Genomic DNA, 57,671 nt, shown 5'->3' on the forward strand with positions numbered 1-57,671 from the left:
GCATCGTTCTCCGCCAGGTGGTCCGTGACTCCCGACCGCCGCGAGTGCAGCTCGCCGCCGCCGAGGTCCTCCGCGGTCACCACCTCGCCGGTCGCCGCCTTCACCAGCGGCGGTCCGCCCAGGAAGATCGTCCCCTGGTCGCGCACGATCACGGTCTCGTCGCTCATCGCCGGCACGTACGCGCCGCCGGCGGTGCACGAGCCCATCACGCAGGCGATCTGCGGGATGCCCTCCGCGGACATGCGCGCCTGGTTGAAGAAGATGCGGCCGAAATGGTCGCGGTCCGGGAACACCTCGTCCTGCTTGGGCAGGAACGCGCCACCCGAGTCGACGAGGTAGATGCAGGGCAGCCGGTTCTCGAGCGCGATCTCCTGGGCTCGCAGGTGCTTCTTGACGGTCAGCGGGTAGTAGGTGCCGCCCTTCACGGTCGCGTCGTTGGACAGGACCATGACGTGCCGGCCGTGCACCAGGCCGATGCCCGCGATCACCCCGGCGCCGGGCGCCTCGCCGTCGTAGAGCTCGTAGGCCGCCAGCGGGGCGACCTCCAGGAACGGGCTGCCGTCGTCCAGCAGCACGTCGATCCGCTCGCGCGGCAGCAGCTTGCCGCGCGTCACGTGCCGCTCCCGGGACCGCTCGGGTCCGCCCAGCGCGGCGGTGCGCAGCCGGTCGTCCAGCTCCGCGACGAGGGCGCGCTGGGACTCGTCGTTCGCCAGGAACGTGGCCGCGGCGGGGTCGGCCGTGGTGGTGAGCATCTCCATCGACGCGGTCTCCAAGGGATGGCTGGAGAGGACAACTCAGTTAGGGATCGCTAACTGAAATGAGGCTACAGTTCTCGCACGCCCTTGTCCACGAAGGAGCCCCGATGGCCGACGTGCTGGAGACCCTGCCGACCGCCCGCGGCCGCGCCAAGGCCGAGCGCCGCGACGCGCTCCTCTCGTCGGCCGCGCAGCTGTTCGCCAGCCGCGGCTTCGACGGCGTGTCCATCGAGGACCTCGGCTCGTCGGTCGGGATCAGCGGGCCGGCGGTGTACCGGCACTTCGCCAGCAAGCAGGCCGTGCTCGCCGCGCTCCTCGTCGGCGTCAGCGAAGGTCTGCTCGCGGGGGGTCGGACCGTCGTGGCCGACGCCGGCGACGACGAGTCGGCCCTCGCCGCGCTCGTCCGGTTCCACGCCGACTTCGCGCTGCGCGACCCCGACGTCATCCGCGTGCAGGACCGCGACCTCGCCGCCCTCTCCCCGCAGGACCGCGAGTCGGTGCGTGACCTGCAGCGACGCTACGTCGACGTCTGGGTCGACGTGCTCAGCCGACTCAGCCCGACGACCGAGCGCGCCGAGCTGCGGCTGCGCGCGCAGGCCACGTTCGGGCTGCTCAACTCGACGCCGCACAGCGCCCGGTCGGTGACCGTGGCGCGGACCCGGGCGCTGCTGGAGGAGATGGCGCTGGCCGCGCTGGGGCGGTAGCGCGCGACCGCACACCCTTGCCACTCTCCCCAGTGAACGGCTCTCGTCTTTCCACAGGTCACCGCCGGTGTGTCAGTAGCCAGTCGTACACTTGTTCGAAGACGGATCGGTTGAGTACCGGTGGTGGGAGGTGGCGACGATGACAGCGGTGTTGGATGCCCCGGTGCGCGACGAGGTCATGGCGCGGGCCTCGGGTGTCGGGGTTGATCGGCGCCCGACCGCGACGCTCGCCGCCACCCCGCGCGATACCAACGCGCCCGGGCCGCAGGTCACCGATCCCGCAGCCTCAGCGATGTCAGCTACCCACCCGCCGTTGGTGTGGGCGGACTCGGGGCGCGCGTCTCGCCTCGATGCGGCGCCGGCGCCTGGTCCGGGTGTGCGGGTGGTGGATCTGGCTGCCGTGGACGTCCCGGTCTCGGGCGTTGCTGTGGAGGACCTCGTTTCGTTGCTCGCGTCGGTGCCGGTCGCGGACGTGTCGGGTGCGGCGCTGGTGAACGCCATCGCGGCCTCGCAGCAGGCGGTCGCGATGCTCCAGGCTCTGCAGGGCCGGTTCGTGCGCGAGCTGGCGGACCGCACCCCGATGGACACCCTGGAACGGGTCTCCGACGAGGTCGCCTGCGCCCTGGTGTGCACCCGGCGCCTGGGTCAGGACCTGGTCCTGCGCGCCACCCACACCAGCACTTACCCCGTGCTGGGTGACGCGTGGGCGGCCGGTCGGATCGAGGCGCGCAAGATCGACGTGATCCTGGCCGAGATCCACACGGGCGGTGCCGGTCTGGACCGCGACGTCGTCGACCGGGTGGTCGCCGACGCCGTGAACCACGCCGCCGAGCTGACCGCCCCGCAGCTGACCCGGCACGTACGGGCCGTGCTGCTCGCGGTCAACCCCGACGTGCCGGAGAAGCGGCGCCGGGCCGAACGCGAGCGGCGCGGCGTGTTCCTCGAGCTGGCGCCCGATGCGATGGCCCGCCTGATCGCCTACCTGCCCGCAGCCGAGGCCACCGCGGCGTTCACCGCGATCGACGCCCTGGCCGGCAACGCCGCCGTGGACGGGGATGACCGGACAGTCGATCAGCGGCGCGCGGACGCATTCAGTGACATCTTCACCGGGATCCTGGACCGGCAGGCCACCCCCGACGGCACCCCCCTGCCCACCCGGCACGGGCAGCGCGCCGCCCTGCAGGTCAACGTCGCCGCGTCCACCCTGCTCGGCCTCGACGACAACCCAGGGTTCCTCGGCTCCTACGGGCCGATCCCGGCCCAGGTGGCTCGCGAGCTCGCCCAGGACGCCACCTGGCGGCGCGTGCTGACCGACCCGGCCACCGGGCAGGTCTGCTCCGTGGGCACCCAGTCCTACCGGCCCGGTGCGGACCTGACCCGCACGGTGCAAGCCCGCGACGTCACGTGCACCTTCCCCGGGTGCCGGCAGCCGGCCACCCGGTGCGAGCTCGACCACCGCATCCCGTTCGACCACGACCGCACCACGACCGACCAGGGTCACGACGCGCAAACGTGCGAGGCGAACCTGCACGCGCTGTGCAAGCACCACCACCAAGCCAAGACGAAGGGCTGGTGGCAGGTCACCTACAACCCCACCACTGGGGTCTCGACCTGGACCGACCGGCACGGGCTGACCTACGCGCGCAGCCCGGTCCTGGTCCTGGTCCCACCCGACGCCCTCGAGCACCGACCCCCGCCGCCCGACATCGGCGACCCACCCTTCTGAGCCTGCATGACGGCCGCGCGATGCTTGCGTGGAGCGCCGACCTCGCGCGTGACGCTGCGGCACGCCCGGACCTCATCGAGCACTCCCCGGCACGCCGCGGCTTGATGATCCCGACAGCGACGCGTTTGTCGACGGGCACGCGCTGCCCTCGACCGTGCCCGTGAGGCGAAGGACCGGAGGATGCGGCTGCCGTCGACCGATCAGCCTCTAGGCCCCGGCGTGGCGCTGAGATCGGCCGGCATCGGCGGGCGACGGTCCGCCGGGCCGTCCTCGGGCGGGACGTCGTAGGGTCGAACGGTGAGCGTGCGAGACGCGGACAGGGCTCCTCTGCGGGCCGAGGAGCTCGAGGTGTTCGAGGCGCTGCGGCCGCGCCTCGAGGCCATCGCCTATCGCCTGCTCGGGTCCGCCTCGGAGGCCGAGGACGCGGCGCAGGAGACGTTCCTGCGGTGGGAGGCCGCCGATCGCGACCAGGTCCGCGTGCCCGCCGCCTGGCTCACCCGGGTGCTGACCAACCTGTGCCTGACGCAGCTGCAGTCGGCGCGGGCGCGGCGCGAGGTCTACGTGGGCGAGTGGCTCCCGGAGCCGCTGCTCGCCGGCGACCCGATGCTCGGCCCGGCGGACACCGCCGAGCAGCGGGAGTCCGTGTCGACCGCCGTCCTCGTGCTCATGGAGCGCCTGACCCCGAACGAGCGGGCCGTCTACGTGCTGCGCGAGGCGTTCTCCTACTCGCACGCCGAGATCGCCGAGCTGCTCGACATCACCGAGGCGAGCAGCCAGCAGACCTTCCACCGCGCCAAGGAGCACATGGCCACGGAGAAGGTCCGCACCGAGGTGGACGAGGCGGCCGCGCGGCAGGTGGTCGAGGAGTTCCTGGTGGCCGCCACGAGCGGGAAGACCGAGCCGCTCCTGCGGCTGCTGACCGCCGACGCGACGGGGGTCGGTGACGGTGGCGGATACGTCCCGGCGCGCGCGAAGCCGTTCTTCGGCGCGGCGGCCGTCGCGCAGTTCCTGCGCGGACTGTTCCGGCCCGCCGACGCCAAGCGCGCGCTCATCGGCGGGAGCCCGGACTTCTACGCCTGGACCGCGAACGGCGGCCCCGCGCTGGTCGCGGTGGTCGGCGACCGGCTCGTCGGCGTCATGAGCCTGGAGGCGACCGATGACGGCATCGCCGCGGTGCGCTCGCAGGTCAACCCCGACAAGCTCGGGCGCGCGGCACGCCGGTGGGCGGAGTCGGACCACGGGGAGCCGTTGCTCAGCGGCTGGTGAGTGACGAGCGTCACATCACGCACCTGTCAGGGATCGGGTCGGCGTCCAGTTCAGGAGGCACACCGATCCACGACAGGAGCGACTCATGAAGCACCGCATCGTCATCCTCGGAGCCGGGTACGCCGGGGCCTCCGCCGCCGGTCGACTGGCCCGCCGCCTGCACCCCGACGACGTCGAGATCACCCTGGTCAACGCCGAGCCGGACTTCGTGGAGCGGGTCCGCATGCACCAGCTGGCGACGGGACAGGACCTGCGCCCGCGGCCGCTGGACGGCATGTTCGCCGGCACGGGCGTCGCCGTGCGCGTCGCCCGCGTCACGTCCGTCGACGTCGGCGGCAGGACGGTCGCGCTCGAGGGTGCCGACGAGCTCCGCTACGACACCCTCGTGTACGCGCTGGGCAGCGCCCGGGACGACCACGGCGTGCGCGGCGTCTTCGAGCACGCGGACGAGGTCGCGAGCCGGTCCGGCGCGCGACGGCTGAACGACCGGCTGCGGGCTCTGTCCCCGGGTGGGCGCGTGCTCGTGGTCGGCGGCGGGCTGACGGGCATCGAGGCGGCCAGCGAGATCGCCGAGTCCTTCGCGGGCCTCGAGGTCGCCCTCGCGGCGCGGGCCGGGTTCGGCGACTGGCTCTCGCCGCAGGGCGAGAAGCACCTGCGCGGCACCTTCGACCGACTCGGAATCACGGTCCACGAGCACACCGGCGTCGCGAGCGTCGGCCCCACGGGGGTCGTCACGGACGAGGGCGAGAGGATCCCTGCGGACATCACGGTCTGGGCGGCCGGCTTCGCGGTGCACCCGATCGCCGCCGCGTCGTCGCTGGCGGTCACCGACCGCGGGCAGATCCTCGTCGACGAGACCATGCGGTCCGTCTCCCACCCCGACGTCTACGCGGTGGGCGACGCCGCCCTGGCGCACGGCCCGGTCGGAAACTCGCTGCGCATGTCGTGCGCCTCCGGCATCCCGATGTCGTGGCAGGCCGCGGACTCGATCGTCGCGCGCCTCACCGGCGGCAGGCTCCCCCGCACGCCGCTGGGCTACGTGCACCAGTGCATCAGCCTCGGGCGCCGCGACGGGCTCATCCAGCTGGTCACGTCGGACGACCGCGCCCGGTCCTTCGCTCCCGGCGGGCGCCTGGCCGCGCGGTACAAGGAGCTCGTCTGCGCGGGCGCCGCGCTCATGGTCGCCCACCCCGTGCCGTACCCGGCCCGGCGGCGGCGCGCGGTGACGGGGGTGGCGGCGACGATCGCGGCCGCGGCCCGCTAGGCCCGACGGATCGAGCCGGCGCGGKACGACTCGTCGTCCCGCGCCGGCGCGGTCACACCATGCTCAGCACCGACCCCGGTCGGGCGAGGACCGCGCCGACGTCCGTGAGGAAGTGGGCCGCCTCGGCGCCGTCGACGAGGCGGTGGTCGAAGGAGACGCTCAGGGTCATGACGTGCCGGAGCGCGATCTCGTCCCGGAACTCCCACGGCTGCCGACGGATCGCGCCCATCGCCAGGATCGCCGCCTGACCGGGCACCAGGATCGGCGTCCCGGTGTCGACGCCGAGCACCCCGATGTTGGTGATCGTGATCGTCCCGCCGGCCAGGTCGGCGGGCGTCGTGGTGCCCGCTCGGGCGGCCTCGGTCAGCGTGCCGATCGCGTCGGCCAGCTCGGGCAGCCGGAGCCCGTCGGCGTCCTTGACGCTCGGCACCAGCAGCCCACGCTGGGTCGCCGCGGCGATGCCGAGGTTCACGTACCCGTACTCGACGATCTCGCCCGCGGCGTCGTCCCAGTGCGCGTTGAGCGACGGGTTGCGGTGGACGGCGAGCGTCACCGCCTTGGCGACGACCGTGAGGATCGAGATCCGGTGCCCGGCCAGCGCGCGGTCGGCCCGGAACTGCTCCAGCAGCTCCAGGGTCGGCGTGACGTCCACGGTCAGCGACGTCGACGCGTGCGGGGCGGTGAACGCGCTCGATACCATCGCCGCGGCGGTCTGCTTGCGGACGCCGGCCACGGGCCTGCGCACCTCGCGGGCCGATCCGGAGACGGGTCCGCGCGCGGCCGGGGCCGCGGTCGTCCTGCTGGCCGGCCGGCTCACCGTCGCGGCGCGGGCCTCGGACCGGTCGACCACCGGGGCGGAGCCGGCTCCCGACACCACGTGCAGAACGTCCTCGCGCGTGATCATGCCGTCCTTGCCGGAGCCCTCCATCCGGTTGAGGTCGACGCCGAGGTCGTGCGCCAGCTTGCGGACCGGCGGGAGCACCTTGGGACCGACGCGACGGGCCGCGAGCGCCACGGCCGCGGCGTCGTCGGCGATCGCGTGCGCCGCCACCCAGTCCGCCGACCTCGACCGCCGGCGCGGGCGTGCCCCGGTCTCGGCCAGCGGCCCGTACCCGACGAGGACCGCCGTCCGCGCGGGCGCGGCGCTCGCCGCAGGCGCCAGGGGTTCGACTGTCGGCTCGTCGCTCTCCGCCTCCGAGGTCTCGGCCTGCGCGACCGTCTCGACGACGGCCTCGGTGTCCTCAGAAGGCGTCGACGACGTCGGTGCCGGGCTGGGCGTCGCGGCCTCGCCGACACTGCTCGACTCCGCGACCGTGATCGTCAGCAGCGGTGTCCCGACCGGCACCGTGGCGCCGGCCTCGACCAGCAGCTCGGCGACCACCCCGGCGTACGGCGACGGCAGCTGGACCAGCGCCTTCGCGGTCTCCACCTCGGCGACCACCTGGTTGAGCTCGACGGTGTCGCCCACGGCGACCGTCCACTCGACCAGGTCGGACTCGGTCAGGCCCTCGCCCAGGTCCGGCAGCGTGATCGTCTGGATCATGACGCCCTCCATCCGGTCAGGGAGTGCTGTCTGCCCATCACGCGGTCGACGGCGTCGAGCATCCGGTCGAGGTCGGGCAGGAAGTGGTCCTCGACCTTCGCCGCGGGGTACGGGGTGTCGAAGCCGGTGACCCGCACGGGTGCCGCCTTGAGCACGTCGAAGCAGCGGTCGGTGATGCTCGCCGCCACCTCGGCGCCCAGGCCGCCGTTCTGCTGGGCCTCGTGCGTGATCACCAGGCGGCCGGTCTTGCGCACGGACACCTCGAGGGTGTCGAGGTCGAGGGGCGACAGCGAGCGCAGGTCCACCACCTCGACGGACAGCCCGTCGTCCAGGGCCGCGAGCGCGGCGTCCCGGGCGGTCACGACGAGGGGGCCGTAGGCGGCCAGCGTGACGTCGGACCCCTCGACGACGACGCGCGCCCGGTCCAGCGGCAGCGCGCCGGCAAGGGACTCGTCGACCTCGCCCTTGACCCAGTAGCGACGCTTCGGCTCGAAGAACACCACCGGGTCGTCGCACGCGATCGCCTGGCGGATCATCGTGTGGGCGTCCTGCGGGTTCGCGCAGGTCACCACGCGCAGGCCAGGCGTGTGGGCGAAGTAGGCCTCGGGCGACTCGGAGTGGTGCTCGACCGCGCCGATGCCGCCGCCGTACGGGATCCGGACCGTGATCGGCATCCGCACCGCGCCGCCGGTCCGGTAGTGGATGCGGGCCACCTGCGTGACCAGCTGGTCGACGGCCGGGTAGACGAAGCCGTCGAACTGGATCTCGACGACCGGCCGGTACCCCCGGTACGCCAGCCCGACGGCGACGCCCATGATCCCGGCCTCGGCCAGCGGGGTGTCCATCACGCGGTCGGCGCCGAAGTCGCGCTGCAGGCCGTCGGTCACGCGGAACACTCCCCCGAGCGTGCCGATGTCCTCGCCGAGCAGCACCACGTTCGGGTCGTCGTCGAGCGCGTGCCGCAGGCCGGAGTTCAGCGCCCCGGCCATCGTCATCGTGGCCATCAGCCCTCACCCCCCTCGAACATCTCGAGGTAGGCGGCGTACTGGCTGCGCTGGCGTTCGAGCGCCGCTGTCCGTTCGACGAACACGTGGTCGAAGACGCTCATCGGGTCGGGGTTGGGCAGTCCGTAGCAGCCCTCGCGCATCGCCGTCGCGAACGCGTCGGCCTTCGCCTTGATCTCGGCCGCGCGCTCGTCGGACAGCGCACCGTGCGCCAGCAGGAGGCGCTCGAGCCGTGCGATCGGGTCCTTCGCGGCCCACTCCGCCTTGTCCGACGGGTCGACGTAGCGCGTCGGGTCGTCCGACGTGGTGTGCGGGCCCATGCGGTACGTGACCGCCTCGATGAACGTGGGGCCGTCGCCACGACGCGCGCGGTCGAGGGCGACGCGCGTGGCCGCCAGGACCGCGAGGACGTCGTTGCCGTCGACCCGGATGCTGGGGATGCCCATGCCGGGCGCGCGGTCGGCGATCGGGCGCTGCGCCTGCAGGCCGACCGGCTCCGAGATGGCCCACTGGTTGTTCTGGCAGAAGAAGACGACCGGCGCCTGGAAGCTCGCGGCGAAGACCATCGCCTCGTGCACGTCGCCCTTGCTCGTCGCACCGTCGCCGAAGTACGCGACGACGGCCGAGTCGGCGCCGTCCTTGACGCACCCGAGCGCGTACCCGGTGGCGTGCAGGGTCTGCGAGCCGATCATCACCTGCGGCGTCGCCATGCCGATGCTCCGCGGGTCCCAGCCGGCCAGGGCCGTCCCGCGCCAGACGCGCACGAGGTCGGTGGGCTGCGCCCCGCGGCAGTACGCGACGCCGTTCTCGCGGTAGCTGGTGAACACGAAGTCGTCGGTGCGCAGCGCGCGGGCCGAGCCGATCTGCGCGGCCTCCTGGCCCAGGAGCGGCGGCCACAGGCCCAGCTGCCCCTGCCGCTGGAGCGCGACGGCCTCGGTGTCGAAGCGGCGGACGACCACCATGTCCTCGTAGAGCTGGGTCAGCTGCTCGTCGTCGACGTCGGCGACCACCGGGTCGTGCACGGGGTCTTCGCGACGGACGCCCTCCGGCGTCACGAGCTGGACGAGATCGTCGGTTCGGGGCTGTGTCGTGGTCCGGGTACGACTGACTGACACATCTGTACGCAACATGTTTCGCTCCGTCTGGTGGCGGAGCCGTCGCTCTTGTGAAGCTAGGCCCCATTGCCTGATGTCCCGCCAGAGTATGTCGGCAAGGGACCTTGTGCCCATGGGCTGGCGCGAGTGTCGACCAGACGGCGCACAATGTCGTCGTCGACAGGAGGCAAGAATGGACAAGGTCGTCCAGTCCGCCGTCGAGGCGGTAGCCGACATCCCCGACGGGGCGACCCTCGCGGTCGGTGGGTTCGGCTTGTGCGGTATCCCGAGCGTGCTGATCCACGCTCTGCTCGACTCCGGCGTCCAGGACCTGGAGGTGGTCAGCAACAACTGCGGCGTGGACGACTGGGGGCTCGGCCTGCTCCTGCAGGCCGGTCGCATCCGGCGGATCATCGCCTCGTACGTGGGCGAGAACAAGGAGTTCGCGCGGCAGTACCTGTCCGGCGAGCTCGAGGTCGAGCTGACGCCGCAGGGCACGCTCGCCGAGCGTCTTCGTGCAGGTGGGAGCGGGATCGCCGCCTTCTACACGCGAACCGGCGTCGGCACGCTCGTGGCTTCCGGTGGTCTGCCGTGGAGGTACGACGCCGACGGTGGCGTCGCCGTGTCGTCGCCGCCCAAGCCCGTCGAGACGTTCACCGTGCGGGGTGCCGAGCACGAGTTCGTGCTCGAGGAGGCGATCACGACCGACTTCTCGCTGGTGCGCGCCCTGCGGGGTGACCGGCACGGGAACCTCGTCTTCCACGCGTCCGCGCGGAACTTCAACCCGCTGTGCGCGGCCGCCGGCGCGGTGACGATCGCCGAGGTCGAGGAGCTGGTCCCGGTCGGGTCGCTGGACCCCGACTCCATCCACCTGCCGGGGATCTTCGTCGACCGCGTCGTCGCACTTTCACCCGCCGAGGTCGCCGACAAGCGCATCGAGCGGAGGACCGTCTCATGACTCTCACGCGCGAGCAGATGGCCGCGCGGGCGGCCCTGGAGCTGACCGACGGGTCCTACGTGAACCTCGGGATCGGGCTGCCGACGCTCGTCCCGGGCTTCGTCCCGCCCGGCGTCGAGGTGGTCCTGCAGTCGGAGAACGGGGTGCTCGGCGTCGGTCCGTACCCGTCCGACGACGCCGTCGACCCGGATCTCATCAACGCCGGCAAGGAGACGATCACGATCGCACCGGGGGCGTCGTACTTCGACTCGGCGCTCTCGTTCGCGATGATCCGCGGCGGCAAGGTCGACGTCGCGATCCTCGGGGCGATGCAGGTGTCGGTCGGCGGGGACATCGCCAACTGGATGATCCCCGGGAAGATGGTCAAGGGCATGGGCGGTGCCATGGACCTGGTCCACGGGGCTCGTCGGATCGTCGTGCTCATGGAGCACGTGGCGCGGGACGGGTCCGCGAAGATCCTGCCGTCCTGCACCCTGCCGCTGACCGGCGTCGGGGTGGTCGACCGGATCATCACCGACCTGGCCGTGCTGGACGTGACCGCCGACGGGCTCGTGCTGCGCGAGTGCGCCCCGGGGGTGTCCGCCGACGACGTCGTCGCGGCCACTCCCCTCGTGACCCTGGTGATTCCTTCTGATGTGCAGGAGATGGTGCTGTCATGAGCTCGTCGACTTCCCCTGACCGCGAGGTCGTGCTGCTCGCGTTCGCGCGCACTCCGATGGCGCGCCTGAACGGGTCGCTGTCGTCCCTGTCCGCCGCGTCCCTGGGCGCCGTCGCCATCGGCGGCGCGCTCGCGCGGTCGGGCGTCGACCCCTCCGAGGTCGACCAGGTGCTCATGGGCCAGGTGGTCCAGGCGGGCGCCGGCCAGAACCCCGCCCGGCAGGCGGCCGTCAAGGCCGGCATCCCGTGGACGGTGCCGGCGACCACCATCAACAAGGTGTGCCTCAGCGGGCTCACCGCGATCATCGACGCCGCGCGGATGATCCGGCTGGGCGAGGCCTCCGTCGTCGTCGCGGGCGGCCAGGAGTCGATGAGCCAGGCGCCGCACCTGCTCCCCGGCTCGCGGCGCGGGTGGACCTACGGGGACATCCAGGCGGTCGACTCCCTCGCGTTCGACGGCCTGACCGACGCGTTCGACCGCGAGTCGATGGGCTCGTCCACCGAGCGCGGGAACAAGGCGCTGTCGATCCCCCGGGAGGCGCAGGACCTCGTCGCGGTGGAGAGCCACCGGCGCGCGGCCGCCGCCGTGGAGTCGGGCGTCTTCGCCGACGAGATCGTGCCGGTCGAGGTGCCCCAGCGGCGCGGCGCGCCTGTGGTCGTGGCTCTCGACGAGGGGATCCGTCCGGAGACGTCGGTGGAGTCGTTGGCCTCGTTGCGGCCCGCCTTCTCCGCGGACGGGACGATCACCGCCGGGAACGCCTCGCCGCTGACCGACGGCGCGGCCGCGGTCGTGGTGGCCAGTCGCGAGTGGGCCGAGGCGCGCGGGCTCACCTGGCTGGCGTCCGTCGGCGCCTCAGGGCAGGTGGCCGGGCCGGACAACTCGCTGCACTCCCAGCCGTCCGCGGCGATCTCCGCCGCGCTGTCGCGGGGCGGCTGGGACCTGTCGACCGTCGACTTCATCGAGATCAACGAGGCCTTCGGCTCCGTCGTCGTGCAGTCTCTCGGCGACCTGGCGTACCCGCTCGAGCAGACGAACGTCCACGGCGGCGCGATCGCGCTCGGGCACCCCATCGGGGCCTCGGGGGCGCGGCTGGCCGGTCACGCCGCGATGGAGCTGGCACGGCGGGGCCAGGGACGCGCGGCCGTCGCCCTGTGCGGCGGCGGCGGGCAGGGCGAGGCGCTGCTGATCTCCCGAACCCCGGACTGACCTTCGTCCCCGCACGGCCGATGGGGCCGGCTCACCGGCCGTCGGCGCGATTCGCGCGGCGGCGGGCGGTGAGGCGCTTCGACTTCGCCTGATTGCCGCAGTCCGTCATGCTGCACCACCGGCGGCTGCCGTTCTTCGAGGTGTCGACGAAGAGGTACTGGCAGCCGTCCTGCGAGGCGCACGCCTTGACCCTCCCGAGCGACCGGCTCGTCGCCAGGTCGATCGCCGACTGCGCGATCCGCCAGCGCGGGAGCCGCAGGTCGGGGTCCCAGGTCCAGCGGAGGTCGGACCCGTCCGGCTGCAGCCGACCGTGCCGGAGCGCGTCGGTGTAGGCGTCCTGGACCGCCGCAAGGTGCCCAGCGTCTGCCCCGCCGTCCGTGGCTCGTCCGTAGAACAGCGCGAACACCGCCTCACGAAGGTCGCGAGCGCGGACCAGCTCGTCGCTCGCAGCACCGGGGTCCGCGTCTGCGTGGCGCAGAAGAACCTCGGCCTCCTCGAGGGACAGGCCACCGGCCCGCGTCACCCAGTCCACGAGGTCGGCATAGGTCGCCAGGAAGTCCAGCGGGACGTCGAGAACCCGTCCGTCCACCGAGTTCGCGACATCGAGGCACAGCGCCCCGCCGACGAGCTCAGGGAGCACCGCGTGCTGCATCTCCGACCTCCGCCCTCCGCTTCCTCCATATCTTGTTTTGATGGTAGCGCAGGCGTACGCTACCTGTATAAGCCATTTCGCCGGTAGCGGAGGTGATCGTGATGATCGACGGACTTGCAGTCATCGGAACACGGGCCACGTGGAACCTGGCGCACTCGGCGATGCCCGAGGCGCCCGTGCTCCCGGAGCGGGCCCGTCGACGTCGCCGCAGCGGCCTCCTGCGACCGCTCGTCGCCACCTCTCTGCGGTGGACGGCGGAGAGGCTGGACCCTCTCGGCGCCCCGCGGGCGATCTACCGCTGAGGCGTTGATGGACCGAGCACGTCGTCACGGGCACGCGTTCCAGCCGCGTGACGCGTCTACCCCGGCCGTCCACCTCGCCTCCATCGACGAGGAGTGGTACCGCTATCCACGGTCGGGSCGGGCTCGTGGCCCGGCCCGACCGCGGACGTCTCAGCGGACCTTCGCCGAGACGATCGACCCGTCGGTGAACACGTTCGTCGAGACGTACAGGCGACCGTTGGCCCATTCGATGCCCGCCGGCTGCGTGAACGCACCCAGCGGGGTCACCGTGCCGTTGCGGCTGATGGTCGAGACCTGGTTCGCGTACAGCTCGGCGACGTACACCGTCCCGTTCGGCGACAAGGCGACCCCGGTCGCGCCGGCCAGGCCCGTGGCCAGGAGCTTCACGGCGCCCGTCCGCGGGTTGACCTTGTAGACCGACCCGAGGTTGCCGAAGGTGCCGTCCTCCGGTCCCCCGGGCAGCGAGCTGACGTACAGCCAACCGTCGTGTCCGAGCTCGACGTCCGTCGGCACCGGCTCGAGGTTGTACGTGGCACCGACGGCGCAGTCCGGGACGCCGAACGCGGCGGCGACCTCGGCGGTGACGGTGAACGCGGCCGGCGGCAGGACGGCGACCGTGCGGACGTTCCCGTGCCGGTCGACGGCCAGGACGTCGTTGCCGCCGGCGTCGGCGACGAACGTGACACCGGGCAGCATCAGCGAGCCGTAGCCGTGGGAGTCGACCGCGCCGGGGTACGGGGCGAGGAACGGGGGAACCTGCGCGAGGCACTCGTCGGTCAGGCCCGTGAAGCCGTACGTGGTGCTGGCATCGGGGTTGTTGGTCTGCTCGTAGAGCAGGAGGTCAGCCACCTGCGTCACCGCGCCCGAGGGCGAGCGCCGCATGAGCAGGGACGAGCTGACGGACTCCATGTCGCCGACGCGGGTCGCGAACGTGGTCCACCCGAGCAGCGACGACACGGCGCTGACGTCGGTGCCCGGTGCCTCCTCGACGAGAGTCGTGGGTGCCTGGCCGGGCTCGACGGAGGACAGCAGGCTGGCGAACGCCTGCCCGACGACGATGCTCTTGCCGAACGGACCGACGTCGAAGGTCAGCGGGCCGGCGAGATGCTCCGCGACCGTCGTCGTCGACTTCAGGACGGGTGGCTTGCCGCCGCCGTGACCGGGATGCCAGTTTCGCGACAGGTCGCCCGTCCCGTGATGGCCCCAGCCGTCGTTCCCGTGTGCGGACGCGGGGATCGAGCCCGCGACCAGCAACCCTGCCGTCGCCGCTGCGACTCCGAGAGTTCGAAAGCGCATCTCTAAGAACCCTTCGCTCAGTCGGCTGGCACCGCGGCGCCATCGCCGACAAGCCGGACAAACTGGACACTCGACTATGCCGCGCCTGTGCGTTTCCTGTACAGCCCGAGTCAGACGGAGCTGCGCGCTGGCGTCGCCGTGGCGGGACCGGGCACGTAGCCGGGGATCTCCTCCAGTGCCCGGTAGACCGGCAGTCCGCGTTCTTGCGCGATTGCCACGTCCTGGTCCGCCCCCGTGGACTCGCCCTCGAGGCGCAGGACTGCGTGGCAGTGCTGGAGCAGACGCTCCGCCGTGGGGTACATGACGGAGGCCGCCAGGGGGTCGAGCGGGCCGTCCGCCCCGGCACTGGTGAGTACGGGGAGCGCCACCCACTCCCCGATCATCGGGATGTGCCCGCTGCGGAAGATCGGCCACGCCGCCTGCTCGAGGCGTTCGAGGTTCTGCGCCATCAGGTCGGGATCGTCGCCCGTCCCGGAGCGGTAGGGGCCGGCGATGAGGATGAGCATGGGATTCGTCATGGCCCAACACCGTACATGAATCGGCATGAACGTGTAAGATCGTGCACATGCTCGCTGCGCAACGCAAGGAACTCCTGCTCGGGCGCCTCCACGCCGACGGACGGCTTGTGGCCAAGGACCTGGCGGCAGAGCTGGACACGTCGGAAGACACGATCCGGCGCGACCTGCGCGAGCTCGCCGTCGCGGGTCTGTGCCAGCGCGTGTACGGCGGCGCCATCCCGGTCGCGCCGGCCGCCGCGAGCTATGCGCGGAGGCAGGAGATCGCCACGGCGAGCAAGCAGCGGGTCGCCGCTGCCTGCCTGGAGCTGATCGAGCCGGGGAGCACGCTGATCCTCGACGGCGGCACGACAGCGCTCGAGGTGGCCCGGTCCCTGCCCAACGACGCCGGGCTGACGGTGATCACCCACAGCCCGACGATCGCGGTCGCGCTCGTCGACCACCCGGCCGACGTCTTCATCCTCGGCGGTCGCCTCTTCAAGCACTCGGTCGTGGCCTCGGGCGCAGCCGCAACCGAGGCAGCGGCCCAGATCACCGCCGACGTGTTCCTGATGGGCGTCACCGGGGTGCGACCCGACACGGGACTCACCACCGGCGACGTCGACGAGGCCGCGATGAAGCGCGCCCTCTCGCGCCGCGCGGCTCAGACCTGGGTGATGGCCAGCGAGGAGAAGATCGGCGCCGCGTCCCCGTTCCCCGTCCTGCCGCTCGACGACGTGGCTGGGATCGTCAGCGACGCCGACAGCCGGCACCCGATCCTCACGGAGCTCGAGCGAACCGGCGTCCACGTGCTCCACGCCTGAGGGACGACTGCGCCCGGTGCGCCGGTCGGCTGTGCGCAACCGCACTGCCCGGCGGATCGCCTGGCTAGAGTGCCCCACGTGAGCCCGGCCGCGCGGACGACGACGTCAGGCCTGCACGTCCACGTCGCCGAGCGCACGGACGTGCTGGTCAGCGCGTTGGCGGAGGTGCTCGCCGTCGCTCCGGACGACCCGTTCACGCCGGACGTCGTCGCGGTGCCCACGCGCGGGGTCGAACGCTGGGTCGCGCAGCGGCTCTCCCACCACCTCGGCGTCGGCCCCGAGCCCGACGGCGTCTGCGCGAACGTCCTCTTCCCGTCGCCCCGCCGGTTGGTCGGCGACGTCCTCGCGACCACGCTCGGGCTCGGCCGGGACGAGGACCCGTGGACCCCGGACCACCTGGCGTGGCACGTGCTCGACCAGCTCGACGGCCACCGCGGCGCGGCCTGGCTGCACACGGTGAGCCGGTACCTGGGAGAGGACGACGCTGACGAGGTGCGGCGCAGCCGCCGGTTCCGGCTGGCCCAGCGGGTCGCCCGGCTGTTCGGCTCCTACGACGCGCAGCGGCCCGCGATGCTGCGCGCGTGGGCGCTCGGGGCGGACGAGGACGGCGCCGGAACGGCGCTTGCCGACGACCTGCTGTGGCAGCCGCGCCTGTGGCGGGCGGTCCGGGAGTCGCTCGGCGTGCCCGCGCCCGCCGAGCGGCTCGACGACGCGGTCGCGGCTCTCCTGGCCGACCCGTCGACGGTCGACCTGCCCGCGCGGCTCTCGGTCTTCGGCGCGACCGCGCTGCCCGACGCCCACCTGCGCGTGCTCCAGGCGCTCGCCGCGCACCGGGCCGTGCACCTGTGGATGCCGCAGCCGTCGCTCGCGCTCTGGGAGGCGACGTCACCGCTCGGCACCGTGCGCCGGTCGCAGGTCCCGGTCCGCGCCCACCACCCCATGCTGGCGTCGATGGCCGGCGACGCCACCGAGCTCGCGATGCGGGTCCTCGCGCTGGAGCCCGAGGTCGCGGTCCTCCCGTCCGCGCCGCGTCCCCGGTCGGCGCTCGGCGCGCTCCAGGACCGGATCTCCGACGACCGCGCCGACGGCCCGCGCCTCGACGCCGGCCCGGCCGACAGGTCGGTCCAGGTCCACGCGTGTCACGGCCGCTCACGCCAGGTCGAGGTGCTGCGCGAGGTCGTCGTCGGGCTGCTCGCCGACGACCCGACGCTCGAGCCGCGCGACGTCATCGTCATGTGCCCCGACGTCGAGACGTTCGCCCCGCTGGTCGAGGCCGTGTTCGGCGCGGCGGCGGGCACGGACGACGACGCCACGGAGCACCCCGGCCGGACGCTGCGGGTCCGGATCGCCGACCGCGCCCCGGCGAACGCCAACCCGGTGCTCGCCGTCGTCGCGACGCTGCTCGAGCTCGCGGACTCGCGGGTCGGCGCATCGGCCGTGGTCGACCTCGCAGGTCAGGCGCCCGTGCGCCGGCGGTTCGGCTTCGACGACGAGGAGCTCGACCGGGTCCGCGCGTGGGCGCTCGAGTCGGGGGTCCGGTGGGGCGAGGACCGCGCGCGGCGCGAGCGGTACGGGCTCGGCACCCTGCCGCAGGGCACGTGGTCGACCGCCCTGGACCGCCTGCTGCTCGGGGTCGCGATGGCCGAGGAGGACCAGCGCTTCGTCGGCGCGGTCCTGCCGGTCGACGACGTCGGCTCGACCGACGTCGACCTGGTCGGGAGGCTCGCGGAGTTCGTCGACCGCCTCTCGGGCACCCTCGCCGAGCTCCAGGGCGCACGTCCGGCCGGGCAGTGGTTCGACGCGCTCGACCGCGCCGTCCTGCTGCTCACCGACGTCGCGCCGGCGGACCGCTGGCAGCAGACCGAGGCCGCCCGGGCCCTCGCGCAGGGGCGTGCGTCGGCGGGCGACGGCACGACCTTGCGGCTCGCCGACGTGGTCGCGCTGCTCGAGCCGCACCTCGCCGGCCGCCCCACGCGGTCCGGCTTCCGCACGGGCGCGCTCACGGTGTGCTCGCTCGCGCCGATGCGTGCCGTCCCGCACCAGGTGGTCGCGCTGCTCGGCATGGACGACGGCGCGTTCCCGCGGGGATCGGGCCGCGACGGCGACGACGTGCTGGCGCGGGACCCGCTCGTCGGCGAGCGCGACGCCCGCCAGGAGGACCGGCAGCTGTTCCTCGACGCGGTGACGAGCGCCCAGCAGCACCTGGTCGTCGTCTACTCGGGTGCCGACGAGCGCACGGGTGCCCCTCGGCCGCCCGCGGTCCCAGTCGGCGAGCTGCTCGACGCGCTCGACGCGGCGGTCGTCGGCGACGCCCGCGCGCGGGTGGTCCGACACCCGCTGCAGACCGTCGACGAGCGGAACTTCGTCGCCGGCGCCCTCGGCCGCCCCGCCGAGCCGTTCAGCTTCGACGCGCTCGACCTCGCTGCCGCCCTCGCCGGTCGCGGCGACCGCCCGCCTCCCCCGCTGTTCGTCCCGTCCCCGCTCCCCCGGGGCGACCAGGACGAGCTCGACCTGGAGGACCTGGCGTCCGGCCTCGAGCACCCCGTCCGCGCCTTCGTGCGTCGCCGGTTGGGGGTGATCCTGCCGGGCGACGGCGCGCAGCTGGACGACCGCCTCCCGCTCGAGCTGGACGGCCTCGAACGGTGGTCGATCGGCGACCGCCTGCTGCAGGCGGCGCTCGACGGCGTCGACCTCGACGACGCCGCTGCGGCCGAGCGGCGCCGGGGCCACATGCCGCCGGCGACGCTGGGCGGCGCGACCCTGCAGCGGATCCGCGGCCAGGTGGAACCGCTGCTCGCCGCGACCGCGAAGTTCGTCGTCGAGCCCGCCACCAGCGTCGACGTCACCGTCGCCCTGCGCGGTGGCCGGGTTCTCACGGGCACCGTGAACGGCGTGCGCGACGACGTCCTGGTCCGGACCGCGTTCTCTCAGCTGGGCGCCAAGCACCGCCTGCGCGCGTGGGTGCAGCTGCTCGCCCTCGCCGCCGCAGTCCCGCACCGCACCTTCTCGGCGGCGACCATCGGCCGCGGACCCGCCAACAGCTCGCGGGTCGCGCTGCTCACGGCGCCGCCCGCGGACCAGGCGTCGGCGATCCTCGCCCGGCTCGCGGCGCTGTACGACGACGCGCTGCGCGGCCCGCTCCCGTTGCCGCTGGCGACCAGCCTCGCGTACGCGCACCCGCGCACCGGCGGTGGCGACGAGGCCGACGCGCTCGCCGCCGCCCGCCGGGAGCTGGGCACGGCCGACGAGGCGGCGAACGGGCGCGGCGGGTTCGAGTCCGTCGACGACTACCACCTGCTGGCGTTCGGCGACCCGTTCACGTTCGAGACGCTCGTCGCGGAGCCCTCCGGGAACGGGTCCGAGTCGACCCGGTTCGGTGCGCTGTCGATGGCGCTGTGGTCCGACCTCCTCGCGCACGAAGCGGTGGCGCAGGCATGACCGAGCTGACCCCGTTCGACGTCTGCGGTCCCCTGCCGGAGGGCACGGTGGTGCTGGAGGCGAGCGCCGGCACGGGCAAGACGACGACCATCGCCTCGCTGGCCGCGCGGTACGTGGCCGAGGGTGTCGTCCGGCTGCCCGAGCTCATGCTCGTGACCTTCGGGCGGCTGGCGACGTCCGAGCTGCGCGAACGCGTCCGCGAGCGCCTGGTCGTCGTCGAACGCGCATTGCGCCTGGGCACCCCGACGGACGATCCCGTGATCGCCCTCCTCGCCGACACCGACCCGGCCGAGCGCGCGGTCCGCGCCGGACGGCTCACCGTCGCCCTCGCGGAGTTCGACGCCGCGACGATCACGACCACGCACGGCTTCTGCCAGCAGATGCTCACGTCGCTGGGGACGCTGGGCGACGTCGACCACGACGCGCGCCTCGTCCCGGACATCGCGTCGCTCGAGGCCGAGGTCGTCGACGACCTCTACCTGCGCAAGTACTCCTCGACGTCGGACCCGACGCTGTCGGTGGCGGACGCCCGGACCATCGCGCACGAGGCGATCAGCGACGCGGCCGCGACGCTCGAACCCGCCGACGCCCCGGACGCGCGCGCCCGCGACGCCTACGGTCTGGCGCGGGCGGCGCGCACCGAGCTCGTGCGGCGCAAGCGCGCGCTCCGCCTGCTCGACTACGACGACCTGCTGGTGCTGCTGCGCGACGCGCTCGCCGACCCGTCCACGGGCCGGGCGGCGGCGGAGCGGGTCCGGTCCCGGTACCGCGTCGTCATGGTCGACGAGTTCCAGGACACCGACCCCGTGCAATGGGACATCCTGCGCACCGCGTTCCACGGGCACCGCACCCTCGTGCTCATCGGCGACCCGAAGCAGGCGATCTACCGGTTCCGCGGCGCCGACGTCGCCACCTACCTGCGCGCCCGCGCGGTCGCCTCGACGCAGACGCTGCACCGCAACTGGCGCGCGGACCCGGCCGTGCTCGACGGACTCGCCCCGATCATGTCGGGCACCGCGCTCGGCGACCCCCGCATCGCGGTCCGCCCGATCGAGGCGGCCCGGACGGGTCGGCGCCTCCGCGGAGGGCCCGGTGTTCGCCTCCGCCAGGTCACCCGTGCCGCGCTGGGTCAGCCGGACGACGCGAAGAACCCGCCGGTCGCCCGCGTCCGTGAGCTCGTCCACGCCGACGTCGCGGCGCAGGTGCTGCGGACCCTCCGGGAGGAGCAGCTGGCCGACGACGACGGCGGCTGGCGGCCCGTCGAGCCGGGCGACATCGCCGTGCTGACCCGTCGGAACCAGGACGCCCTGTCGGTCCAGCGCGCGCTCGCCGCGGCCGGCGTGCCGGCGGTCATCTCGATGCTGTCCAGCGTCTTCGCGACGGCGGCCGCCCGCGACTGGCTCGTCCTGTTCTCGGCGCTGGCGCGGCCCGGCGTCAACGGGTTCGTCTCCGCCGCGGCGCTCACGCCGTTCGTCGGCTGGACCGCGACCGACCTGGCCGAGGCCTCCGACGAGCGCCGCGACGAGCTGGCCGACCGGCTCCGGACGTGGTCGCGCGTGCTCGACGACCACGGCGTCGCGTCCCTCCTCGAGGCCACCGCGGCGGGCGGCCTGCGCGAGCGGCTGCTCCGCCTGCCCGACGGCGAGCGCCGGCTCACGGACGTCCGGCACGTCGGCGAGGCGCTGCACGCGGCGGCCACGCAGGACGGCCTCGGCGCGGCGGCCCTGCTCGAGTGGCTGCGCGCCCGGGTCGACGAGGCCGGCAAGGACTACACCGAGGAACGCAGCCGGCGCCTCGAGACCGACGCGGCGGCGGTCCAGGTCATCACGGTGCACGCGAGCAAGGGCCTGCAGTTCCCCGTCGTGCTCGTGCCGTACCTGTGGGACAAGTTCACGATGAAGGACCCGCCCACCATCCCCTACGACCGCGACGACCTCCGGCTGCTGCACGTCGGCGGCAAGGGCAGCACGGGCTACGCCGAGGCGTCGGCGAGCGGCGCCGCGGCGGAGGCCGGTGAGCAGCTGCGGCTCGCGTACGTCGCGCTGACCCGGGCCACGAGCCAGGTCGTCGTGTGGTGGGCGCCGTCCATGAACTCGATCCGCGGCTCGCTCACCCGGCTCCTGCTCGGGGGTCGCGACGCCGACGGCCACCCCGCCGAGCTAGTCAAGACCACCACCGACGCCCGCACGACAGCGGCGCTGGAGGCGCTCGTGGCGCCGGGCGGGGACGCGATCGCGTTGGAGGTCGTGAGCTCGGCCGAGGCGGCGGCACCGTGGACGCCGCCCGCACCGCCGGCGCGCGACCTCCGCGTGGCGAGGCTCCTGCGTCGGCCCGACGTCACCTGGCGCCGCACCTCCTACTCGGCGCTCACCGCCGCCGCCCACGACGCCGCCGCCCACGCGGTCCGCGACCGCGTGGGCTCCGAGCCGGAGTCACCGGGGATCCAGGACGAGCCCGACGTCGGCGAGGCTCTGCCCGTCGCGACGATCGTCGACGACGACTCCCTGCCGTCCCCCATGGCGGACCTGCCGTCCGGGACGGCGTTCGGCACCTTCGCGCACCGCGTGCTCGAGCTCGTCGACACGTCCGCGCCCGACCTGGCGGTCGAGCTGGCTCTCCGGTGTGCCGAGGCGTCGCCCACGTTCGACCCGTCGGCGACGGCGGCCGCCCTCCTCCCGTCGCTGCTGACCCCGCTCGGGCCGCTGGCGGGCGGCCTCACGCTCGCCGAGATCGCGCCGCGCGACCGGCTCGCCGAGCTCGAGTTCGAGCTGCCGCTGGCCGGCGGCGAGGTGGTCCGCCGCGGCGCCCGGACGATCCGCGACATCTCCGCGCTCCTACGGACCCACCTGAGCCCCGACGACCCGTTCGCCGCCTACGCCGACCGGCTCGACGACCCGGCGCTGGGCGCCGCCCGCCTGCGCGGCTACCTCACGGGCTCGATCGACGCCGTGCTCCGCGTCCCCGCCGATGTGCCGGGCGGCCACCGCTACCTCGTCGTCGACTACAAGACCAACCGCCTCGGCTCGTTCGACGAGCCTCTGACCGTCGCGCACTACCGGCCCGAGGCCACGCGCGTCGCGATGATGGACGCCCACTACCCGCTGCAGCTGTTGTTGTACTCGGCCGCCCTGCACCGCTACCTGCGGTGGCGCCTGCCGGGCTACGAACCGTCCGTGCACCTCGGCGGCGGGCTGTACCTGTTCCTGCGCGGCATGGCCGGCCCCTCGACGCCGACCGCCGACGGGGTCCCGTTCGGCGTCGTGTCCTGGCGCCCGCCGGCCGCGCTCGTCGTCGCCCTCTCGGACCTCCTGGCGGCGACATGACCGACTCCTACGCCGCGACGGTCCCCTGGCGCGTCACCGGCCTGCTCGAGCCGTTCGTCGCGGCCGAGCTCTTGACGTCAGCGGACGTGCACGTGGCCCACCGGCTCGGCGCGATCGGCGGCGAGACCGACGAGCGGGTCCTCCTCGCCGCTGCGCTCGCGGTCCAGGCGCTCCGCAGCGGCTCGGTCTGCGTCACGCTGGCCGAGGCGCCGTCGCTGCTCGACCCGTCGCTCCCGTGGCCCTCGGCCTGGGACGAGGCCGTCCGGCGCAGCCCGATCGTCGCCGACGGGCCGTCCGGACCCGCCGACCGCCCGCTGCGGTGGGTGGACGGCCGCGTCTACCTCGACCGCTACTGGCGCGACGAGCAGACGGTCCGCGTCGCGATGGCCACACGCCTCGCGGAGCCCGCCGCGTTCGATCCTGCCGCGCTGGCGTCGGCCGTCGACCGCCTCTTCCCGTCGTCCGTCGACGAACCGCAGCGGCAGGCGGTGCGCACAGCGGCGTCGTCGCACCTCACGGTCCTCACGGGCGGCCCGGGCACGGGCAAGACGACGACGGTCGCCCGCCTCGTCGCGGCCTTGCAGGCCGCCGCCGGCCCCGGCCTTCGGGTCGCGCTCGCCGCACCCACGGGCAAGGCGGCGGCCCGGCTGCAGGAGTCGATCGGCCTGGAGCTGTCCCGCCTGGACCTCGCGGACCGGGCGGCGGTCGGCGAGCTCCAGGCGATGACCATCCACCGGCTCCTGGGCTGGCGGCCCGGCACGACGACGCGGTTCCGGCACGACGCGCAGCGCCGCCTCCCGCACGACGTGGTCGTGATCGACGAGTCCTCGATGGTGTCCCTGCCGCTCATGGCCCGGCTGGTCGAGGCGCTGCGCCCGACGGCCCGCCTCGTCCTCGTCGGCGATCCCGACCAGCTGGCCAGCGTCGAGGCCGGGGCCGTCCTGGGCGACCTCGTCGCGTCGCTCCCCGGCGGCGTCGTCCGCCTCACCCACGCCCACCGGTACGGCCCGTCGCTCGCCGCCCTCGCGGAGTCGATCCGGCTGGGCGACGCCGACGCGACCCTCGTCCTGCTGCGGTTCGGCGACCCGCACGTCTCGCTCGTCGAGCCCGCCGCCGACCACCTCACGGCGACGGACGTCACCGGCCTTCGCGCCGACGTCGAGACCTCCGGCCGGGCCCTCGTCGACGCGGCCCGCGCGGGCGACGCCAGCGCCGCGCTCGACGCCCTCGGCACCCACCGCCTCCTGCTCGCCCACCGCGAGGGACCCCACGGCGTGAGCCACTGGGCCGCCACCGCCGAGTCGTGGGTCGCCGCCGCCACCGGCGCCCCGACCACGGGCGCCTGGCCGCTGGGTCGCCCCCTGCTCGTCACCGAGAACGACCGCTCGACCGGCCTCTACAACGGCGACACGGGCGTCATCGTCGCGGTCGGTGACGACGAGGTCGCCGTCGCGTTCGGCGAGCCGTCGGCCCCCCGCCTGGTCCGCCCCTACCGGCTCCCGGCCGTGCAGCCGGTCCATGCGATGACGGTCCACCGCGGCCAGGGCAGCCAGTTCGCGCGCGTCACCCTCCTGCTCCCGCCGGTCACGTCCCCGCTGCTCACCCGCGAGCTGCTCTACACCGCGGTGACGCGCGCCCGCGAGCACGTGCGGGTCATCGGCACCGAGGACGCCATCCGCGCGGCCGTCGAGCGACCCGTCCGCCGCGCGAGCGGTCTGCGGGAACCCCGCTGAGCACACCGTGAGTCCCTTGCCGGCCGGGGGCAGGTGACGCGACGGCGGGCCGAGGTCCTCCGTCAGCCCAGCGCGGCGGGCACCGTCTCGAGGGCGTGCTCGCGCACGTGGTCCAGGGCCCGCTCGACGGCGCCGACCGTGACGATGTCGCCGCCCAGAGTCGACGCGAGCACCTCGATGCCCGGCTCGACGGGGCCACCACCTGGATGGTGTCCCGGCACATCGTCTTCCCGATGATGGCGCCTATGAGCGCGACCGTGGCGATCTTCGCGTTCCTCGCCTCGTGGAACGAGTTCATGATGCCGCTCATCACCGCTGACTCCACGCTGCAGACGCTCCCGGTGCTGCAGAACAACTTCCAGACGCAGTTCAGCAGCAACTACAACGTCGCGTTCGCGTCTTTCCTCATGGCCATGACGGCAGCGATCATCGTGTACCGCTTCACCCAGCGCTGGGTGATGGCCGGCGGCACGCAGGGCGCGATCAAGTAGGCGCACCGACAGCCCGCCGGGCAACCGGCGGACCGTCGGGTCGTCCCTACTGCAGCACCGGCGCCAAGGCGTCGATCAGCGCGTGGCTGTTCGAGTCCTGGCTGATCTCCCACGCCATCGCGCCGCGCAGGTGCAGCGCCTTGATGAGTTTGGTCCGCTCGGCGATCGACCGCGGGCTGGAGAACGCGATCAGGGTCGGGACGGTCGCGGGGCCGGTGGTCAGGTTCGGGTGCTCCGCCGCGGGGTTGGTCAGGTACGGCTCCCCGGCCAGCAGGTTCCAGCGCACGGTGTAGCCCGCGCCCCCGGTCACGCCGGCCGCGTCCACGTAGCCGCCCTCGTCGACCAGCGCGTGGTAGCTCGGCTGCGGCGTGACGTCGACGGTCAGCGAGTTCGCGTCCGTCCCCGTGTTGTCGAACGGCTGGTACAGGCCGTTGTTCGCCGGCCCGGTGCGCAGGTACTGCTGGGCGTAGAACGGCACGCCGACGACGATCTTGCTGGCCGGGACCCCGTTGAGCAGGTACCAGGCGACCGTGCCGCTGGTGTTCCAGGTGAGGTCCTTGGCGTTGGGATCGCGCGGGTCGGGCGTGAACAGGGTGTTCGGCGACGCCTTCGGGCCGCTGGGCACGTTGAAGTCGTAGGTCATCACGTTGTCCCAGTCGAAGTACCTCGAGATCTCCTTCAGCTCGAAGTACTTCGTCGAGCTCTTCGCTGCCGGCAGCGCCGCGGTGAGCAGGTAGTGCTTGCCGGTGGTGGCGCCGTACGCGTCGAGCTGCTTGCGGAACTCGGCGGCCAGCAGCGTGGCGTTGTGCCGGTCCGCCGGGGTCGGGTTGACGTTGCCGCCGGCCACCTGCGTCGGGTACTCCCAGTCGAGGTCGATGCCGTCGAACAGGCCTGCCGCGGCGCCCGCTCCCCCGGCGCCCGCGGGCCAGCCGCCGCCGGGCAGGTTGCCCTTGATGAACGTGTCGATGCACGACGAGACGAAGCTCTGCCGCAGCTGCGGGGTGCTGGCCAGCGTGGAGAACCACGTCGACTTGGTCCAGCCGCCGAGCGAGATCTCGACCTTGAGGTGCGGGTTCGCGGCCTTGAGCTTCTGCAGCTGGTTGAAGTTGCCGAACAGGTGCTGGTTCGGGTCGTCGGGGTTGTCAGCGACGCCGTCGACCGTGTTGTCCCCCGTCCAGTAGACCTGCTGGTAGTCGGCCCAGGGGTCGAGGATGTCGCAGCTCGCCGCGCCCGTCGCCGGGTCGTACCCCGGGACGCCGAACGCGTACTGGATGACGTTGAGCTTCGTCGCCGGGATGTCCTTGACGAAGTAGCCGCGGCCGTAGACGTCCCAGTCGGCGAAGTAGGCGGTCACCACCTTCTTCGGCGCGTCGTTCGGGGGTGACGACGACGCCTGCGCCGGCAGCGGCGCGAGGAGCGCCGCGCTCACACCGACGGCAAGGGCTGCGGACACGGACACCCGACGGGAACGGTGCATGGGGCTCTCCTCGGCGCTGTGGAGGTCTGACGAATTAGTAAGTACTCCTACCAAATTGCAGTACCCCCACCCTATGACCCGGCGTCCGATCCGCGTCAAGAGTCCCGGTCTGTCCGTCGGCCCGTGCACATGGCCGCCCCGGGCCACCTGTGCGAGTTTGGACCTGTGCACCGCCACGGACTCCCGGCGCTTCGACTCACGTCGCGCCTGCGTCCGGCCAACCGGTCCGGGGTGAGCCTGCCGGCGATCGCCGCAGGGCGGCCCGAGCTCGGCTGGTTCCTGTCCGGCGAGCAGCGGGGCAACGACGCCACCCGGATCCGCCCGTGGACCGAGGGCAACGACGTGCGCCCGCTCGTGCACGGCGCCTCATACTTCGCGGCCCTCGCCGAGGCGCTGGAGCACGCGGGCCAGGGCGACCTGGTCCTCTTCAGCGACTGGCGCGGAGACCCTGACGAGCGGCTGACCGACGACGGCCCGACCGTGACCGAGGCGCTGTCGGCCGCCGTGCTGCGCGGGGCGCTGGTCAAGGGCCTGATGTGGCGCTCGCACCTGGACAGGCTGCGCTTCTCGAACAAGGAGAACCGCAGCCTGTCCGAGAGGGTCAACGAGGTCGGCGGCGAGGTGCTGCTCGACCAGCGCGTCCGTGCCGTCGGCAGCCACCACCAGAAGTTCGTGGTCGTCCGCCACCCGGACCGGCCCGCGCAGGACGTCGCCTTCGTCGGCGGGATCGACCTTGCCCACGGCCGGCGCGACGACGCCGACCACCGCGGCGACCCCCAGCCCCAGCCGTTCGCCCACCAGTACGGGCCGCGTCCGCCGTGGCACGACGTCCACGTCCGGCTCCGCGGCCCGGCCGTCCGCGACGTCGAGGACGTGTTCCGGGAGCGGTGGGAGGACCCCGCCTCGCTGTCCCGGCTTCCGTGGCAGGTGATCCCCGATGTGGTTCGCGACGAGGACCGCCAGCCCGGCCGGCTCCCACCGGCGACCCCGGACCCGCCCGACGCGGGCACGTGCTCGGTCCAGCTCCTGCGCACCTACCCCCGGCGCCGCCCCGGGTACCCGTTCGCGCCCGAGGGCGAGCGCAGCGCCGCCCGCGGGTACGCCAAGGCGCTGCGGCGGGCCCGGCGCCTCGTCTACGTCGAGGACCAGTACCTGTGGTCGGCCGACGTGGCGCGGGTCTTCGCGGCCGCGCTGCGTCGCGAGCCCGGGCTGCACCTGATCGCCGTGGTCCCCCGCTACCCGGACCAGGACGACCGGCTGAGCCTGCCTCCCGTGCGGCTCGGCCACACGCGAGCCCTGCAGATCGTGCGCGCCGCGGGTGGCGACCGGGTGCAGGTGCTCGACGTCGAGAACCACGACGGCACGCCCGTCTACGTGCACGCCAAGGTCTGCGTGATCGACGACGTCTGGGCAACCGTGGGCAGCGACAACCTCAACCGCCGGTCGTGGACCCACGACTCCGAGCTCACGGCCGCGATCCTCGACGAGCGCCTCGACGGTCGCGAGCCGCGGGACCCAGCGGGCCTGGGCGACGGCGCGCGGGGCTTCGCCCGCGAGCTGCGGCTCGAGCTGTGGCGCGAGCACCTCGATCGCGAGGACGACGCCGGGCTGATCGACCCCGCCGAGGCGGTCGAGGCGGTCCGGGCGAGCGCGGCCGCCCTCGACGCGTGGCACGCCGGCGGGCGTTCCGGCCCGCGCCCGCCGGGCCGGCTACGGGCGCACGCCCACGTGCAGCTGCCCCTCTGGCAGCGCCTGCTCGCGGCCCCTCCGTACCACGCGATCGTCGACCCCGACGGCCGGCCCGGGTGGATGAAGCTGCGCGGACAGTACTGACCTCCCGCGGATAGTCTCCGTCTGTCCGTTCCGCTCTTGGAGGTCCCGTGTCGTACGTCGTCGACTTCACCGAGGTGTCCACGGTCGGTCTCGAGTCCTCGCCGGTCGCGGACGCGCTCGCCGGCCTGCGGGCCAACGAGGCGCGCTACTTCAAGAACAAGTTCGACCACGTCTTCACGGTCGAGCCTGCCGACGAGGCGACGGAGACGATCGACTGGGTGCACGGCATCCTCGCGGACGAGCGCGACCTCACGATCTCGTCCCGCCCGCTCGAGGCGACGTCCTTCGTGGTCGACGGGACCCGGATGGCCTACGTGTTCTACGAGTCGGGCCTGTCCATCAACGTGATGTACGGCCTCGAGGACGGGAAGAAGCGCGCGGTCGGGTTCAAGCTGTCCGACGGCATGGACGTTCCCGACGAGCTCGCGGAGCGGTTCAAGTTCGCGCGGCAGAAGTCCAAGCTGGCCGGCACGATCCGCGGCTCGTTCTTCGTGATCAAGGGCGAGCACTGAACCTGCCTAGGCTCCAGGCATGGCCACCGTCATCCTCGTCCGGCACGGTCGGAGCACGGCGAACGTCGCGGGCATCCTGACCGGGCGGCTTGCGGGCGTCGATCTCGACGCGGTCGGGCGCGACCAGGCCGCGCGCGCGGCGGAACGGCTCGCCGCCGTCCCGCTGGTCGCCGTGGTCTCCAGCCCGCTGGCGCGCTGCCGGCAGACGGCGCGGATCATCGCGGAACGCCACTCGCTGCCCACGACGCTCGAGCCGGGCATCACCGAGTGCGACTACGGGCAGTGGCAGGGGCGCCCGCTCAAGGAGCTCGCCCAGGAGCCGCTGTGGTCGGTGGTGCAGACGAAGCCGTCCGAGGTCGTGTTCCCGGGCGGCGAGTCGATGGCGGCCATGCAGGCGCGGGCGGTCGCGGCCATCCGCCGGCACGACGCGGCTCTGGAGAAGGAGCACGGCGCCGGCGCGGTGTGGGTCGCGGTCTCGCACGGCGACATCATCAAGTCCGTCCTCGCGGACGCGCTGGGCATGCACCTCGACCTCTTCCAGCGCATCACGGTCAACCCCGGCTCGGTCTCGATCGTCCGGTACGGCACCACGCGCCCCGAGGTGGTGGCCACCAACACCGACTCCGGCGACCTCTCGTGGCTCCGCGCCGCAGGCCCGGTCGGCGACGCGCCCGTCGGCGGCGGCGTCGGCCCCCAGGCTGCGGACCCGACCCCCTCGTAAACTGACCGACATGCCGACCCTTGTGCACCAGTTCGACTGGCCGGACCGCGTCGTCGTCGGGACCGTCGGTAGCCCCGGTTCTCGCACGTTCTACCTGCAGGTCCGCGACGGCGCCCGGAGCGCCAGCGTCGCGCTGGAGAAGGAGCAGTCCGCGGTGCTCGCCGAGAAGATCGACGAGATCCTGGACGCGTTGATGGCCGACGAGGGGAACCGTTTCAGCGTCCCCGCGGCCACGCCCGCCGAGCTGGTCGACAACGACCCGCTGGACCAGCCCGTCGAGGAGCAGTTCCGCGCCGGCACCATGCGCCTGGGCTGGGACGCGTCGACCGCCCAGGTGGTCGTCGAGGCGCTGCCGCTGGACGACACGGACGACGACGAGGACGAGGACGAGGACGAGCACGAACCCAGCGAGATGCTCGTCATCCGGATGCCGGTGGGGACGGCGCGCGCATTCGTCCAGCGCACCCTGCAGGTCGTCCGGTCGGGTCGGCCACTGTGCCCGCTCTGCGGTGCGCCGATGGACGACGACGGCCACGTGTGCGGCGCGCCCGGTTCGTGACCGACCTCCTGGGCGGTGAGCTGGAGCTCGTCGGGCGCATCACGGTCGCCTCGAACGCGACGTTTCTGGCCACCCTCGGCGACGTGCAGGTCGTCTACAAGCCCGTCGCGGGCGAGCGTCCCCTGTGGGACTTCCCGGACGGGACCCTGGCCAACCGCGAGCGGGCCGCCTACCTGGTCTCCGAGGCGTTCGGCTGGGACATCGTGCCGACCACCGTCCTGCGCGACGGGCCACTGGGCGAGGGCATGGTGCAGCTCTGGCAGGAGCCCGATGCGTCGCAGGACCCCGTCGACGTCGCCGCTGCGGCACCCGAGGGGTGGCGGGCCGTCTATCAGGGCATCGACGACGACGACCGCCCGGTGACCCTGATCCACGAGGACTCGGTGCCGCTGCGCCGGATGGCGGTCTTCGATGTTGTGATCAACAACGCCGACCGCAAGGGCGGGCACGTCCTCCCGATGCCGGACGGCCACCGGTTCGGCGTCGACCACGGCGTCACGTTCCACGTCGAGCACAAGCTGCGGACCGTCCTGTGGGGCTGGCGGGGCGACGCGCTCGACCCCTCGGAGGCGGCCGGCGTCGAAAGGGTGCGCTCGCTCCTCGACGGCGACCTCGGTGAGCGCCTGACCGGCCTCCTGACCGACCGAGAGGTGTCAGCGTTGGCCGCCCGCTGCGAGAGATTGCTCCGGCGCGGCATCTTCCCGGGTCCGTCGGGCGACATGCCGGCGTTCCCGTGGCCGTTCTTCTGAGCTACCAGTCCTCGTCGCGACCCCAGCCGCCGAAGGCGCCGTTGCGGCGCGAGCTCAGGTAGGAGCCGATGACGGCGGCGCCGAGGTCGTCGTCCGCCTCGGGCGTGACGACGGTGCCGCCGGCGCGCTTGGCCATGGCGTCGACGAAGCGGGCCAGACCGGGGTCGTCGCCGAGCCGGAAGATCGTCGTGCGCGCGCCCAGGCGCGTCGACGTGTCGAGCTCGCGCACCGCGAGGGCGATCGTCACCGGGTCCGGCGGGTAGTCGAAGAAGACTTCGCCGCTGGACTCCAGGTGAGAGGTCGGCTCGCCGTCGGTGACGATGAGGAGCACGGGCTGCGCGTTCGGGTGCTTGCGGAAGTGCCGGTTGGCCAGCAGCAGGGCGTGGTGCAGGTTGGTGCCCTTCTCCCACTTCTCGTCGAGCGCGACCAGCTGCTCGATCTGCATGACCGACGCGCTGCGCCCGAACCCGATGAGCTGCAGGTCGTCGCCGCGGAACCGGCTGGTGACCAGGGTGTGCAGCGCCAGCGCGGTGCGCTTCATCGGCACCCAGCGCCCCTCCATCGCCATGGAGAACGAGGTGTCGACGAGCAACGCGACGCACGCCTGCGTCCGCGACTCGGTCTCCTGGATCTCGACGTCCTCGATGCGGAGCTTCGTCGTCCCGCGGACCAGCGCGTTCGTGATCGTGCGGCTGACGTCCCACGGCTCGGTGTCGCCGAACGCCCACTGCCGCGTCGATCCCGACGGCTCGCCCGCGGTGCCGGTGCGGCGGACCTCGTGCCCGCCCGTGCGACCGGACATCGTGTCGGCCACCGCCTTGAGGACCGACTTGCCGAGCTGCCGCATGGCCTTCGGCGTCAGCGCGAGCTGGCCGTCCGAGCCGCGCCGGATCGTGCCGGACTCGCTCAGCGCCTTCTCCAGCCGCTGCAGGGTGCGGGCGTCGACCACCGCGTCCTTCCCGAGCTGCCGCGCCAGCTTCTCGAGGTCGAGGTCGTCCAGCTGGGAGCCCTCGTAGGACTGCGCGAGCTGGTCGGCCAGGGCGTCGAGGTCGGCGAGGTCCTGGAACACGCCGGTGCCGTCGCCGAGCCCGAGCCCGTTCTCCCCGTCCATACGCTCCGAGCTCCCCCAGTCCTCGCCGGGCCGCAGCGAGCGCAGGCTGTCGTCCATCCGGCTGAGCTCGTCGATGAGGTCCGACGAGCCGAACGCCTGCTGCGCGAGCGCGTCGAGCTCGTCGCGCTGCTCTTTGCTCATCGAGTTCCGCATGCGCTGAGCGGCGGCGGCCCGCTTGGCGAGGGCGTCGAGGAGCTCGTCGAGGTTCTGGGGCTGCTCCGGGAAGAAGTCGCCGTGCTTCGCCATGAAGTCGTCGAACTGCTCCTGGGTGTCCTGGCCCTGCCGCCGCGCGTCGAGCAGCCCGTTGAGGTCCGCCAGCATCTCCTTCAGCGCGGCGCGGTCCTCGTCGGTCGCGTTCTCGAGCGCCTCCTTCATCCCGGCGATGCGCTGGTCGAGCATCTCCCGGCCCAGGAGGTCCTTGATCTTCTCGAACTCCTCGCGCGCCTCGCTGCTCCGCCAGTCGTAGCCGTTGAGCTCGTTGACGGCGGCCGCGGGCGACGAGGGCAGGTTGTCCAGCTGCATCTGCGCCAGCGCACGGTCACCCTCGTCCATGTCGACGTCGCGCGCGAGCTGCTTGCGCTCGGCCAGGACCGCCCGGTCGAGCAGCTCCTTGACCTCCTGGAGAGTGCCGTCGAGGTTGTTGTCCCGCGTCAGCTCCCTGCGCCGCTGCGCGACCCGCCGCCCCAGCTCGTCGAGCCCGGCCTGGTCCCGGCCGCCGCGCCGCAGGAACTCGCGCATCGCGTGCTCGGGCGAGTAGCCGGCCATGACGTCCGCGCCGATCGCGTCGAGCGCCTCGGCCAGGTCGACCGGCGGCGCGAGCGGGTCCGGCCCGTCGACGTAGTGGGTGTACCTCGCGAGGCGCCGGTTGGGTCTAGCCATAGATCGTCTCGCCGCCCCCGGACTCCTTGCTGATCCGACGAGCGAGGTACAGCCCCTCGAGCGCGAGCTCGATCGCGCCGGCCCGCTCACCGTCGTTCGTCGCACCGAGGCGTGCGCAGATCTCGTCGTAGAGCTCGGACTCCCCCAGCGCGGGCACGCCGGTGAGCACGTCGCGCGCCGTGACCTGCTCGCCGGTGGTCACCATCGCGCCGCCCTGGATCGCGTCGACCAGCAGGCCGAAGTCGATGCCTCGGAAGTGCGCGCGGACGGTCTCCGCCGTCGCGGTCCGCAGCAGGTGGTCGAGGATCTCGTCCTCGCGCCCCTCCTCCCCCGACTCGAACTCGATCTTGCCCGCGAGCACGTCCACGGCCGTCTCGAGGTCGATCGGCCTCGCGACCGCCTGCTCCTCGCCCTGCCGCGCGGCCCGGTGGAGGGCGGAGGCCGCGACGGTCTCCGCGCCCGCGATCGCGAATCGCGCGCTCACCCCACTGCGCTGGTCGACCGCGCTCGACTCCCGCAACGCCCGCGTGAACCGGGCCAGGATCTCGACGAGGTGGTCCGGCACCTCCGCCTGCAGAACGGCCTCCTGCCGGATGACCGCGATCTCGTCGGTCAGCTCGGTCGGGTAGTGCGTCCGGATCTCGGCACCGAACCGGTCCTTCAGCGGCGTGATGATCCGCCCGCGGTTGGTGTAGTCCTCGGGGTTCGCGGTGGCGACCACGAGCACGTCGAGCGGCAGGCGCAGCACGTAGCCGCGGATCTGGATGTCCCGCTCCTCCATCACGTTGAGCATCGCGACCTGGATGCGCTCGGCGAGGTCGGGCAGCTCGTTGATGGCGACGATCCCCCGGTGCCCCCGCGGGACGAGGCCGAAGTGGATCGTCTCGGGGTCCCCGAGCGCGCGCCCTTCGGCGACCTTCATCGGGTCCACGTCGCCGATGAGGTCCGCGACGCTCGTGTCCGGCGTCGCGAGCTTCTCGACGTAGCGCTCGTCGCGGTGGCGCCAGGTGATCGGCAGGTCCTCGCCGTGCGCGATCGCCTTGCGCTTGCTCGCCGCCGTGATCGGCTCGTACGGGTGCTCCCCGAGCTCGGACCCCTCGATGACCGGAGACCACTCGTCGAGCAGGCCCTGGAGCGTGCGGAGGACGCGGGTCTTGCCCTGCCCGCGCTCGCCGAGCAGCACGATGTCGTGCCCGGCGATCAGCGCGCGCTCGAGCTGCGGGACGACGGTGTCGTCGAAGCCGTGGATGCCGGGCCACGGATCGCGGCCTTCTCGGAGGGCTTCCAGGAGATTGGCGCGGATCTCTTCCCGCACCGAGGTCTGGACGTGGCCGGAGGCGCGGAGCTCGCCGACCGTGGACGCTGTGGGACGCATCATCCCGTCGAGCGTACGTCCGGTTTCTGCGGATGCATCCTCAGCCGTCCGACTGTGTGAGATCCGCCGGCAGAGCGACTGGGCAGTCGGTTGACGTGGGTCGCCGCGCGCTGCCTCCCCACAGGAATCACAGGTGGCCGTTGCGCCGACTCCGACACGTCCGCGCGCTCGGTGTAACTTCGGCGCAACCGCCCCGTTCAGCGGGCACTGCGCAGGAGTTCTCGATGTCGAAGCCGCACCTCCTCTTCTTGCATGGCGTCGGATCGGGCGACCAGAACGACGAATGGAAGAGCGCCCTACAGGGAGCACTGACGGAGCTGGGATACCCCGAGCTGGATACGGCGACCGTGATCGCCCCGAAGTATCCGAACTCGCTGAAGGGCGTGGACGACGACGATCCCCTGCCCGGTCTGACCATCAAGGCGCCCACGGGCGAAGCGGCCAAGAAGAATCGACGGGATTTCGAACGCCGAGAGGCTGCGATCGAGTTCTTGCTGGGCAAGCACGATCGCGGCAACGGCTGGTTCGGCGGCGATCCCATCGCGGAAGCTGCCCTGAAGCAAGCGCCGTTCCAGCAGGCGGCGAACTACCTCAAGAACCCACGGGTCCGAGCGCACGTTCTTGCCCGGATCCTCCGTCAGCTGCCGAGCTCGGGGCGTCTTGTCGTCGTGGGCCACAGCCTCGGGTCCGTCATCGCAGCCGACCTGGTGCGGCGGTTGCCGCCCGAGATCGAAGTCGCCGGCATGGTGACCATCGGGAGTCCCCTCGCCAACGCGGGATTCGGTCTCGAGGGGCTCCGCGCGACGCTGAAGGAACCGCCCTCCAACCTGGCGTGGTGGGTGAACTTTTGGAACCTCGCCGACCCCGTGACAACTCACCGCGGTGTCTCATCGGTGTTTCCCTGGATGACCGACTATCGCATCCGGACCAAGGTCGACGGCCATGTCCACGACGCGGTGACCTACCTGAGGAAGCCCGTCGTTGCGACTGCGATCGGCTACGCGCTCTACGGTTCGCGGTCGAAGGAGCTCGCGGTCGTCGAGAAGGGCGTAGACATCCGGCTGAACTACGCCGAGACGTTCGCGCTCTTGGCACTCCGGTACGGCCACCTCACGAGATCGAGACTGGGTGGTGCACAGAGGGACCGCTACTCGGACGCCCTCCGGCACGTGCAGGCGGAAGCACTCGATTCCATGAAGCGGCAGCGAGCGCAGGACGGCCGCCCGCTCCCGGCCTTGGTCGCCGCCCTCGCAGTTGATCTGTCGGATCCCACATCTGTCGCGCCCGAGCCGAGCCGGATCTCCTCTCTTTCGAAGGAAGAGGCCGTCGTCATCTTGACGGGACTCGCGACCGCGAACGTCATTCACCCCTTCGAGATCGATGTCTCCAGCAAGTCGCGACACGAGGCACTCATGGAGCTCACCATCGAGATGGGACTGGGCACACAGTTCGGTCGTGACGTGATCTCGGCCCGTGATGCCGCCCGGAGCGCGATGACCGGCGGCGGCACCAACTGGGTCAGATGGGCAGCCCTCGGTGCAGGCGCGGTAGCAATCGTCGTCGCGACCGGCGGTCTGGCCCTCGCAGCTGCTCCCGGTGTCGTCGGTGCTGCTGCTATCACCAGCGCCCTCGCGGCGTTCGGGCCAGGAGGAATGATTGGTGGCCTCCTGACGGCCGGTGCCCTCGTCAGCGCGGGCGGCGGCGGCGTCGCGCTCGGCCTCGCGGGCTCGAACACCACGGCGGAAACCGTCGAAGCTGTCGTGTCCGCCCAGCTGACCGCTGCGATCCTGCGGAAGTACCAGGGTCTCGAACAGGACCCGAAGACCTGGGCAACCCTCGCGGAGACCGGCATGGAGCTTCGACGAGAACGCGCTCACCTCGAAGCTATCTCCGACGAGTCGGCTCCAGCTCTCAAGGAGTTGGCGCGCAAGCTCAAGGCGATCGACTGCGCACTCGCCTATCTCGACTCGGAGGGCATAGGACGGGGCGTCGCGGACGCAGGCAACTCCAAGAGGCGCCGTGGCGCGGATCTGTTCGACCGCGCCTCGGAGCCGTTTCGCTCCGTGGACCTGGACGGTGACGGAGTCCCTGACCAACCTCGCGCGGCGACGGCGGTTGCGGATGCCAGTTCGGCCCTCAAGGGAGCGGCGGCAGGTGGAGCCGAAGCGGTGGGCTCCCTGCTCCGACGCAAGCGAAATCGGGATGGCTCAGTCGCCGATGTTGACCCTGATCCCGTGGACGATCTCCCCTAGCGTCGGTCTCGTTCTCTGCAGCCGGTCGACAATGCGTCCGGCTGCGATTGCCATGGGCTTGAGCGGCGCACGAACGGAACCGACTCAATACGCGCCCCGTCAGCACCCGGGATCGATCCCGGATCCGGTCCCGCGTCCATCAGCCTTCGCCGTCGGTGTCGCCGGCTCGGCTGTCACATCCGAGCGGCACGCGTGGAGACCGTGACCGTGAACTTCGGGTCGCGACCAGCCTGCCGGGTCGGCCCGACGACCCGCTCCAGCGTGGGCCGGTATCGCAGGTGCGAGTTCCACACCGCCCACAGCTCGCCGCCGGGCTTGAGGACCCGCGCGGCCTCCGCGAACAGCGTCCTCGCCACGCCGTCGTGTACCGCGGCGCCGACGTGGAAGGGAGGGTTGAGCACCACCAGGTCGACGCTCGCGTCGGGGACGCCTTCCGCACCGTCCGCGCGAAGGACGACGACCCGGCCCTCCAGACCGTTGGCTCCTACCGTTGCGCGCGCGGAGGCCACAGCGGCGGCGGACTCGTCGGTCGCCGTGACGGCCAGCCCGTCGTTTGCCCGCGCCAGAAGCACAGCCAGCACCCCCGTGCCGCAGCCGAGGTCGACGGCGGTCTTCGCTTCGGGCGGCATCGCGTCGAGGTGCTGGAGCAGCGCGCGCGTGCCGATGTCGATCCCGGTTCCGGCGAACGCGCCGCCGTGCGCGCACACCGTGATGCCGAGGTCCGGGTGCTCCTGGCACACGGGCCAGCGCTTCTCGGGCCGCTCGGCTTCCGGACGGGGTTGTGACGCGGTGAGCAGGCGCGACTTCTGCCGGGCCAGGTGGGCCTGCACGTCAGCGAAGTGGCGGCCGAGGACGTCGTTCATCGCGGTCGTCATGTGCTTGACCCGGCCGCCCGCCACGACGAGCACCGTGGGATCGGCGTGCTCGGCAATCAGGCCGGCGATCTCGTCGAGCGCGTCGAGCGACCGCGGGAGCTGGAGCAGCACCACCCGGGCGCCCGCGACGAGCTCCGGCGCCAGCTCGAGCTGCGCGAACCCGTCGAGCCCGAGCCGCTCGGCGTTCGCCCGGAGCGCCCGCTCGCCGAGCAGCCGGTCCTGGTGCGTGCGGACTCCCGACACCCCGTGCCGCGCGATGGCTCCGAGCGTCAGCGCGCCGTGATGATCGCCGATCACAACGACGGCCTCGCCTGTGGCTTCCGCTAGCGCGGGCGCGGCCTCGTCGAGGATCAGCCGGTCGCTCGCGTCGACCGCGTGCAGGTTCGGTGCCTCGAGGTCGGGATAGCGCCGGAGATTGGCCAAGACGTCCGTCTCGTCACGCCCTGCCTCCTGATCCACGCCACCGAGGCTAACCGTCAGGACGCCGTCGTCGACTCCTCGCATCCGGCGGCCGCTAGCGTGGAGGTCATGCCCAGGCATCCGCCGCGGGTCCTGATCTCGGGCGCGAGCGTCGCGGGCCCGACGGCGGCGTACTGGCTGAGTCGGCACGGGTTCGACGTGACGGTCGTCGAGCGCATGCCGCTCGTCCGCGTCCGAACCAGCGGGCACGCCGTGGACCTGTTCGGGCCGGCCATGGACGTGGCGGAGTGGACGGGCGTGCTCCCCGCGGTGATCGACAACCGCACCCGGACCGAGATCATCTCGTTCCAGCGTGGCGACGGCCGAGGCGTGACCGTCCAGCTGCGTGACTTGATCGCTGGAATCTCGGGCAAGCACGTCGAGATCATGCGCGGCGAGCTTGCCGGCATCCTGTACGAGGCGACTCGTCGCGACGTGGAGTACAGGTTCGAGGACTCCATCCGGACGATCGTCGACGAGCCCGACGGCGTCACCGTGACGTTCGAGCACGCCCCCGCCGACCGGTTCGACCTCGTGATCGGAGCGGACGGCCTCCACTCCGTCGTCCGCGGTGCAGTCTTCGGGCCGGAGAGCCACTTCCGACGATTCCTCGGCGGATATCTGGCCTTCGCAGCCATCCCCAACTACCTCGATCTCCACGGCCGCATGGTGGTCTGGAACGCTCCGGGCCGGGTCGCGGCGATCTACCCGGTCCACGGGACAGCCGCGGCCAGGGCGGGCTTCCTGTTCCGCCGCGACGAGGAGCTGCCGCTCGATCACCGCGACATCAACGGGCAGAAGCAGTTCCTCCACCACCTCTACGGGCGCGACGGTTGGGAGGTTCCGCGGCTGCTCACCGAGATGGACGCGGCCGACGACTTCTACTTCGACTCGATCAGCCAGATCGTGATGGACCGGTGGACCAGCGGCCGGGTCACCCTGGTCGGCGACGCCGGCTACTCCCCCGGCCCGGCCGTCGGTGGCGGCACCAGCATCGCCATGGTCGGCGGCTACGTCCTGGCGCACGAGCTAGCCGGGGCCGGCCCGGACTACCAGGCCGGTCTGCGCGCGTACGAGGACCGCATGCGCGACCTCGCTGCCAAAGCGCGCGACATCGGGCCGACGATCATGTCCACGCTGATCCCGCGGACGAGGATCCAGGTCCGACTCATCCCGGAGCTGATCCGTCTCGTGACGCGCCTGCCGCCGTCCGTGCAACGGCGCGTCGTGCGGCTGCAGGCAACACCGGCACGCGCCCTCGACTCCATCGACCTGACTGGTCCGGTGGCCGAGTAACGCGCGGGGGACGTGCGCCTGTCGTGGATCCCCTAGGCGTTGGGGCCGCGACCTGCCCGTCGCCACGGCGCTGGGATCCATCCGCCGACCCGACCAGGACGACAACGGACAGCGCCGGCCGAGCGTGCGACCGGTGAAGGTTCACTCCCCCGGAGACAGCCTCGAACGGTCTGTGCGTCCTGGCATGCTCGTATGAGCTCGAGCAGCCCAGTTCGGCCGCGGTCCCCGGGACGTTCGCTTCATGGTGGTGATGCTCGGCAAGGGTCGGCACTGGTCCCGCTCAGAGACCTTTCGGGCCGACGACTAGGTCTTTGGAGTCGGGGTCGGCGTAGTGTCCGAAGCATGTCGCGCGGCAAGGGGATGCGTGATGTCGAACTTGACGACGGCGGACCGGACGACGGTGGACCGGGGGTCGGCGACGAGGCGGCGCGTGCGCGCGGAGATCCGCGACATGGACAGCGCGAGCCGGTTTCAGTCGTCCCTGCCGGCGGCGGGTTCGGACCGGCACTGTGGGCTCGTCGTCGATGGCTGCTCCTCGGGTGCGCACTGGCACTGCTCGCGGCGGTCGTGGTTGTCGACGGCGTCCGGGCCCGCGCCAGGGATGTTCACCTCGCTGCCGTAGCGGGCCTGCTCGAGCCGATGGACTCCTCGCTGCGGGAGGTGTGGATCCAGCCAGGCGGCTGGCAGCATCCCGCGGTGCACGGCCCCGACCTGATGGTCAGCCTCTTCGGCGACCCCTCGGAGGGCTTCCGGCTCGTCGGGAACGACATCGTGACGGGCGAGCAGCGGTGGGACGTCGCGCTTCCCGAGGTTGCCTCAGAGCTGGACGTGGGATGTCGAGCTCTTGGTCCCGACGTTCAAGGGCTGATCTCGGTGTTCCACGCCCGCTCGGGACCGCACGCGGTGAGCACGCACATCGTCTGCCGCTTAGTTGCCCCCGCCAGCCCAGGGACCGAGCTCCCGGCGCACGGCCCCGGATCCGAGGCCCGCTTGGTGGTGCTCGACGCGCAGACCGGGGAGACGGTCAGAGATCGGAGCCTCGAGTACGGGTTCGGCACCGTTGAGACGCTCGGCTCCGACATCGTGGTGACGACCGTGCTCTCGGACGGACGCGTGCAGGTGACACGCGAGAACCCGCTGACCGGTCGGGTGCGGTGGACCGCCCGGAGCGAGCAACCGCTGCCCGGCGCCGGGTTTGGACGGGGGCCACAGGCACCCGAGACGAGGACTGAGCACGGCGTCATCGTGGTGAGCGGTCTCATCGCGATGGCCCTGTCCGAGGACGGTGAGGTCCTGGGTGAGTGGCCGGCGGAGGGCGGCCAGCGCCAGGTGGAGCTCACCGTGCTAGCCGACGGCCGTTTCGTCGTGGGCACCCCGGACGTCCAGGGCATCGCCCATTACGGCACCGTCTCTGCCTCCGATGACGGGGATGGTTTCCCGATCGACGGTCCCCTCCTCAGGCTCGCCGTCGACGACGGCTCGGCGAGCGACCTCCTGCTGACCATCAGTGCGAGCGGCGCCGAGGTCGTCGCGCTCGACGCCCGGACCGGTAACGCCCGATGGAGTACGGAGGCGACGCCTGAGGACGGGGACCTTCTGCTGGACGACCGCCTGATCACCACCTTCGGGGACGACCTCGTCGCGGTGGACACCCGCACCGGCAAACGCCTGTGGACCGCTCCGGACGATCTGCGGGCCCGTCGTCCCCTGCTCACCGATGGTCACGTCGTCCTCGTCACGACCGGGAACGACGACCAGGAGCCGATCCTCACGGCGGTCGACATCACTGACGGACGTGTGCTCTGGACGGCTGCGGGGCCTCCGGGCACCGTGCAGTTCTTCGAGATCGGCCGCCGCCTCATCGCCCTGCAGCAGGAGCAGATGACCCGCCTGGGCTGAGGCACGCCAACGGCGAGCCGCCTGAACAGCTGCCCGGCTCTCGTCGTGGGGCGTCGCGTGCCGTCTGTCATCGCGATCCGACCTGGGCGGTCGGCGTACGCGCAACAGAGCGTCTTGGCGGACTCCGCGAGTGCTCGAAGAGCGGGCCGGTGGTGGCACGGTCACGCACTGTGCGCTACCTCGGAGCGCGACTCCAGCGAACACTCGACTACTGCGCTCGCCGTCAGTCAGACCCTCCTTGCCAGCCTTGGCTGGAAGACCCGGACGTTGAGGTACCACCCCACGGCGCCGCAGACGCAGACGAGCACGAACAATGCGGTGAACCCCAGGATCTCCAGCACGGGTGCCAGCGCCAGGACCAGGACCGACGACACCAGCATGGAGGTTGAGAAGAGGATCCCGACGTAGAGCGGGGACTTTCCCTGAGGACTCACGTCACCGAGCATCAGCATCGTCGTCTGCATGTAGCACGCGTTCCCCAGGTTCGCCAGCACCCATGCGACGACGAGCGCCGGCCACGAGTGCGACACCAGTCCGACGATCCCGGCCGCCGTCACGGCTACGGCAGCGACCGGCGACAGCCTGACCGGCCCTCTCCGGTCGATGAAGAAGCCGAACACCAGGCTCACGGCGACGCCCGTGACGATGGCCAGGCCCGCGAGCAGAGAGACCTGCCGCTCCGAGGCGGACAGGTCCCGGATGGCGTGCAGCGTGTAGAACGGGATCAGGGAGTTCGCCACCACGAGAGCGACGCTCGACCCCACCATCGCGCGGAACGCGGGGTCGCCGACCAAGGTCGCGGGGATGGCCTTGAGGTACTCGGCGACCCGGAGCGGGTGCGGTGGCTCCACGTCCTCGTCCTCGTCCATCAACCAGAACCCGGCCGCGTTGGCGAACAGGAAGAGCAGCCCGATGCCGAACAGGACCATGAAGTCCTGCGGGTAGGAGATCCTCTCGATCACGACGGGGATCAGCGCGGCGACGCCGAGGGCGATGATGCTGCCGGTCGCCATCCCGACCCCGCGCGCTCCCGCGCGCCTGCCGGGGGGCAGCAGCTTCAGCATGAGCGGGACGTTGAACACGGTCCCGGAACCGGCCATGAGGTTGAAGACCACCCACGACGCCAAAAACACCCACGTCATGGCTGACGGGTTGTCCGCGAACAGAGGCATGGACACGACGAAGGCCAGGAAGATGGCCCGCTGCGCGAACAGGATCCAGGCGAAGGACCGGCCCATCCGCCGCGCCCGGGAGCAGAGGGACACGAAGACCGGTTGCGAGACGAACATGCACACGGAGACGGTGGCCGTGGCGACCGCGAACTGCAGGGTGGACGCACGGAGCTGCTGGAAGAGCAGCGGGATGACCGTCGCCATGGAGATCAGGGCGGTCGACGGCTGGAAGGTGACGCCGTCCAGGAAGAACAGCACCACGTTGCGCCGGACAGTCCGTGGGCCTCCATAGGCGGCGTCGACTGCGGCCTGCGTCATGCACTCCCCCTCCGAGATCGAGCGATGGCACGGCTGCGCCGGGGTCGCGAGCGGCTCACGGGCGCGCCCGTCGACGGGAGGCAGCGCTGCTCCCTGCTCGGTCTGAGCAGACCGGGACCCGAACTAGGTCAGGATGCGGTCCGCGTTGTCGTGGTAGACGGCCTTGAGCAGGTGCTCCGGAAGGTCGACGCCGGAGACGGTCCAGCGGCCCTGCGGCGGGATCTCGGCACCGGGCGAGTAGTCGAACGACTCGTCCTGGGTCTCCAGGAACCGGAAGTGGTTGTGATACGCCTCAGCGGAGATCGGGTAGATGTCGGTACCGAACAGCACCCGATCGGGGAACCGCTCCACCATCGTCGCGAACCGTCGCGGCTGACGGCCGAGCTCCGCCATGCGACCAGCGATGTCGACGTTGAAGTTCGGCGCCTTCGCGAGGAGCCCTTCGACCCAGTCGAGGTCCTCGGCGACGCAGCCGACGTGGGCGCCGATGTACGTCGTTCCCGGGGTCGCGAGCACGAGGGTGGCCAGGCCCTCCACGATCCGATCGAACGTCGGGAACTTCGTCGTGTCGCCGAACCACCAGTCGCGGCTGTGCATGAGCTCGTCGAGCCGCTCGTTGTGCACGTCCAGCGGGTCGAAGAACGCCTTGGGGTCGGACACGTGGATGAGGATCGGCAGCCCCAGCTCACCGGCGCGGGTGAGGATGCGGATGACGCGCGGGTCGTCGGGCAAGATCTTCGATCCGTCGGCGTCCTTCACCCACAGGCCGAGGTTCTTCCAGACCTTGATGCCGCGCGCGCCGCGCGAGGCACTGTCCTCGAGCTGCGCGATCAGCGTCTGCTCCCCGTCAGCCTCGGCGAGCCGATCCCAGTCCACGTGGCAGAAGGTGGCGAACCGGCCGGGGTAGGCGCGGTCGTACCGCTCGACGTTCGCGGTGACCTCCTCGCTCCAGCGCCCGTCGAGGTTGACGATCGTCCGGACGCCGACCTCGTCCATCATCGCGACGAGCGCGGCGGGGTCCTTGATCAACCAGTCGCCGTCGTCGCTCAGCCACCGCCCGAGGTGGTTGTGGATGTCGATCGCCGGGAACGCCGGGTGGTCGACCGCGGTGACGGTGCCGGCCATCTTGCTGCGGGGTCGCCACTCGCGCAGCGGCAGGTCGTACAGGGCGTCCCAGTCGGCGTCAGGCGTAGGCATTCTGCGTCTCTCACTCTCTCGAAATCTGACAATGGATTGCGGGCGTCAGCCCTTGATGCCGCTGGAGGCGATTCCCTCGAGCATGTTCTTCTGGAAGAAGACGAACAGCAGGATCATCGGAATGCTCGCCAGGAAAGAGCCCGCCATGAGCACCGGGTAGTTCGTGAGGAACTGCCCCTGGAGCGTGGACAGGCCGGCGGACAGCGTCATCTTCTCGGGGTCGTTGTTGACCACCAGCGGCCACAGAAGGTCGTTCCACGACCAGATCGCGGTGAGGATCCCGAGCGCGAGCATCCCGTTCTTCGCCAGCGGCAGCATGACCTTCCACCAGACCTGGAACGGGTTGCACCCGTCCAACCTCGCGGCCGCGTCGAGATCCGCGGGCAGCTGCATGAAGAACTGCCGCAGGAGGAACGTCCCGAACGCGCTGAAGATCCCCGGCAGGGCCAGTGCCGTCACCGTGTTCAACAGGTCGAGGCGCTGCATGATCTGGAACTGCGAGAGCAGGAACAGCTGCGAGGGGACCATCAGGACGGACAGGAAGGCGATGAAGATGACGTTGCGACCTGGGAACTCCAGCCGCGCGAACGCGTACCCGGCGGCCGAGCAGAAGAACACCTGACCGACCGTCCGCGCCAGGGTCATGATGACCGTGTTGAGGAACTGAGCACTGAACGGCAGGGTCACGAAGACGTCCGCGTAGTTCTTCCACACCGGGCTCGACGGGAACATCGTCGGCGGCACCGAGATCGACTCGGCATACGTCTTGAGCGAGGTCGAGACCTCCCAGAAGAACGGGAAGACCATCAGCAGCGACCCGACGATCAGCACGACGTGGATGAGCGTGTGCGAATGCTTCGGCCCGACGGCCTTCGTCGCGGAGATACCGTCACTCATAGTGCACCCACCGCTTCTGGACACGGAACTGGAAAGCCGTGATCAACAAGATCAGTGCGAGCAGCACAAAGGCGATCGCAGCGGCGTAGCCACCGTCGCCCTGCAGGATTCCCTTCGCGTAGAACAGGTAGACGACCGTCTGCGATTCTTCGATGGCCGGGCTGGCCTTGCCGACCATGAGGTAGACGAGGTCGAACGCCTGCAGCGCGTTGATCACCGTGATCACCGTGACGAAGAACGTCGTCGGCGTCAGCAGCGGCATCGTGATGCCGAAGAACTGCCGCCACTTGCCCGCGCCGTCGATGGACGCCGCCTCGTAGAACTCGCCGGGGATCTGCTGCATCCCCGCCAGCAAGAGCACCATGTTGTAGCCGAGCGAGCTCCAGATGGAGACGATCCCGACCGCGTAGATCGCCGTCGCGGGATCCGACAGCCAGTGCGGGCCGTCGATGCCGAACCGGGCGAGGAACTGGTTGAGGATGCCGGTGTCGCCGTTGTAGATGAGCTTCCAGACGAGCGCGATCGCCGCCGGCATGGTGACGACCGGCAGGAAGTACACCACCCGGTAGAAGCTCACCCCGCGCAGCCCCTTGGTGCTCAGCAGCGCCGCGAGCCCGATCGACAAGGGGATGCCCAGGAGCGTCATCACCGAGAAGATCACGGTGTTCCACAGCGATCGCAGCAGCTCAGGGTCGCGGATGACCTCGGTGTAGTTCTGGAGGCCGATCCACTCGTGTCCGCCGAACGTGCCCCACTTCGTGAACGAGAAGTAGAACGTCTGGAGTGCGGGCCAGATGGAGAAGGCGGTCAGACCGATCGCCGTCGGCAGGATCAAGAGGTAGGCCCAGTACCTGTCGCCGTGACGCAGCGAGCGCCTCTTGGTGCCGCGGGGGGGCAGCGGTGCCGACCGCCGCTGCCCCTGCTCGACCGGCGGCACGACCTGTGAGGTCACCTGTCGAGCCCCCGGTCACTTCTCCGCGGCGAGCGCGTCGTTCATGGTCTTCGCGGCGTTCGCGGAGGCCTCCTCGACGGTCACGTCACCGGTCCACGCCTTGTTGAACTCGAGCTCGATCGGGTCCTGCCACGCGGCGGAGTTCAACGAGGAGGGGTACTGCGTCGAGTTCTCGAGCGCGTCGACGAACACCTGGAGGTTGAACTCCGGGAAGGCTTTCACCCAGCCGTCAGCGGTCCCCTTGTAGGCGGGGATCACGATGCCGGCGTCGGCCTGGGCGGTCTCAGCCTCCTCGCCGCCGAGGTACTGCAGGAACTCCCACGCCGCCTCGGGGTGCTCGGACTTCGCGGACATCACGTTGCCCAGGCCGTTGCTGACGCCGCCCGGCTGGTCGAGCTTCGGCATCGGGGCGACGTTCGCGTTCTCCGCGGCGTAGGGGATCTCCTGGAACTCGGCGGCTGCCCACGAGCCCTCGAAGATCATGGCGGCCTTGCCGGACGTGAACCACGTGTCGGCGTCGGTGTCCGTCATCTGCTGCAAGGTCGGGGACACCTTGTACTTGTTGACGAGGTCGACCCACACCTGGACGCCCTTGATGGCCTCAGGCGTGTCGTACCCGGAGGACTTCTTGTCGTCCGAGATGACCTGGCCACCGGTCTGCGGGATCGTCGAGTAGTAGCTCTGCTGCGGTGCCGACTGGGCGACGATTCCGTACTGGCCCGTGCTGGGGTCGGTCAGCTTCTGCGCCGCCGCGACCATGTCGTCCCAGGTCCAGTCGGCGGTCGGCTCGGGGATACCGGCGGCGGCGAAGAGCGCCTTGTTGTACCAGAGACCGATCGAGTCGATGTCCTTCGGGATGCCGTAGACGCTGCCGTCGAACGTGTAGGCCTCGGTCTGGATGTCGATGTAGTTCGACATGTCGATGTCGGAGCCGTCGAGCTTGTCCGACAGGTTGGCGAGAACGCCGCCGTTGGCGTACGTCGCGAAGTTCGACTCGTTCATCCAGAACACGTCGGGGGCAGCGCCGCCGGTCGCCGCCGTCTTGAGCTTCGTCCAGTACTGGTCCCACGGCGTGACCTGCACCTTGACGGTGATGTCGGGGTGCGTCTCGTGGAACTTGTCGGCGATCTGCTGCATCACCTTGCCCTGGGTGTCGTCCCAGACGCCGTAGCTGATGGTGACGGGGCCGGAATCGCCGTCGCCGCCGCCGTCGCCGCCGGAGCAGGCGGCGAGCGCGGTCACGGCCGCGAGGCCGGCCGCGACGATGAAGGCGTTCCGCTTGGTCGTGCTGTGCGTGCGAATCACGATCTTCTCCTGGGGGTTGGGAGGGGGCTTACGCGAGACGGTGCAGGGCGGGGATGAGACGTCGTGCGTTGTCCCCGACGACCCCGGAGGCGAGCGCGGGTGACAGGTCGAGGGCAGAGACGCGCCACCGGCCGTTGCCCGGCGGCTCCTCGGCGTCGTACGGGAAGTACTCGTCGGCCGTCTCGAGGAACCGGAAGTAGATCTCGTAGTCCTCCGCGGTAGGCGGCGAGACGTCGGTGCCCAGGACGACCCGGTCGGGGTGGTCCTCGATGAGCCTCTTGGTACGGCGTGGCTGCCGGCCGAGCTCGGCGATCCGCGCCGCGATGTCGACGTTGAAGTTCGGGTAGGTCCTGAGCATCCGGTCGACCCAGTCGAGGTCCTCCGCGTAGCAGCCCACGTGGGCGGCGACGAACGTGACCCGCGGGTTCGCAGCCACGGCACCCTCGAGCGCGTCGAGGAGCCGGGACAGCGGCGGGAACTGCGGACCCGTGAACTGCCAGTCGGGGTGGCGGAGCAGCTCCTCGATCCGTTCGTTGTGCCGGTCCAGCGGCTCGAAGAACGCCGCCGGGTCGGCTGTGTGGACGCAGACCGGCAGGTCGGCGTCGGCGAGCGCCGACCACATCCCCTCCAGTCGAGCGTCGTCGAGGAAGATCAGCTCGTCCTTCTCGTCGCGCAGCCGCAGCCCGAGGTCCTTCCAGAGCTTGAGCCCGCCCGCGCCGCGCGCCGCGGAGTCGGCGACCGAGGCGGCGACCCGCTCGGGCCAGCCCTTCTCGGCCGTCTCGTCCCAGTCGACCCGGGCGTAGCTGACGAACCGGCCGGGGTACGCCCGGTCGTAGCGGTCCAGGTTGGTCTCGAGCTCGTCGCGCCAGCTGCCGTCGAGGTTGACGATCGTGGCGACGTTGCACTCGTCCATCAGACCGACGAGCGCCGGGACATCCTTCACGCGCCAGTCGTCGTCGTTCCAGCGCCCGGTGCGCATGTGCGCGTGCCAGCGTCCGAGGTGGTTGTGCGCGTCCACGGCGGGTGTCGACGCGCGCGGCACCGGGTGCGACGGCAGGCTCACCGTCGGGCGCGGCGCGAAGTCCCGCAACGCGAGCCTGTCGAGCTCGTGGACGTCCATCGAGCGGTACCTCCTCGTACCAGTGGTGGTGGGACACGGAGCGGCTGGTGGGTCACCCATCGGTGACGCGTGCAACCTCGAGCTGGAGTTCACGCCGATCGTTCGAGAGGGGTCCCGGTCACGCGCGCCGCACAACGCGCGCTGCCCACGGACGGCGGGTAGAGCGATTCGCGCAGGTCGTCGCTCCGGGTCGAGCGCGCGAGGCTCCTCGCCACGTCACGCACCCGCGGGGCCGTGAAGACGCCGCCGGAGGTGCTGCTCCTCGACTGCACCTCGGCGGCGCTGCGCCCGGCGTCCGCGACCAGGCAGCAGGCCGTCGTCGTGCCACCGCCGTCGACGCCGAGGAACGTCGTCATCGATCGGCCTCGAAGGTATGCACCGTCACGCCCTTCACCACGCGGTTGACCTGGCCGTCCGGCGAGGGGGTGTCGGGCGTGATCCCGAGCTCGAGGGATGCGTTCAGCGCCAGGAGCTGTGCGACCAGCACGTACACCAGGCCGACGAGCGCGTCCGGGTCGTCCGCGAGGTCCGGCACGGCCCACGGCCCGTCCGGCTCGAGCAGCTCGCTCTGGCTCGCGCCCACCACGACGACGTTCTCGCTGCCCATCTGCGCCTGGAGCTCCGCGATGATGTCCTCGTCGTAGAGGCGGACGTACGCGTCGTTCGACAGGTACACGATCGCCAGCGTGCGGTCGTTGATGACCGACTTCGGCCCGTGCCGGAACCCGAGCGAGGAGTCGGCGTAGCTCACGACCGCACCGGCGGTGAGCTCGAGCACCTTGAGGGCCGACTCACGGGCGAGGGCCGCGAGCGAGCCGCTGCCGAGATAGACGACGCGGTCGTAGCCGCGCGCGGCGAGCTTCGCGACGTCGTCCGGGGTCCGGCGGAGCACGGCGGCGCCGGCCGCGGCCAGGCGCTCGGCGACACCCGAGTCCAGCCCGCTCGGCACGAGGGCGAGCCACGTCGCCAGCACCATCGACGTGAAGCTCGACGTCATGGCAAATCCCTCGTCGTGCGACTCCGGCGGCATGAGCAGCACGAGCGAGCGCTCCGAGCCCGAGTGGGTCCGCGCGAGCTGGCCCTCGGCGTTGCACGTGACGATGAGGTGGTAGACCGACGAGAGGCACCGCTCGGCGAGCTCGGTGGCGGCGACGCTCTCGGGGCTGTCGCCCGAACGCGCGAACGAGACCAGCAGCGTGGGGACGTCCTCGACGAACGCCTCCCGCGGGTGGGTGACGATCGCCGTCGTGGCGACCGCGTCGATCGTGCGGGAGAGCGCGCTGGCCAGCGCCGGCGCGAGCAGCTCGCCGGCGAACGCGGACGTGCCGGCGCCGGTGAGGACGATCCGCAGGTCGTCGCGAGCGAGCAACGGCTCGAGGAAGCGGCGCACGGGGTCGCGTCGCTCCGCGAGGTCCGCCGCGAGCCGACGCCACACGGCCGGCTGCTGGGCGATCTCCCGGCCGGTCGCGCCCGCGCGCTCGTCGAGAGTGGCCGGTGCGTCGTCTCCGAAGTTCTGGTTCGGCAGCATTGCGGTCACGACTGGTTCCTCTGGGTCAGGGGTTGCAGGCGAGGTCGTCGGTGCAGCACACGTCACGGACGTCGAGCGCGAGGGCTTCGGGGTCGGTGGTCAGCAGGCCGCCCCGGCCCCTCGCATGCTGATCGGGCAGGTGGGCTGCCATGAAGGGGTCCATGCACAGTGATCTCCTGGTGCTCGATGCGAGCGGAGTGCGTCCGCTCAATTGCGCAGCTGCCCCCCGGGGGAAAGTCCCTTCTGCGTACTCGCGTTGGAACGTAAGGCGGGCGTCGGTGAGGGTCAACGTTTCGGCGCGACCCGATCAGTTTTTATGATCGGTTCGAGCAATCGAGTGCAGGCGCACCTCGCCATTCCGTCGGTTGTGCACCCAGGCGAGCTGCTCGCGCTCGCCGGCGCAGGGGTCGACGAGACAATCGTCGACGCGTCGCACCTCCGCCTGCAGGGGCGGACGACAACCTCGACGCCCGCCGAGCGGATCCGCTCGAGCTAGGTCGAGGCCTGGACGAACCTCCGGCGCCGCTTGCGCGAACCCGCTTCGACGCCGGACACGTTCGCGGTCATCGCCCTCCGCAAGTGATCAGTTTTTCTGATCGCAACGGGCCGAATTCGTTCACCTACTTGCACTGGCTGCCGAAAGTTGCTGATCATCTGCCCATGTCACGCGTCGCCTTCCTCGGCGCAGCGCGACCCCAGATGCGGCCACTGACGGTCGCGACCATCAACGGTGTCGTCGGGGCCGCGCTGCTCCTCCCGGCTCCCCCGGGCGCGATCGAGGTCGCCCTCGTCGACTCGCCGGCCTGAGGCGCCTGGTCGTACCGGAGGAGCCACCACTGAAAGGGAGATCCACATGCCCGCAGCGAACCGGCCGGCCGTCCTCACGATGGCCGCGGGCGGCGGCGTGACGGTCGACGTCGACGGGTCGCTGTTCACCCGGGTGTCCCTCGACGGCGTCGCCGTCACCGGGTTCGACCCCAGCGAGATCCTGCTCGTCGACGGGACGGCGGTCGAGGAGTTTGCCTGCTCCGAGCACGAGATGCTGGCCGTCACGGACTCCCCCCACGGCGCGGGCGTCCGCGCGGCCGTGCACGGCCACACCCCAACAGGACTGCGCAAGACGGTCGTGCTGACGTCGTACCAGCAGCTGCCCGGGATGGTCGTCCTCGAGGTGACGTTCGCGAACACCTCAGCCGAGCCCGTGCACGTCACCGGGTGGCGCACGGCCGCACACGAGCTCCTCGAAGCGCCCGAGGGCTTCTACACGTTCTCGGGAACGACCTACACGGACCGCCGCGACTGGGTGCGCCGGGTCACCGACACGTTCGCCCAGGTCAACTCGCTGGGGATGGACTCGTCCGACTACGGCGGCGGCACCCCCGTCGCGACCGTCTGGCAACGCGACGCGGGCCTCTCCGTCGGGCACCTCGAACCGATCGCGCGAGCCTTGAACCTCCCGGTCCGCAGGACGCCCGCCGGCGCGAGCATCGCGGTCGAGGGCCACGACGACCGTGTGTTGGCGCCGGGCGACGAGCTGGCCACGGACACCACCTTCCTGATGGCACACCGGGGCGACCACTTCGTCCCGCTCCAGCGCTACCGCGACTATCTCGCCCCCCTCGGGCTGCGCGCCCCGACGGCGCCGGCGTCGGCCTTCGAGCCGGTCTGGTGCGCGTGGGGCTACGAGCGCGACTTCACCGTCGAGCAGGTCGTCGCGACGCTGCCCAAGGTCGTCGAGGTCGGCCTGCGGTGGGCGGTGCTCGACGACGGCTGGCAGACCAACGAGGGCGACTGGGAGCTCGACCCCGGGAGGTTCCCGCGCGGCGACGAGGACATGCGGACCCTCACCGCGCAGATCCGCGCGCACGGGCTGCGCCCGCGCCTGTGGTGGGCGCCGCTCGCGGCCGACCCGACGAGCGACGTCTACCGGCAGCACCCGGACATGCTCCTGCTCGGCCCCGATGGCCGGCCGCAGCGGGTGACCTGGTGGGACGACTTCACGATGTGCCCCGCGTACCAGCCGACGATCGACCACTTCGTCGCACAGGCGAGAAGGTTCGTCGCGGACTGGGGATTCGAGGGCCTCAAGCTCGACGGTCAGCACCTCAATGCCGTCGGTCCGTGCCACAACCCTGCGCACGGACACACCCGCCCGGAGGAGTCCACAGAAGGCCTGGCTCTCTTCTGGAAGGCGATCTACGACGCCGTCCACGCTGCTCATCCGGATGCGGTCGTCGAGTTCTGCCCATGCGGCACCGCGCTCGACTTCCACAACCTGCCCTACGTCGACCAGTACCCGTCCGCTGATCCGCTGTCCTCCTACCAGGTCCGTTCCAAGGGCAAGTCGGTCAAGGCGCTCATGGGCGCCGGATCCAGCTTCGCGGGCGACCATGTCGAGCTGAGCGACACCCACGACGACTTCGCATCCAGCTACGGCGTCGGCGCCGTCCTGTCGACGAAGTTCACCTACCCGGCAGGGCCTGACGCCGAGATCGTCCTCACGCCGGAGAAGGAGGAGCTCTGGAAGAAGTGGATCGATCTGTCCCTTCGGTCCGGGCTCCCGACCGGTGAGTATCGCGGTGAGCTCTACGACATCGGCTTCGACGTACCCGAGGGCCACGCCATCGCGAAGGGCGCCACCCTGCACTACGCCTTCTTTGCCGACGACTGGAGCGGCGCGGTCGAGCTCCGTGGCCTCGGCCTGGGGACCTACCGTCTGACCGACCCGTTCAGCGGTACCGATCTCGGTGTGGCCAGCGGGGAGGAACCGACCGTCGACCTGACGTTCACGCGATTCCAGCTCGTCGTCGCGGAGCCGGTGTGAGCCGGGCACAGGTCACGCTCGGATGCATCGTCACACCCGACCTGCATCCGCGCGGGTTCCTGGAGGCGGCGCGAGCGGCCGCGACGGCGGTCTCGAGGAGCAGGACTGCTGCGGGCTAGTAGCTCCGGATCTCCAGCGGACCTGTGCCCTGTGCCTGCGCCGAGCTGGGCATCACCGCGAAGCGGACTCGGCCCTACCGGCCCCAGGCAACGGCAAGATCGAGCGGTTCCACCGCACCCTGGTCGAGGGCTGGGCATTCCCCACTCCGCCATCGGCAAGGCTGCACCCATCACCAGGCTGAACGACCCGCCGGGACATCGCAGCGGGCGGACCGGTCACGCACTCCACCACTGCGGCGGCGACCTTGACGGACTGGCTGATTCGTCCTCCGGTTGAGGCAGATGCCCCATGACGTGGTGCGACGCGGGCGGGAGTCTGGTGCCCCGAACCGGCGATGGAGGCACTGATGACTCTCTACATGGATGTACACGAGACCCTCCCGGAGGGCACGACGGCCGCGGACGTGGCCGGTGCGCACGCGCAGGACCTGCTGGTCCAGGCAAAGTACGCCGTGAGCTACCGCAGCTACTGGGTCGACGAGGCCAACGGCAGGTCCTGGTGCCTCGTCGAGGCGCCGGATGCAGAGTCCGCGGCCGCCGTTCACCGCGAGGCCCATGGGTTGGTCGCTGACCGGCTGTTCCCCGTGGTGGAGGGGAAGTGAGCTCCGCCAGCACGCCGCGGGCCGTCGCCGAGGACGCGGAGGCGGCCCCGCGGCTCCCGGCGGGTGACGGCGAGCGGATCAGTGGCTACGGCGTGATGGGCCTGTCCTTCGCCTCGGGTGACTACGTGGTGCTGCGCTGCATGACGGCCGCCAGCTTCGGCGCCGGCTACCGCGCGTTGTGGCACCGGAGTCCCGAGGGCGACTGGACCGTGTACTCGACGGCCGACCCTGAGCACAGCTGCGAGCGCTACATCGGCGCAGCGTGCAGCCATCCGTCGGTGCGCGCCGACATCGCCGTGGAGTGGCTCGACGACGTGACGTTCCACGTGCGCGTCGGCGACACCCTGGAGTGGACGGTGGCCCTCGGGCGCAGCGTCGTCACCCGGATGATGACGACGATGGGCCGGGCGATGCCGATGGCGATGTGGACCAACTCGGCCGTTCTCGCGCTCCTGGGCCCGATGGCGGGCCGGATGCTTGGCGTCGGCAAGGTGCGCCTCACCGGCGAGATGCCGAACGGGCAGCACTTCACAGCGGCACCGGTGCGCATCTGGGCGATCCGGGACAGCCGGGCAACGTTCGCCGGCCGGGACCTCGGCACTCCACTACCCCTGCGGGCCCAGGCGCGCATCGGCGGCTTCTGGCTGCCTCAGCACGGCATCTTCATGTACGGCTTCGGTCAGTTCGACGCCTTCGACCCTGCACGACACGTCTCGGCGGCCGAACGCCAGCGCGAGCTGCTCGAATCCGCAGCGTGAGTGCTCGGCCAGGGTGGACGATGAGGCCGTGTCTGGTCCCGTGGGCGCGGCCGCAACGCGCCTGACCGAGCTGCTCGCCGCGCTGTCGATCGCGATCGACCTGGGGCTGGGACAGCCGGCTGAGCACGTGCTTCGGTCGGCGGTCATCGCTACCAGGCTCGCCGACAGGCTTGACCTGACCCGCACGCAGCGGGACACCACGTTCCACACCACGCTCGTCATGTGGATCGGCTGCCACGCCGACTCGCACGAGTACGTGCGCTGGTTCGGTGACGACATCGCCGTCAAGCGAGCGGCCTACCTGGTCGATTGGGCGGGCCTCCCGTACATGCGGTTCCTGGTGGGCAACGTCGCCCGCGGCGCGCCACTGCCGCAACGGATCAAGGTGATCGGGCAGCTGATGCGCGGCCCCAGAGGACAGCTGGGCGAGCTGGTGCATTCGCACTGCGCCTCCGCGTCGCTGCTGGCCGCCGAGATCGGGCTGTCACCGCGCGTCCAGGCTGTGCTGAGCGCAACCTTCGAGCGGTACGACGGGACGGGCGTCCCGCACGCCCTGGCGGGCGACGATCTGCCGATCGAGATGCGGGTGGCGCAGCTGGCGGATCTCGTCGAGGTGCATGACCGCACCTACGGACCCGGCGGGGCCGAGCACATGGTGCGTTCTCGACGTGGAGGCCAGTTCGACCCCGCGGTCGCCGATGCGTTCCTCTCGGATCCGACAGCGCTGCTTGCCGCACCGGACCACGGCAGCTATTGGGACGCCGCCCTCGCGGAGGCCCCTGACAAGTCCGCGCTGACGGCTGTCGAGCTGGACCGGATCCTGATCGCGCTCGGCGACTTCGTCGACCTCAAGTGCCCGTTCACTCTCGGCCACTCACGCGCCGTCGCCGATCTCTCCGCGCGCGCCGCGGGGCTACTCGGACTGGACGCCGCTGACTCTCTCGCTCTCCGCCGGGCCGGCCACGTGCACGACATCGGCCGGATCGGGGTGTCGAACCGCATCTGGGAGAGCGCGGCGAACCTGTCGGCGGAGCAGAAAGAACGCGTCCGCCTGCACCCGTACCTGACCGCGAGGATCCTCGACAGAGTCAGCGGTCTCGGCCAGGTCGCACGAATCGCGGCGAACCATCACGAACAGCCAGACGGCGGTGGCTACCCGCGCGGACTGGCCGCCGCGTCACTGCCCCTGCCCGACCGGGTCCTCGCCGCGGCGGTGGCCTACGAGTCGGCGCTGGAGCCGCGCCCGTACCGCGCGGCGCAGTCGACCGCCCAGGCCGCTGAGCGGCTGCGAAGCCGGACCTCCGCCGGTGCGCTGGACGATGCCGCGGTGCGCGCGGTGCTCGCTGCGGCGGGGCATCCTCGCGCGAAGCGCACGCCGCGCGAGGATCGGCTCACGCCGCGCGAGGTCGAGATCCTCGTACGCGTCTCGCAGGGCGAGTCGAACCGGCGGATCGCACAACGGTTCACGCTCTCGGAGAAGACGGTGCGCAACCACGTGGAGCGGATCTACGCCAAGCTCGGCGTGAGCAACCGCATCGGGGCCAGCTTGTACGCGCTGGAGCATGGGCTCGTGCCGGCGCCACACCATGACTGATCGAAGCTGTGCCACGCGATCGTTGGCATAGGCATCGTGGAGGTGGCGGGAATCGAAGACGATTCCGCGAGTCGCCGCGGACGTCGGCGAACGTCTGAACTGCAACTCCACGATCCCGATCCGTCGGTCCCGACCCGATCGGGGCCGATCTGTTGACGTGGTCAACATGGCTCCGCATCCAGGTAGAACCACGCACTTGGTGATGATGCCGCTGCCGCGACCCACGTGATCCGTCTGACCATCGCACTCGACGGCCCAGCGCTCGGCGCCCTGTAGGACTTCCACCGCTTCCAGCGTGTCGCGACCGATGACACCCGACTTCGCGAGAGCCGACGCCACCGACGGTCCGAGCGACGAAGATTTGGCACTCCGACCGTGCCGTCGCGTCAGTCCATTATCCCCCTCATGGAGGCTGGTGACCTCGGCGCTGAAAGCCACCTGCCGGCCTATACGGACGACGAGTTCGCGCTCTACCCCGGGAGTGGAGCGGCACGGCTCTTCACCGACAAGCTGGGAGCTCGCTAGCGCGGCACGTACTCATCGGCCAACCACCGCAGGAAGATTTCGCTACGCCCCACATACGTAGCGACGGTGTTGTCGGCTTTGCCCGCTGCGCGTAGGGCCCGCTCGAACCTGACGAGTTCGGCCCGGAGTTCGTCGAGGGTCCAGTTCGGTGCGTCCATATCGCGACGGTAGCGACCGGAAGCGCGTGAAATAAGGAACTCCGGGCTCCGACAGCTGGACGAACCGCGAGCGCGGTCCACTACCGTCCAACCGTGAACATGCCCCAGCTGGCAGCAAGCCGAGTGACGACAGAAGAGCTGCTTCTCGCCGCGCATCATCTGAGCGCCCTCGCCGAGGCAGCTCACGGCTACGTTGCCGACGAAACACTCGTCGTCGGTGCCGGAAGCGGGGCAGCCATCGAACGCGATGACGCCCAATACGACGGGGCGTGGGGACCGGCGTCGCAGATGGTCAGTCTGGACGTCGTGCCCCGGCTTGTCGCCATCGTCGACCACGTAAGAGCATTCGCCACTCTGACGGGTGCGCCGGGAGTCGGCGTCGCACTGGCGTCGCTGGTTCGTCCGACCCTCGACGGGCTCGCGACTCTGTCGTGGCTGTACGACCCGGCGACGAGCAGTCGTGAACGAGTACGGCGGCGGTTCAATCTCCGCCTGAAGTCACTTGCTCAGGAACAGAACGTCTCACTCGTGGCCAGCGGCCCGGGTGGAGACTTTCAGGAAGCCATAGACGCCATTGCCTTGGAGGCGAAGCGCCAAGGCTTCAAGTTCACGCTCCCCCGCACGAGCCGGGCAGGCATCATCGTTCCCGGCCACCTGGACCAAGAGATCCCCAAGGACGAGGTCCTTGTCAGGCTTCTCACGGCACCCGCAGGAACGTCCAGCGACATCGGTGCCCTTCTCTACCGCCGAACATCTGCCGTCGTGCACGGGCAGGCTCACGGCCTCCATCCGTTCGTCATCGTGAGCAGCCCCGGATCGATCCCCGGCACCGCACGCTTGGAGATCGGTCTGCCCTCGAGCTGGTTCTCGGTGATGGCGCTCTCCGTCGTCGCAGCACTCAATGCGACGATGATTCGCCTCATCAACCACTACGGATGGGAACCATCTGACTGGGCGGACGTCAGCCGGGAAGCGATGGACAGGTGGGCCATGCCGCTCGCGGCTTCACTCGCCACCAGTTGAGCCGAGCAGACTGCGGTGGGTCGAATCGAAGACGATCCGGCTCTTGTTGACTCGGGCCCGCGGACGCCTGGACCTGCAGCTCCACTTAGTCGCTCCCGACGCGATCCTCAGATCAGGACTCGTTTTTGTTGACGTGGTCGACGGGACGCACTAGACGCGGATGCCCGGCGGAACCCGCTTCGGGTCCACACTGATCCCAAGCACACCCGTCGGAGGCCCGGATGTCGGAACGCACACATTTCGACTCGCTCAACGAAGCGATGGCTGCGCTCGGCGTCCCGCTCGCGAGCCGAGCGCTCGCACGCGCACTTACGCCCGACGTCCCGTCGGAGATCTAGATCCCTGCGGCGAGTCCGTACATTGCGGTGCGCCCACTCGGCGAACGCGTGGTCAAGACGTACGTGAATCGCACGTTCATCGACCAATGGGTCGCCCCCACACGCTACGAGCGGACGCACATCGTCGGCGGCATCGCAGACGGTCCCCACGCGCGGTGACTCCTAGGGCGCTGCGGGGCGCTCCCGAGACGTACGCGGCTCGCTCGACTGGCGCTGCGAAGTATGCAGGATACGGACTCGCCGCTTCGGGATGCCCAGCGATCGCTGGTGGCTACGCGATGATGGCCGACTGCCGCTCCTCGTCCCTGCGGCTGACCCGACCCGCGGGGCGATCGGGTGATGTCCGGCCGAGTTCCTACGATTCGGCCGGCACCAGGTCGAAGACTTTCGACGTGGGAAATGCGCGACCTGACGATCGGGCCATGACCGCCAAGCTAGAAAGTGATTGAATGCGCAAGCGTGCCGCAGCAGTCGTCCCGATAGTTCTCGCGCTCGCGCTCAGTGTCGTCGGAT

At 71.3% G+C, this 57,671-nt stretch carries 48 protein-coding genes and 1 pseudogene (2 of these 49 running past the window's edge); 27 read left to right on the top strand and 22 right to left on the bottom strand.

The window, feature by feature from the left end; all coding sequences use genetic code 11:
• A protein-coding gene (locus AC1DT4_RS00275; protein ID WP_477087759.1) for a carboxyl transferase domain-containing protein crosses the window boundary here: on the bottom strand, positions 1-758 show its 5' end (the start). Its footprint begins 850 nt before the window's first position; 758 of the gene's 1,608 nt are visible here — the first part of the coding sequence; its start codon is at positions 756-758; its stop codon lies off the left edge, out of view.
• A 104-nt stretch (positions 759-862) separates the two neighbouring features.
• Between AC1DT4_RS00275 and AC1DT4_RS00280 the strand changes: the two genes are divergently transcribed.
• From AC1DT4_RS00280 to AC1DT4_RS00295, 4 genes are all read left to right on the top strand, one after another.
• Entirely contained in the window at positions 863-1,459 is a 597-nt protein-coding gene (locus AC1DT4_RS00280) for an SACE_7040 family transcriptional regulator (protein ID WP_477087760.1), read from the top strand.
• Between the two features lie 382 nt (positions 1,460-1,841).
• Positions 1,842-3,185 (top strand): HNH endonuclease signature motif containing protein, encoded by a 1,344-nt coding sequence (locus tag AC1DT4_RS00285; protein WP_477087761.1) that lies wholly within the window; start codon positions 1,842-1,844, stop codon positions 3,183-3,185.
• A gap of 297 nt (positions 3,186-3,482) precedes the next feature.
• Positions 3,483-4,451: an RNA polymerase sigma factor SigJ gene (gene sigJ / locus AC1DT4_RS00290; RefSeq protein WP_477087762.1), complete on the top strand. Its 969-nt coding sequence runs from the start codon at positions 3,483-3,485 to the stop codon at positions 4,449-4,451.
• Positions 4,452-4,536: 85 nt separating this feature from the next.
• The gene (locus AC1DT4_RS00295) at positions 4,537-5,715 is read left to right on the top strand and encodes an NAD(P)/FAD-dependent oxidoreductase (RefSeq protein WP_477087763.1); all 1,179 of its coding nucleotides are present in this window, start codon (positions 4,537-4,539) and stop codon (positions 5,713-5,715) included.
• A gap of 52 nt (positions 5,716-5,767) precedes the next feature.
• Here the strand turns inward: AC1DT4_RS00295 and AC1DT4_RS00300 are convergent, their stop codons facing one another.
• Genes AC1DT4_RS00300 through pdhA form a run of 3 tightly spaced genes read right to left on the bottom strand, consistent with a single transcriptional unit; the run spans position 5,768 to position 9,392 of the window.
• Positions 5,768-7,258 carry a dihydrolipoamide acetyltransferase family protein gene (locus tag AC1DT4_RS00300; RefSeq protein ID WP_477087764.1) on the bottom strand — a complete coding sequence of 497 codons (1,491 nt, stop codon included), beginning with the start codon at positions 7,256-7,258 and terminating at the stop codon, positions 5,768-5,770.
• Entirely contained in the window at positions 7,255-8,262 is a 1,008-nt protein-coding gene (locus tag AC1DT4_RS00305) for an alpha-ketoacid dehydrogenase subunit beta (RefSeq protein WP_477087765.1), read from the bottom strand. Before AC1DT4_RS00305 ends, AC1DT4_RS00300 begins: the two co-directional genes overlap by 4 nt.
• The gene (gene pdhA, locus AC1DT4_RS00310; RefSeq protein WP_477087766.1) at positions 8,262-9,392 is read right to left on the bottom strand and encodes a pyruvate dehydrogenase (acetyl-transferring) E1 component subunit alpha; all 1,131 of its coding nucleotides are present in this window, start codon (positions 9,390-9,392) and stop codon (positions 8,262-8,264) included. The genes AC1DT4_RS00305 and pdhA overlap by 1 nt, the downstream gene beginning before the upstream one ends.
• 157 nt (positions 9,393-9,549) lie before the next feature.
• Between pdhA and AC1DT4_RS00315 the strand changes: the two genes are divergently transcribed.
• The 3 genes from AC1DT4_RS00315 to AC1DT4_RS00325 are packed head-to-tail and all read left to right on the top strand — an operon-like array spanning position 9,550 to position 12,178.
• Positions 9,550-10,314, top strand: a complete 765-nt coding sequence (locus AC1DT4_RS00315) for a CoA transferase subunit A (RefSeq protein WP_477087767.1) — start codon at positions 9,550-9,552, stop codon at positions 10,312-10,314.
• Complete coding sequence (locus tag AC1DT4_RS00320) at positions 10,311-10,973, top strand: 3-oxoacid CoA-transferase subunit B (protein ID WP_477087768.1); 663 nt, start codon at positions 10,311-10,313, stop codon at positions 10,971-10,973. Before AC1DT4_RS00315 ends, AC1DT4_RS00320 begins: the two co-directional genes overlap by 4 nt.
• Entirely contained in the window at positions 10,970-12,178 is a 1,209-nt protein-coding gene (locus AC1DT4_RS00325) for an acetyl-CoA C-acetyltransferase (protein ID WP_477087769.1), read from the top strand. Before AC1DT4_RS00320 ends, AC1DT4_RS00325 begins: the two co-directional genes overlap by 4 nt.
• 31 nt (positions 12,179-12,209) lie before the next feature.
• Here the strand turns inward: AC1DT4_RS00325 and AC1DT4_RS00330 are convergent, their stop codons facing one another.
• From AC1DT4_RS00330 to AC1DT4_RS00340, 3 genes are all read right to left on the bottom strand, one after another.
• Entirely contained in the window at positions 12,210-12,830 is a 621-nt protein-coding gene (locus tag AC1DT4_RS00330; RefSeq protein WP_477087770.1) for a CGNR zinc finger domain-containing protein, read from the bottom strand.
• 452 nt (positions 12,831-13,282) lie between these two features.
• The gene (locus AC1DT4_RS00335) at positions 13,283-14,428 is read right to left on the bottom strand and encodes a ScyD/ScyE family protein (RefSeq protein ID WP_477087771.1); all 1,146 of its coding nucleotides are present in this window, start codon (positions 14,426-14,428) and stop codon (positions 13,283-13,285) included.
• A gap of 110 nt (positions 14,429-14,538) precedes the next feature.
• The gene (locus AC1DT4_RS00340) at positions 14,539-14,946 is read right to left on the bottom strand and encodes a DUF4406 domain-containing protein (protein WP_477087772.1); all 408 of its coding nucleotides are present in this window, start codon (positions 14,944-14,946) and stop codon (positions 14,539-14,541) included.
• A gap of 47 nt (positions 14,947-14,993) precedes the next feature.
• Between AC1DT4_RS00340 and AC1DT4_RS00345 the strand changes: the two genes are divergently transcribed.
• The 4 genes from AC1DT4_RS00345 (at position 14,994) to recD (ending at position 24,240) form a co-directional block, all read left to right on the top strand.
• Complete coding sequence (locus AC1DT4_RS00345; RefSeq protein ID WP_477087773.1) at positions 14,994-15,746, top strand: DeoR/GlpR family DNA-binding transcription regulator; 753 nt, start codon at positions 14,994-14,996, stop codon at positions 15,744-15,746.
• 78 nt (positions 15,747-15,824) lie between these two features.
• On the top strand, positions 15,825-19,184 hold the full coding sequence (recC, locus tag AC1DT4_RS00350; RefSeq protein ID WP_477087774.1) for an exodeoxyribonuclease V subunit gamma: 3,360 nt from the start codon (positions 15,825-15,827) through the stop codon (positions 19,182-19,184).
• The gene (locus tag AC1DT4_RS00355; RefSeq protein WP_477087775.1) at positions 19,181-22,507 is read left to right on the top strand and encodes a UvrD-helicase domain-containing protein; all 3,327 of its coding nucleotides are present in this window, start codon (positions 19,181-19,183) and stop codon (positions 22,505-22,507) included. The genes recC and AC1DT4_RS00355 overlap by 4 nt, the downstream gene beginning before the upstream one ends.
• The gene (gene recD / locus AC1DT4_RS00360; protein ID WP_477087776.1) at positions 22,504-24,240 is read left to right on the top strand and encodes an exodeoxyribonuclease V subunit alpha; all 1,737 of its coding nucleotides are present in this window, start codon (positions 22,504-22,506) and stop codon (positions 24,238-24,240) included. Before AC1DT4_RS00355 ends, recD begins: the two co-directional genes overlap by 4 nt.
• Positions 24,241-24,302: 62 nt before the next feature.
• On the opposite strand, the gene AC1DT4_RS00365 is transcribed toward recD, so the two are convergent.
• A complete protein-coding gene (locus AC1DT4_RS00365) occupies positions 24,303-24,461 on the bottom strand; it encodes a hypothetical protein (protein WP_477087993.1) in 159 nt (52 codons plus the stop codon).
• Here AC1DT4_RS00365 and AC1DT4_RS00370 point away from each other — a divergent pair.
• A pseudogene (locus tag AC1DT4_RS00370) lies at positions 24,420-24,731 on the top strand (ABC transporter permease subunit); the annotation flags it as partial. The gene AC1DT4_RS00365 and the pseudogene AC1DT4_RS00370 overlap by 42 nt on opposite strands.
• 46 nt (positions 24,732-24,777) lie before the next feature.
• Here AC1DT4_RS00370 and AC1DT4_RS00375 read toward each other — a convergent pair.
• Positions 24,778-26,208, bottom strand: coding sequence for a glycoside hydrolase family 18 protein (locus AC1DT4_RS00375; RefSeq protein WP_477087777.1), 1,431 nt, complete (start codon positions 26,206-26,208; stop codon positions 24,778-24,780).
• 231 nt (positions 26,209-26,439) lie between these two features.
• Between AC1DT4_RS00375 and AC1DT4_RS00380 the strand changes: the two genes are divergently transcribed.
• From AC1DT4_RS00380 to AC1DT4_RS00400, 5 genes are read left to right on the top strand one after another with little or no spacing between them, the layout of a single operon-like run.
• Complete coding sequence (locus AC1DT4_RS00380; RefSeq protein WP_477087778.1) at positions 26,440-28,041, top strand: phospholipase D family protein; 1,602 nt, start codon at positions 26,440-26,442, stop codon at positions 28,039-28,041.
• A 47-nt stretch (positions 28,042-28,088) separates the two neighbouring features.
• Entirely contained in the window at positions 28,089-28,553 is a 465-nt protein-coding gene (locus tag AC1DT4_RS00385) for a phage tail protein (RefSeq protein ID WP_477087779.1), read from the top strand.
• A 19-nt stretch (positions 28,554-28,572) separates the two neighbouring features.
• Entirely contained in the window at positions 28,573-29,274 is a 702-nt protein-coding gene (locus tag AC1DT4_RS00390; protein ID WP_477087780.1) for an MSMEG_4193 family putative phosphomutase, read from the top strand.
• A gap of 10 nt (positions 29,275-29,284) precedes the next feature.
• Positions 29,285-29,833 carry a DUF3090 domain-containing protein gene (locus AC1DT4_RS00395; protein WP_477087781.1) on the top strand — a complete coding sequence of 183 codons (549 nt, stop codon included), beginning with the start codon at positions 29,285-29,287 and terminating at the stop codon, positions 29,831-29,833.
• The gene (locus AC1DT4_RS00400) at positions 29,830-30,582 is read left to right on the top strand and encodes an SCO1664 family protein (protein WP_477087782.1); all 753 of its coding nucleotides are present in this window, start codon (positions 29,830-29,832) and stop codon (positions 30,580-30,582) included. Before AC1DT4_RS00395 ends, AC1DT4_RS00400 begins: the two co-directional genes overlap by 4 nt.
• Before the next feature lies 1 nt (position 30,583).
• On the opposite strand, the gene AC1DT4_RS00405 is transcribed toward AC1DT4_RS00400, so the two are convergent.
• Positions 30,584-32,572: a vWA domain-containing protein gene (locus tag AC1DT4_RS00405; protein WP_477087783.1), complete on the bottom strand. Its 1,989-nt coding sequence runs from the start codon at positions 32,570-32,572 to the stop codon at positions 30,584-30,586.
• Complete coding sequence (locus AC1DT4_RS00410; protein WP_477087784.1) at positions 32,565-33,950, bottom strand: MoxR family ATPase; 1,386 nt, start codon at positions 33,948-33,950, stop codon at positions 32,565-32,567. Before AC1DT4_RS00410 ends, AC1DT4_RS00405 begins: the two co-directional genes overlap by 8 nt.
• A 221-nt stretch (positions 33,951-34,171) precedes the next feature.
• Here AC1DT4_RS00410 and AC1DT4_RS00415 point away from each other — a divergent pair, with 221 nt between their 5' ends.
• Positions 34,172-36,199 (top strand): hypothetical protein, encoded by a 2,028-nt coding sequence (locus tag AC1DT4_RS00415; RefSeq protein ID WP_477087785.1) that lies wholly within the window; start codon positions 34,172-34,174, stop codon positions 36,197-36,199.
• Positions 36,200-36,372: 173 nt separating this feature from the next.
• Here AC1DT4_RS00415 and AC1DT4_RS00420 read toward each other — a convergent pair whose 3' ends face one another.
• Positions 36,373-37,533 (bottom strand): class I SAM-dependent methyltransferase, encoded by a 1,161-nt coding sequence (locus AC1DT4_RS00420; protein ID WP_477087786.1) that lies wholly within the window; start codon positions 37,531-37,533, stop codon positions 36,373-36,375.
• A gap of 69 nt (positions 37,534-37,602) precedes the next feature.
• Here AC1DT4_RS00420 and AC1DT4_RS00425 point away from each other — a divergent pair, with 69 nt between their 5' ends.
• Both AC1DT4_RS00425 and AC1DT4_RS00430 read left to right on the top strand, forming a co-directional pair.
• Complete coding sequence (locus AC1DT4_RS00425; RefSeq protein WP_477087787.1) at positions 37,603-38,829, top strand: FAD-dependent monooxygenase; 1,227 nt, start codon at positions 37,603-37,605, stop codon at positions 38,827-38,829.
• Between the two features lie 192 nt (positions 38,830-39,021).
• A complete protein-coding gene (locus AC1DT4_RS00430; RefSeq protein ID WP_477087788.1) occupies positions 39,022-40,728 on the top strand; it encodes an outer membrane protein assembly factor BamB family protein in 1,707 nt (568 codons plus the stop codon).
• Between the two features lie 227 nt (positions 40,729-40,955).
• On the opposite strand, the gene AC1DT4_RS00435 is transcribed toward AC1DT4_RS00430, so the two are convergent.
• The 9 genes from AC1DT4_RS00435 to AC1DT4_RS00475 all read right to left on the bottom strand — a co-directional run bounded on the left by AC1DT4_RS00435 (position 40,956) and on the right by AC1DT4_RS00475 (position 49,368).
• Positions 40,956-42,218 (bottom strand): MFS transporter, encoded by a 1,263-nt coding sequence (locus tag AC1DT4_RS00435; protein WP_477087789.1) that lies wholly within the window; start codon positions 42,216-42,218, stop codon positions 40,956-40,958.
• Positions 42,219-42,341: 123 nt separating this feature from the next.
• Positions 42,342-43,415 (bottom strand): amidohydrolase family protein, encoded by a 1,074-nt coding sequence (locus AC1DT4_RS00440; protein ID WP_477087790.1) that lies wholly within the window; start codon positions 43,413-43,415, stop codon positions 42,342-42,344.
• A gap of 45 nt (positions 43,416-43,460) precedes the next feature.
• Positions 43,461-44,312, bottom strand: a complete 852-nt coding sequence (locus tag AC1DT4_RS00445) for a carbohydrate ABC transporter permease (protein ID WP_477087791.1) — start codon at positions 44,310-44,312, stop codon at positions 43,461-43,463.
• Positions 44,305-45,264 (bottom strand): carbohydrate ABC transporter permease, encoded by a 960-nt coding sequence (locus AC1DT4_RS00450; protein WP_477087792.1) that lies wholly within the window; start codon positions 45,262-45,264, stop codon positions 44,305-44,307. Before AC1DT4_RS00450 ends, AC1DT4_RS00445 begins: the two co-directional genes overlap by 8 nt.
• 15 nt (positions 45,265-45,279) lie before the next feature.
• The gene (locus AC1DT4_RS00455) at positions 45,280-46,569 is read right to left on the bottom strand and encodes an ABC transporter substrate-binding protein (RefSeq protein WP_477087793.1); all 1,290 of its coding nucleotides are present in this window, start codon (positions 46,567-46,569) and stop codon (positions 45,280-45,282) included.
• A gap of 28 nt (positions 46,570-46,597) precedes the next feature.
• On the bottom strand, positions 46,598-47,689 hold the full coding sequence (locus AC1DT4_RS00460; RefSeq protein WP_477087794.1) for an amidohydrolase family protein: 1,092 nt from the start codon (positions 47,687-47,689) through the stop codon (positions 46,598-46,600).
• A gap of 89 nt (positions 47,690-47,778) precedes the next feature.
• Positions 47,779-48,045: a hypothetical protein gene (locus tag AC1DT4_RS00465; protein ID WP_477087795.1), complete on the bottom strand. Its 267-nt coding sequence runs from the start codon at positions 48,043-48,045 to the stop codon at positions 47,779-47,781.
• Positions 48,042-49,217 carry an SIS domain-containing protein gene (locus AC1DT4_RS00470; protein ID WP_477087987.1) on the bottom strand — a complete coding sequence of 392 codons (1,176 nt, stop codon included), beginning with the start codon at positions 49,215-49,217 and terminating at the stop codon, positions 48,042-48,044. The genes AC1DT4_RS00465 and AC1DT4_RS00470 overlap by 4 nt, the downstream gene beginning before the upstream one ends.
• A gap of 25 nt (positions 49,218-49,242) precedes the next feature.
• Positions 49,243-49,368, bottom strand: coding sequence for a hypothetical protein (locus tag AC1DT4_RS00475; protein ID WP_477087796.1), 126 nt, complete (start codon positions 49,366-49,368; stop codon positions 49,243-49,245).
• A 509-nt stretch (positions 49,369-49,877) separates the two neighbouring features.
• Here AC1DT4_RS00475 and AC1DT4_RS00480 point away from each other — a divergent pair.
• From AC1DT4_RS00480 to AC1DT4_RS00500, 5 genes are all read left to right on the top strand, one after another.
• Complete coding sequence (locus AC1DT4_RS00480) at positions 49,878-50,024, top strand: hypothetical protein (protein WP_477087797.1); 147 nt, start codon at positions 49,878-49,880, stop codon at positions 50,022-50,024.
• 46 nt (positions 50,025-50,070) lie between these two features.
• Positions 50,071-52,041, top strand: a complete 1,971-nt coding sequence (locus AC1DT4_RS00485) for a glycoside hydrolase family 36 protein (protein ID WP_477087798.1) — start codon at positions 50,071-50,073, stop codon at positions 52,039-52,041.
• Positions 52,042-52,507: 466 nt separating this feature from the next.
• Positions 52,508-52,762: a DUF4242 domain-containing protein gene (locus tag AC1DT4_RS00490; protein WP_477087799.1), complete on the top strand. Its 255-nt coding sequence runs from the start codon at positions 52,508-52,510 to the stop codon at positions 52,760-52,762.
• Positions 52,759-53,520, top strand: coding sequence for a hypothetical protein (locus AC1DT4_RS00495; protein ID WP_477087800.1), 762 nt, complete (start codon positions 52,759-52,761; stop codon positions 53,518-53,520). The genes AC1DT4_RS00490 and AC1DT4_RS00495 overlap by 4 nt, the downstream gene beginning before the upstream one ends.
• A 28-nt stretch (positions 53,521-53,548) precedes the next feature.
• Positions 53,549-55,114: an HD domain-containing phosphohydrolase gene (locus tag AC1DT4_RS00500; RefSeq protein WP_477087801.1), complete on the top strand. Its 1,566-nt coding sequence runs from the start codon at positions 53,549-53,551 to the stop codon at positions 55,112-55,114.
• A 521-nt stretch (positions 55,115-55,635) separates the two neighbouring features.
• Here AC1DT4_RS00500 and AC1DT4_RS00505 read toward each other — a convergent pair.
• Positions 55,636-55,797 (bottom strand): hypothetical protein, encoded by a 162-nt coding sequence (locus tag AC1DT4_RS00505; RefSeq protein ID WP_477087802.1) that lies wholly within the window; start codon positions 55,795-55,797, stop codon positions 55,636-55,638.
• Between the two features lie 93 nt (positions 55,798-55,890).
• Between AC1DT4_RS00505 and AC1DT4_RS00510 the strand changes: the two genes are divergently transcribed.
• Both AC1DT4_RS00510 and AC1DT4_RS00515 read left to right on the top strand, forming a co-directional pair.
• Positions 55,891-56,820, top strand: a complete 930-nt coding sequence (locus AC1DT4_RS00510; protein ID WP_477087803.1) for a hypothetical protein — start codon at positions 55,891-55,893, stop codon at positions 56,818-56,820.
• Between the two features lie 787 nt (positions 56,821-57,607).
• On the top strand, positions 57,608-57,671 hold the beginning of the coding sequence (locus AC1DT4_RS00515; RefSeq protein WP_477087804.1) for a DUF4839 domain-containing protein. The gene runs 704 nt beyond the window's last position; only the first 64 of its 768 coding nucleotides appear in the window; the start codon lies at positions 57,608-57,610; the stop codon falls past the right edge of the window.

It is taken from the genome of Cellulomonas sp. P4_D11 (genome assembly GCF_056401915.1).

Coding starts and splice junctions, on each gene's coding strand:
- AC1DT4_RS00410 (WP_477087784.1), bottom strand. CDS start 33,950: ATGATGCGTCCCACAGCGTCCACGGTCGGCGAGCTCCGCGCCTCCGGC.
- AC1DT4_RS00505 (WP_477087802.1), bottom strand. CDS start 55,797: ATGGACGCACCGAACTGGACCCTCGACGAACTCCGGGCCGAACTCGTC.
- AC1DT4_RS00415 (WP_477087785.1), top strand. CDS start 34,172: ATGTCGAAGCCGCACCTCCTCTTCTTGCATGGCGTCGGATCGGGCGAC.
- AC1DT4_RS00480 (WP_477087797.1), top strand. CDS start 49,878: ATGTCACGCGTCGCCTTCCTCGGCGCAGCGCGACCCCAGATGCGGCCA.
- AC1DT4_RS00435 (WP_477087789.1), bottom strand. CDS start 42,218: ATGACGCAGGCCGCAGTCGACGCCGCCTATGGAGGCCCACGGACTGTC.
- AC1DT4_RS00340 (WP_477087772.1), bottom strand. CDS start 14,946: ATGACGAATCCCATGCTCATCCTCATCGCCGGCCCCTACCGCTCCGGG.
- AC1DT4_RS00325 (WP_477087769.1), top strand. CDS start 10,970: ATGAGCTCGTCGACTTCCCCTGACCGCGAGGTCGTGCTGCTCGCGTTC.
- AC1DT4_RS00330 (WP_477087770.1), bottom strand. CDS start 12,830: ATGCAGCACGCGGTGCTCCCTGAGCTCGTCGGCGGGGCGCTGTGCCTC.
- AC1DT4_RS00280 (WP_477087760.1), top strand. CDS start 863: ATGGCCGACGTGCTGGAGACCCTGCCGACCGCCCGCGGCCGCGCCAAG.
- AC1DT4_RS00475 (WP_477087796.1), bottom strand. CDS start 49,368: ATGGCAGCCCACCTGCCCGATCAGCATGCGAGGGGCCGGGGCGGCCTG.
- AC1DT4_RS00430 (WP_477087788.1), top strand. CDS start 39,022: ATGAGCTCGAGCAGCCCAGTTCGGCCGCGGTCCCCGGGACGTTCGCTT.
- AC1DT4_RS00425 (WP_477087787.1), top strand. CDS start 37,603: ATGCCCAGGCATCCGCCGCGGGTCCTGATCTCGGGCGCGAGCGTCGCG.
- AC1DT4_RS00355 (WP_477087775.1), top strand. CDS start 19,181: ATGACCGAGCTGACCCCGTTCGACGTCTGCGGTCCCCTGCCGGAGGGC.
- AC1DT4_RS00305 (WP_477087765.1), bottom strand. CDS start 8,262: ATGGCCACGATGACGATGGCCGGGGCGCTGAACTCCGGCCTGCGGCAC.
- AC1DT4_RS00395 (WP_477087781.1), top strand. CDS start 29,285: ATGCCGACCCTTGTGCACCAGTTCGACTGGCCGGACCGCGTCGTCGTC.
- recD (WP_477087776.1), top strand. CDS start 22,504: ATGACCGACTCCTACGCCGCGACGGTCCCCTGGCGCGTCACCGGCCTG.
- AC1DT4_RS00445 (WP_477087791.1), bottom strand. CDS start 44,312: ATGAGTGACGGTATCTCCGCGACGAAGGCCGTCGGGCCGAAGCATTCG.
- AC1DT4_RS00335 (WP_477087771.1), bottom strand. CDS start 14,428: ATGCGCTTTCGAACTCTCGGAGTCGCAGCGGCGACGGCAGGGTTGCTG.
- AC1DT4_RS00375 (WP_477087777.1), bottom strand. CDS start 26,208: ATGCACCGTTCCCGTCGGGTGTCCGTGTCCGCAGCCCTTGCCGTCGGT.
- AC1DT4_RS00300 (WP_477087764.1), bottom strand. CDS start 7,258: ATGATCCAGACGATCACGCTGCCGGACCTGGGCGAGGGCCTGACCGAG.
- AC1DT4_RS00295 (WP_477087763.1), top strand. CDS start 4,537: ATGAAGCACCGCATCGTCATCCTCGGAGCCGGGTACGCCGGGGCCTCC.
- AC1DT4_RS00390 (WP_477087780.1), top strand. CDS start 28,573: ATGGCCACCGTCATCCTCGTCCGGCACGGTCGGAGCACGGCGAACGTC.
- pdhA (WP_477087766.1), bottom strand. CDS start 9,392: ATGTTGCGTACAGATGTGTCAGTCAGTCGTACCCGGACCACGACACAG.
- AC1DT4_RS00460 (WP_477087794.1), bottom strand. CDS start 47,689: ATGGACGTCCACGAGCTCGACAGGCTCGCGTTGCGGGACTTCGCGCCG.
- AC1DT4_RS00440 (WP_477087790.1), bottom strand. CDS start 43,415: ATGCCTACGCCTGACGCCGACTGGGACGCCCTGTACGACCTGCCGCTG.
- AC1DT4_RS00320 (WP_477087768.1), top strand. CDS start 10,311: ATGACTCTCACGCGCGAGCAGATGGCCGCGCGGGCGGCCCTGGAGCTG.
- AC1DT4_RS00315 (WP_477087767.1), top strand. CDS start 9,550: ATGGACAAGGTCGTCCAGTCCGCCGTCGAGGCGGTAGCCGACATCCCC.
- AC1DT4_RS00490 (WP_477087799.1), top strand. CDS start 52,508: ATGACTCTCTACATGGATGTACACGAGACCCTCCCGGAGGGCACGACG.
- AC1DT4_RS00345 (WP_477087773.1), top strand. CDS start 14,994: ATGCTCGCTGCGCAACGCAAGGAACTCCTGCTCGGGCGCCTCCACGCC.
- AC1DT4_RS00465 (WP_477087795.1), bottom strand. CDS start 48,045: ATGACGACGTTCCTCGGCGTCGACGGCGGTGGCACGACGACGGCCTGC.
- AC1DT4_RS00405 (WP_477087783.1), bottom strand. CDS start 32,572: ATGGCTAGACCCAACCGGCGCCTCGCGAGGTACACCCACTACGTCGAC.
- AC1DT4_RS00485 (WP_477087798.1), top strand. CDS start 50,071: ATGCCCGCAGCGAACCGGCCGGCCGTCCTCACGATGGCCGCGGGCGGC.
- AC1DT4_RS00470 (WP_477087987.1), bottom strand. CDS start 49,217: ATGCTGCCGAACCAGAACTTCGGAGACGACGCACCGGCCACTCTCGAC.